At 62.1% G+C, this 51,440-nt stretch carries 46 protein-coding genes; 25 read left to right on the forward strand and 21 right to left on the reverse strand.

Annotated elements, in window-relative coordinates; translation table 11 throughout:
- Window positions 1-494 precede the first annotated feature (494 nt).
- On the reverse strand, window positions 495-2,183 hold the full coding sequence (gene fadD1, locus FBY03_RS20550) for a long-chain-fatty-acid--CoA ligase FadD1 (RefSeq protein ID WP_147174210.1): 1,689 nt from the start codon (window positions 2,181-2,183) through the stop codon (window positions 495-497).
- 230 nt (window positions 2,184-2,413) lie between these two features.
- Window positions 2,414-4,102: a long-chain-fatty-acid--CoA ligase FadD2 gene (gene fadD2, locus FBY03_RS20555; protein WP_147174211.1), complete on the reverse strand. Its 1,689-nt coding sequence runs from the start codon at window positions 4,100-4,102 to the stop codon at window positions 2,414-2,416.
- A 194-nt stretch (window positions 4,103-4,296) separates the two neighbouring features.
- Between fadD2 and FBY03_RS20560 the strand changes: the two genes are divergently transcribed.
- The 8 genes from FBY03_RS20560 (at window position 4,297) to FBY03_RS20595 (ending at window position 10,694) form a co-directional block, all read left to right on the forward strand.
- Window positions 4,297-5,259 (forward strand): alpha/beta hydrolase, encoded by a 963-nt coding sequence (locus tag FBY03_RS20560; protein WP_147174212.1) that lies wholly within the window; start codon window positions 4,297-4,299, stop codon window positions 5,257-5,259.
- On the forward strand, window positions 5,256-5,726 hold the full coding sequence (locus FBY03_RS20565) for a MaoC family dehydratase (protein ID WP_147174213.1): 471 nt from the start codon (window positions 5,256-5,258) through the stop codon (window positions 5,724-5,726). Before FBY03_RS20560 ends, FBY03_RS20565 begins: the two co-directional genes overlap by 4 nt.
- Window positions 5,727-5,833: 107 nt before the next feature.
- Window positions 5,834-6,340, forward strand: coding sequence for a DUF1993 family protein (locus tag FBY03_RS20570; RefSeq protein ID WP_147174214.1), 507 nt, complete (start codon window positions 5,834-5,836; stop codon window positions 6,338-6,340).
- Window positions 6,341-6,506: 166 nt separating this feature from the next.
- A complete protein-coding gene (locus tag FBY03_RS20575) occupies window positions 6,507-7,178 on the forward strand; it encodes a TetR/AcrR family transcriptional regulator (protein WP_147174215.1) in 672 nt (223 codons plus the stop codon).
- A complete protein-coding gene (locus FBY03_RS20580) occupies window positions 7,168-8,133 on the forward strand; it encodes an HlyD family secretion protein (protein ID WP_256678009.1) in 966 nt (321 codons plus the stop codon). The genes FBY03_RS20575 and FBY03_RS20580 overlap by 11 nt, the downstream gene beginning before the upstream one ends.
- Window positions 8,120-9,082 carry an ABC transporter ATP-binding protein gene (locus FBY03_RS20585; protein WP_218570809.1) on the forward strand — a complete coding sequence of 321 codons (963 nt, stop codon included), beginning with the start codon at window positions 8,120-8,122 and terminating at the stop codon, window positions 9,080-9,082. The genes FBY03_RS20580 and FBY03_RS20585 overlap by 14 nt, the downstream gene beginning before the upstream one ends.
- Window positions 9,079-10,164, forward strand: a complete 1,086-nt coding sequence (locus FBY03_RS20590; RefSeq protein WP_147174217.1) for an ABC transporter permease — start codon at window positions 9,079-9,081, stop codon at window positions 10,162-10,164. The genes FBY03_RS20585 and FBY03_RS20590 overlap by 4 nt, the downstream gene beginning before the upstream one ends.
- A 176-nt stretch (window positions 10,165-10,340) precedes the next feature.
- Window positions 10,341-10,694: an MmcQ/YjbR family DNA-binding protein gene (locus FBY03_RS20595; protein ID WP_147174218.1), complete on the forward strand. Its 354-nt coding sequence runs from the start codon at window positions 10,341-10,343 to the stop codon at window positions 10,692-10,694.
- A 5-nt stretch (window positions 10,695-10,699) separates the two neighbouring features.
- Here the strand turns inward: FBY03_RS20595 and FBY03_RS20600 are convergent, their stop codons facing one another.
- The 3 genes from FBY03_RS20600 to FBY03_RS20610 form a co-directional block, all read right to left on the reverse strand.
- A complete protein-coding gene (locus FBY03_RS20600; RefSeq protein WP_147174219.1) occupies window positions 10,700-11,410 on the reverse strand; it encodes a DUF1294 domain-containing protein in 711 nt (236 codons plus the stop codon).
- 51 nt (window positions 11,411-11,461) lie between these two features.
- A complete protein-coding gene (locus tag FBY03_RS20605) occupies window positions 11,462-12,430 on the reverse strand; it encodes an alpha/beta fold hydrolase (RefSeq protein WP_147174220.1) in 969 nt (322 codons plus the stop codon).
- A gap of 87 nt (window positions 12,431-12,517) precedes the next feature.
- Window positions 12,518-13,348: an undecaprenyl-diphosphate phosphatase gene (locus FBY03_RS20610; RefSeq protein ID WP_147174221.1), complete on the reverse strand. Its 831-nt coding sequence runs from the start codon at window positions 13,346-13,348 to the stop codon at window positions 12,518-12,520.
- 572 nt (window positions 13,349-13,920) lie between these two features.
- On the opposite strand from FBY03_RS20610, the gene FBY03_RS20615 reads away from it, so the two are divergent.
- The 3 genes from FBY03_RS20615 (at window position 13,921) to FBY03_RS20625 (ending at window position 15,824) form a co-directional block, all read left to right on the forward strand.
- Window positions 13,921-14,535 (forward strand): hypothetical protein, encoded by a 615-nt coding sequence (locus FBY03_RS20615; protein WP_147174222.1) that lies wholly within the window; start codon window positions 13,921-13,923, stop codon window positions 14,533-14,535.
- 195 nt (window positions 14,536-14,730) lie between these two features.
- Window positions 14,731-15,294, forward strand: coding sequence for a nicotinamide riboside transporter PnuC (pnuC, locus tag FBY03_RS20620; protein WP_147174223.1), 564 nt, complete (start codon window positions 14,731-14,733; stop codon window positions 15,292-15,294).
- Window positions 15,294-15,824, forward strand: coding sequence for an AAA family ATPase (locus FBY03_RS20625; protein WP_147174224.1), 531 nt, complete (start codon window positions 15,294-15,296; stop codon window positions 15,822-15,824). Before pnuC ends, FBY03_RS20625 begins: the two co-directional genes overlap by 1 nt.
- On the opposite strand, the gene FBY03_RS20630 is transcribed toward FBY03_RS20625, so the two are convergent.
- A complete protein-coding gene (locus FBY03_RS20630; RefSeq protein WP_147174225.1) occupies window positions 15,813-16,280 on the reverse strand; it encodes a DUF3429 domain-containing protein in 468 nt (155 codons plus the stop codon). The two genes, FBY03_RS20625 and FBY03_RS20630, sit on opposite strands and share 12 nt — an antisense overlap.
- Before the next feature lie 296 nt (window positions 16,281-16,576).
- Here FBY03_RS20630 and FBY03_RS20635 point away from each other — a divergent pair, with 296 nt between their 5' ends.
- The 3 genes from FBY03_RS20635 to queD all read left to right on the forward strand — a co-directional run bounded on the left by FBY03_RS20635 (window position 16,577) and on the right by queD (window position 20,197).
- Window positions 16,577-18,451: a di-heme-cytochrome C peroxidase gene (locus FBY03_RS20635; RefSeq protein WP_147174226.1), complete on the forward strand. Its 1,875-nt coding sequence runs from the start codon at window positions 16,577-16,579 to the stop codon at window positions 18,449-18,451.
- Between the two features lie 81 nt (window positions 18,452-18,532).
- Complete coding sequence (locus FBY03_RS20640) at window positions 18,533-19,681, forward strand: catalase family protein (protein ID WP_147174227.1); 1,149 nt, start codon at window positions 18,533-18,535, stop codon at window positions 19,679-19,681.
- 159 nt (window positions 19,682-19,840) lie between these two features.
- The gene (gene queD / locus FBY03_RS20645; protein WP_147174228.1) at window positions 19,841-20,197 is read left to right on the forward strand and encodes a 6-carboxytetrahydropterin synthase QueD; all 357 of its coding nucleotides are present in this window, start codon (window positions 19,841-19,843) and stop codon (window positions 20,195-20,197) included.
- A gap of 435 nt (window positions 20,198-20,632) precedes the next feature.
- On the opposite strand, the gene FBY03_RS20650 is transcribed toward queD, so the two are convergent.
- A complete protein-coding gene (locus FBY03_RS20650; protein ID WP_147174229.1) occupies window positions 20,633-22,153 on the reverse strand; it encodes an aldehyde dehydrogenase family protein in 1,521 nt (506 codons plus the stop codon).
- Between the two features lie 328 nt (window positions 22,154-22,481).
- Window positions 22,482-24,257, reverse strand: a complete 1,776-nt coding sequence (locus tag FBY03_RS20655) for a methanol/ethanol family PQQ-dependent dehydrogenase (protein ID WP_147174230.1) — start codon at window positions 24,255-24,257, stop codon at window positions 22,482-22,484.
- Between the two features lie 339 nt (window positions 24,258-24,596).
- On the opposite strand from FBY03_RS20655, the gene FBY03_RS20660 reads away from it, so the two are divergent.
- The gene (locus tag FBY03_RS20660; protein ID WP_147174231.1) at window positions 24,597-25,835 is read left to right on the forward strand and encodes an ABC transporter substrate-binding protein; all 1,239 of its coding nucleotides are present in this window, start codon (window positions 24,597-24,599) and stop codon (window positions 25,833-25,835) included.
- 378 nt (window positions 25,836-26,213) lie between these two features.
- Here the strand turns inward: FBY03_RS20660 and FBY03_RS20665 are convergent, their stop codons facing one another.
- The 5 genes from FBY03_RS20665 to pedF all read right to left on the reverse strand — a co-directional run bounded on the left by FBY03_RS20665 (window position 26,214) and on the right by pedF (window position 29,789).
- Window positions 26,214-27,143, reverse strand: coding sequence for a quinoprotein relay system zinc metallohydrolase 1 (locus FBY03_RS20665; RefSeq protein ID WP_147174232.1), 930 nt, complete (start codon window positions 27,141-27,143; stop codon window positions 26,214-26,216).
- A 56-nt stretch (window positions 27,144-27,199) separates the two neighbouring features.
- The gene (locus FBY03_RS20670; protein WP_147174233.1) at window positions 27,200-27,517 is read right to left on the reverse strand and encodes an EthD family reductase; all 318 of its coding nucleotides are present in this window, start codon (window positions 27,515-27,517) and stop codon (window positions 27,200-27,202) included.
- A gap of 104 nt (window positions 27,518-27,621) precedes the next feature.
- Window positions 27,622-28,356, reverse strand: a complete 735-nt coding sequence (locus FBY03_RS20675; RefSeq protein WP_371920803.1) for a quinoprotein dehydrogenase-associated SoxYZ-like carrier — start codon at window positions 28,354-28,356, stop codon at window positions 27,622-27,624.
- 72 nt (window positions 28,357-28,428) lie between these two features.
- Window positions 28,429-29,364, reverse strand: a complete 936-nt coding sequence (locus tag FBY03_RS20680) for an ABC transporter substrate-binding protein (protein WP_147174234.1) — start codon at window positions 29,362-29,364, stop codon at window positions 28,429-28,431.
- Window positions 29,365-29,369: 5 nt separating this feature from the next.
- Window positions 29,370-29,789, reverse strand: coding sequence for a cytochrome c-550 PedF (gene pedF / locus FBY03_RS20685; RefSeq protein ID WP_147174235.1), 420 nt, complete (start codon window positions 29,787-29,789; stop codon window positions 29,370-29,372).
- Between the two features lie 335 nt (window positions 29,790-30,124).
- On the opposite strand from pedF, the gene FBY03_RS20690 reads away from it, so the two are divergent.
- Window positions 30,125-30,589, forward strand: a complete 465-nt coding sequence (locus FBY03_RS20690) for a transposase (protein WP_147174236.1) — start codon at window positions 30,125-30,127, stop codon at window positions 30,587-30,589.
- Window positions 30,590-30,720: 131 nt separating this feature from the next.
- Here the strand turns inward: FBY03_RS20690 and FBY03_RS20695 are convergent, their stop codons facing one another.
- Window positions 30,721-31,158, reverse strand: coding sequence for a copper-binding protein (locus tag FBY03_RS20695; protein ID WP_147174237.1), 438 nt, complete (start codon window positions 31,156-31,158; stop codon window positions 30,721-30,723).
- A gap of 157 nt (window positions 31,159-31,315) precedes the next feature.
- On the opposite strand from FBY03_RS20695, the gene FBY03_RS20700 reads away from it, so the two are divergent.
- The 6 genes from FBY03_RS20700 to FBY03_RS20725 all read left to right on the forward strand — a co-directional run bounded on the left by FBY03_RS20700 (window position 31,316) and on the right by FBY03_RS20725 (window position 36,824).
- Window positions 31,316-32,506 (forward strand): ABC transporter substrate-binding protein, encoded by a 1,191-nt coding sequence (locus tag FBY03_RS20700; RefSeq protein WP_147174238.1) that lies wholly within the window; start codon window positions 31,316-31,318, stop codon window positions 32,504-32,506.
- A 23-nt stretch (window positions 32,507-32,529) separates the two neighbouring features.
- Window positions 32,530-33,495, forward strand: coding sequence for a YVTN family beta-propeller repeat protein (locus tag FBY03_RS20705; RefSeq protein ID WP_147174239.1), 966 nt, complete (start codon window positions 32,530-32,532; stop codon window positions 33,493-33,495).
- Window positions 33,492-34,220, forward strand: a complete 729-nt coding sequence (locus tag FBY03_RS20710) for an ABC transporter ATP-binding protein (protein WP_147174240.1) — start codon at window positions 33,492-33,494, stop codon at window positions 34,218-34,220. Before FBY03_RS20705 ends, FBY03_RS20710 begins: the two co-directional genes overlap by 4 nt.
- Window positions 34,221-34,419: 199 nt before the next feature.
- Window positions 34,420-35,211: an ABC transporter permease gene (locus tag FBY03_RS20715; RefSeq protein WP_147174241.1), complete on the forward strand. Its 792-nt coding sequence runs from the start codon at window positions 34,420-34,422 to the stop codon at window positions 35,209-35,211.
- Window positions 35,212-35,599: 388 nt separating this feature from the next.
- On the forward strand, window positions 35,600-36,097 hold the full coding sequence (locus FBY03_RS20720) for a PQQ-dependent catabolism-associated CXXCW motif protein (protein ID WP_235576679.1): 498 nt from the start codon (window positions 35,600-35,602) through the stop codon (window positions 36,095-36,097).
- Window positions 36,098-36,158: 61 nt separating this feature from the next.
- On the forward strand, window positions 36,159-36,824 hold the full coding sequence (locus FBY03_RS20725) for a response regulator transcription factor (RefSeq protein WP_025167796.1): 666 nt from the start codon (window positions 36,159-36,161) through the stop codon (window positions 36,822-36,824).
- Between the two features lie 813 nt (window positions 36,825-37,637).
- Here the strand turns inward: FBY03_RS20725 and nahK are convergent.
- The 4 genes from nahK to pqqF form a co-directional block, all read right to left on the reverse strand.
- Window positions 37,638-40,283, reverse strand: a complete 2,646-nt coding sequence (gene nahK / locus FBY03_RS20730) for a hybrid sensor histidine kinase/response regulator NahK/ErcS' (protein ID WP_147174242.1) — start codon at window positions 40,281-40,283, stop codon at window positions 37,638-37,640.
- Window positions 40,222-41,376 (reverse strand): nitric oxide-sensing protein NosP, encoded by a 1,155-nt coding sequence (gene nosP / locus FBY03_RS20735; RefSeq protein ID WP_147174243.1) that lies wholly within the window; start codon window positions 41,374-41,376, stop codon window positions 40,222-40,224. Before nosP ends, nahK begins: the two co-directional genes overlap by 62 nt.
- A 318-nt stretch (window positions 41,377-41,694) precedes the next feature.
- Window positions 41,695-42,873, reverse strand: coding sequence for a porin (locus FBY03_RS20740; protein WP_147174244.1), 1,179 nt, complete (start codon window positions 42,871-42,873; stop codon window positions 41,695-41,697).
- 385 nt (window positions 42,874-43,258) lie between these two features.
- Window positions 43,259-45,814, reverse strand: a complete 2,556-nt coding sequence (gene pqqF / locus FBY03_RS20745; protein ID WP_178090733.1) for a pyrroloquinoline quinone biosynthesis protein PqqF — start codon at window positions 45,812-45,814, stop codon at window positions 43,259-43,261.
- A gap of 271 nt (window positions 45,815-46,085) precedes the next feature.
- On the opposite strand from pqqF, the gene dusA reads away from it, so the two are divergent.
- The gene (gene dusA / locus FBY03_RS20750) at window positions 46,086-47,096 is read left to right on the forward strand and encodes a tRNA dihydrouridine(20/20a) synthase DusA (RefSeq protein ID WP_147174246.1); all 1,011 of its coding nucleotides are present in this window, start codon (window positions 46,086-46,088) and stop codon (window positions 47,094-47,096) included.
- 64 nt (window positions 47,097-47,160) lie between these two features.
- Window positions 47,161-48,087, forward strand: a complete 927-nt coding sequence (gene tal, locus FBY03_RS20755; protein ID WP_147174247.1) for a transaldolase — start codon at window positions 47,161-47,163, stop codon at window positions 48,085-48,087.
- A 60-nt stretch (window positions 48,088-48,147) separates the two neighbouring features.
- On the opposite strand, the gene rssC is transcribed toward tal, so the two are convergent.
- On the reverse strand, window positions 48,148-48,630 hold the full coding sequence (gene rssC / locus FBY03_RS20760) for an anti-sigma factor antagonist RssC (RefSeq protein WP_147174253.1): 483 nt from the start codon (window positions 48,628-48,630) through the stop codon (window positions 48,148-48,150).
- 8 nt (window positions 48,631-48,638) lie between these two features.
- Window positions 48,639-49,823 carry a two-component system response regulator RssB gene (gene rssB / locus FBY03_RS20765; RefSeq protein ID WP_147174248.1) on the reverse strand — a complete coding sequence of 395 codons (1,185 nt, stop codon included), beginning with the start codon at window positions 49,821-49,823 and terminating at the stop codon, window positions 48,639-48,641.
- Between the two features lie 213 nt (window positions 49,824-50,036).
- Here rssB and FBY03_RS20770 point away from each other — a divergent pair, with 213 nt between their 5' ends.
- The gene (locus tag FBY03_RS20770) at window positions 50,037-50,336 is read left to right on the forward strand and encodes a PilZ domain-containing protein (RefSeq protein ID WP_147174249.1); all 300 of its coding nucleotides are present in this window, start codon (window positions 50,037-50,039) and stop codon (window positions 50,334-50,336) included.
- 14 nt (window positions 50,337-50,350) lie between these two features.
- Here FBY03_RS20770 and FBY03_RS20775 read toward each other — a convergent pair whose 3' ends face one another.
- Entirely contained in the window at window positions 50,351-51,052 is a 702-nt protein-coding gene (locus FBY03_RS20775; protein ID WP_147174250.1) for a VacJ family lipoprotein, read from the reverse strand.
- Between the last annotated feature and the right edge of the window lie 388 nt (window positions 51,053-51,440).

The following is a 51,440-nucleotide window of genomic DNA, read 5'->3' on the forward strand; positions in this document are numbered from 1 at the left end:
TGCAGGGGCTGGTGTGTTTGGCGACTGCCAATTTACCTGCATCCCTGACTGTCAATCCTCTCTTCCCCGCGACAATGCGAAGATCCTTTTTTATGACTACGTCCCCGTGAAGAGGTGAGCCGACGCTGTTGTACGCAGCGAAGCGGCGTAACCCGCCATGGGCATGGCTCACCACAGTTTCACCCAGCCCCGGCGCATTCATCCCGGCTGTGGGTTACGCCGGCGGCTAACCCACCCGGATAGTTCAACGCTCATGGCCAACCTTGCTACCGACCCTACAGCTGGCCGTGTCGTCGCGTACAGGCGCCCTTTTGCACCCACGGTCTGGCACGCACTATCAGCTGGCGAACGCGCAACGCGGGCAAAAAAAACAGGCCCATGAACACCATGGGCCTGTTTCTAGTACCGGAGCGACGGAATCAACGCCTTAGCTAACTGGCATTGACTCTGGGCTGCCCATTTTACGGCAAAGCCTGCGTGCAGCCGGGATCTGCTTACTTTGCGCCGACTTTCTTCAACTCTTCATCGCGCAGTTCGCGCCGCAGGATCTTGCCTACGTTGGTGGTCGGCAGGGTGTCGCGGAACTCCACGGTTCTCGGCACCTTGTAGCCGGTGACATTGGCGCGCATGTGCGCCATGACCTGCTCCTTGGTCAGCGTCACACCCGGCTTGGCGACTACGAAGAGCTTGATCGCTTCACCGGATTTTTCATCCGGCACGCCGACCGCAGCGCACTGCAGTACACCCGGCAACGTGGCCAGCACGTCTTCCAGCTCGTTCGGGTAGACGTTGAAACCGGACACCAGAATCATGTCCTTCTTACGATCGACGATGCGCATGTAGCCGTCGTCCTGGATCAGCGCAATATCGCCGGTCTTCAACCAACCATCGGCGGTGAGTATCTCGTCAGTGGCATCCTGACGCTGCCAGTAGCCCTTCATCACCTGCGGGCCCTTGACGCACAGCTCGCCCACCGCGCCGAGCGGCAGTTCGTTGCCCTCGTCGTCGATCACCTTGCACAGCGTCGAGGGCACTGGAATACCGATAGTGCCGATCTGGATCTGCTGGATCGGATTGACCGAGGCCACCGGGCTGGTTTCGGTCATGCCGAAGCCCTCGCACACCGGGCTACCGGTAATCTGCGTCCAGCGCTCTGCCGTGGCCAGCTGCAAGGCCATACCGCCGGACAGGGTGATCTTCAGGGACGAGAAGTCCAGTTTCTGGAAGTCTTCGTTGTTGCACAGGGCAACGAACAGCGTATTGAGACCCACGAAACCGCTGAACTTGTACTTGGCCAAGTCCTTGACCATGCCCGGCAGATCACGCGGGTTGGTGATCAGCACGTTGTGGTTGCCGATCAGCATCATCGCCATGCAATGAAAGGTGAAGGCGTAGATATGATAGAGCGGCAGCGGCGCCACGATGATCTCGCAGCCTTCGTTCATATTAGAGGCCATCATCTCCCGAGCCTGGAGCATGTTCGCCACCAGGTTACGGTGGGTCAACATGGCGCCCTTGGCGACCCCGGTGGTGCCGCCGGTGTATTGCAGCACGGCGATCTCGCCACTGCTCGGGTTTACTTCCTTGACCGCCTGGCCGCGGCCCTTGGCCAGCGCATCGGTCAGTTTGACGGCACGCGGCAGGTTGTAGGCCGGCACCATCTTCTTCACGTACTTGACCACGCTGTTGATCAGCAGGCGCTTGAGTGGCGGCAGCATGTCGCCGACTTCGGTGACGATGACCGTTTTGACGCCGGTCTTGGGCACCACCTGTTCGGCCAGGTGGGCCATGTTGGCCAGGCAAATCAGCGCCTTGGCGCCGGAGTCATTGAATTGGTGTTCCATTTCCCGTGCGGTGTACAACGGGTTGGTGTTGACCACGACCAGGCCGGCACGCATGGCGCCGAATACCACTACTGGATACTGCAGCACGTTGGGCAGCTGCACGGCGATGCGATCGCCAGGCTGCAGATCGGTATGCTGTTGCAGGTAAGCCGCGAAGGCGCCAGACAGTTGGTACAGCTCGCCGTAGGTCAGGGTCTTACCGAGGTTGCTAAAAGCCGGCTTGTCAGCGAAGCGTTGGCAGGACTGTTTCAGTACCGCCTGGATATTCGGGTACTGGTCGGGATCGATTTCGGTAGCAATCCCAACGGGATACTTATCCTTCCAAAAATTTTCGGTCACAGAAACCCACTCCTCAGCAACAGCTAATCTTCACCGCGCAAAGGCGGTTGTTTGTTGTTTGTTTGCCAGCATTCTTGACCGTCAGGCGACCAAAAAGCGGGCCGAGAGTAGCAGCTTTGCCAGAGACCGCCTAGCACCAAACACAACCTAATCGGTCACAAAGTCGACCAGGATGATTATCCTGGTCACATCTTGAGCCCTGAAACGGATTGGCCGATACCGGCCAGTATTCAGGCGATATCGCGCAGCTCGCGGCGAAGGATCTTGCCGACCGGGGTCATCGGCAACGCATCCTTGAAGACGATGTGCTTGGGCACCTTGTAGCCGGTGAAGTTTTCCTTGCAGTAGGCTTTAAGCTCCTCGACGCTGAGGTCGCCATCGCGCGACACGACGAATAGTTTGACCACCTCGCCAGACTTCTCGTCCGGCACTCCGATCGCCGCACAGCTGGCGACCTTGGGGTGGGCCATGACCACATCTTCGATTTCATTGGGGTACACGTTGAAGCCGGAGACGATGATCATGTCCTTCTTGCGGTCGACGATGCGCACGTAGCCGTCCGGGTCGATCACCGCAATATCACCGCTCTTGAACCAGCCGTCGGCGTCCAGCACCTCGGCGGTGGCTTCCTCGCGCTGCCAGTAGCCCTTCATCACCTGCGGGCCTTTGATGCATAACTCGCCACGCTCGCCTAGCGCCTGCTCGTTGCCGTCATCATCGATCACCTTGAATGCAGTACCCGGCACCGGAATACCTACCGTACCCAAGCGCGCCTGGCTGCCGTAAGGGTTGGCGCTAGCCACCGGCGAGGTTTCGGTGAGACCGTAGCCTTCTACTACCGTGCAGCCGGTAATGCTCCGCCAACGCTCGGCGGTAGCCTTGACCAGCGCGGTGCCGCCGGAGTTGGTGACCTTGAGCTTGGAAAAATCCAAGTTCTTGAACTCGGGATGATCCATCAACGCGACAAACAGGGTATTGAGACCCAGCAGTGCGGAGAACCGCCACTTGCCCAGCTCCTTGACGAAGCCGGAAATATCGCGCGGGTTGGTAATCAGCACACTGAGATTACCGTTGACCATCATGCACATGCAGTTCGCGGTAAAGGCATAGATATGGTACAGCGGCAGCGGCGCAATCATGATTTCCTGGCCCTGCTTCATCAGCGGGGTCCCGTCGTCGCCCAGCTGCGACATGCAGGCATCGATCTGCAGCATGTTCGCCACCAGATTGCCGTGGGTCAGCATCGCGCCCTTGGCCACCCCCGTGGTGCCGCCGGTGTACTGCAGCACGGCGATGTCGTCATGGCCGACCGTGAGCGGCTTGAGGTCGTGGCCATGGCCCTGTTTGAGCGCCTGCTTGAACGGCACCGCCTGCGGCAGGTGGTAGTCCGGCACCATTTTCTTGACCTTCTTCACCACGCTGTTGACCAGCCAGCCTTTGAGGCTCGGCAGCATGTCGCCCATGCGGGCTTCGATCAGGTAATCAATCTCGGTATCCGGCAGTACATCCTGCACCAGCTTGCCGAACATGTTCAGGTAGACCAGCGCGCGCACGCCGGCGTCCTTGAACTGATGGCGCATCTCGCGGGCGGTGTACAGGGGATTGGTATTGACCACGATCAGGCCGGCGCGCATCGCCCCGAACACGGCAATCGGGTATTGCAGGACGTTGGGCATCTGCACGGCAATACGTTCGCCCGGCTGCAAATTGGTGTGCTTTTGCAGGTAGCCGGCGAAGGCGCCTGACAAGCGATCCAGCTCGGCATAGGTCAGGGTCACGCCCATGTTGCTGAATGCCGGTCGATCGGCAAATTTCTTGCACGAGCGCTCGAACACCTCGATCACCGACTTGTAAGCCCCAAGATCGATATCGTTGGGCACGCCGGCCGGGCGTTTGTCGCTCCAGAAATCAGGCTGCATTGTTCTTATCCTCTTACCCTGAAAGTATCTGCCCACATATAAAGTGGCTGTGGCGAACTTAGCAGCTCTGCGGCGGGGCGCAAATACTGCAGGACCGTCATTGACCACGTGAATCTTCGACCACGCCGTTCAGCTGAGACAAGGTCAGCCGCTGGCTCTACAATGCCGCACTCTTGCCGGCCTAAGGACTTGCCATGCAGCACCATGCATTTTGGTTGAACAGCAGCGATGCGACGCCTATTTACGTGAACCGCTGGTTCGCCGAGCAGCCGCCGAAAGCGCTGGTCATGGTGGCCCACGGCATGGCTGAACACAGCGCGCGCTATGCGCGCCTGGGTGAAGCATTGGTCGCGGCCGGCTATGAGCTGTACGCCCACGATCAACGCGGCCACGGGCAGACCGCCAACCAAGGCACTCTTGGACATTATGCCGACCAGGACGGCTGGGCTCGGGTGGTGGGTGACCTGGCCTGCCTCAATCACCATATTCGCCAACAGCACCCGCACACGCCGATCTTTCTGCTCGGCCACAGCATGGGCAGCTACATCGCCCAGGCGTATCTGATGCAACACAGCAGCAGCTTGCAAGGGACGATTCTCTCTGGTTCCAATTATCAACCAGTGGCGCTGTATCGCGTGGCGCGCCTGATCGCCCGCCTCGAGTGCTGGCGCCAAGGCCCGCAGGGGCGCAGTGCGCTGATCGAGTTTCTCTCGTTCGGCTCGTTCAACAAGGCCTTCAAGCCCAATCGCAGCCCCTTCGACTGGCTCAGTCGCGACCCTGCGGAAGTCGACAAGTACGTCAGCGATCCACTCTGCGGATTTCGCTGCAGCAATCAACTCTGGCTCGACCTGCTCGCTGGCTTGCAGCAGATCACCCCGGTGCACAACCTCGCGCAGATCGACAACCACCTGCCACTGCTGGTCATCGGCGGCGCCTGTGATCCGGTCAGCCAGGGCAAACGTTTGCAGCACCTGGCCAACGCCTTGCGCCAAGCCGGCAATAAGCAGGTACAACTGCAAGTCTATCCGGATGCACGTCACGAACTGCTCAACGAAAGCAATCGCGACGAGGTCACCGCCTACCTTATCGGCTGGCTGGAGCAGGCATTGCGCCAGCCCCGCCAGCGCCACTCACAGCTCCAGGAGATTCACTCATGAGCCAAACCAGCAACACCCCTTACGAGGCCCTCGAAGTCGGCCAGACCGCCAGTTACAGCAAGACCGTCGAAGAGCGCGACATTCAGCTGTTCGCCGCAGTATCCGGTGACCATAACCCGGTGCACCTGGATGCCGAATACGCCGCCACCACCATGTTCAAGGAGCGCATCGCTCACGGCATGTTCAGCGGCGCGCTGATCAGTGCGGCAGTCGCCTGCGAAATGCCCGGCCCCGGCACTATCTACCTGGGCCAGACCATGCGCTTCACCTTGCCGGTAAAGCTCGGCGACACCCTCACCGTGCGTCTGGAGATTCTCGAAAAACTGCCGAAATTCCGCGTGCGGGTCGCCACCCGGGTATTCAATCAGCACGATGAACTGGTGGTCGATGGCGAGGCGGAAATCCTCGCGCCACGCAAACAGCAAACCGTGGAACTGGCCAAGCTGCCACCGATCAGCATCGGTTAAACATTCGCGGTTGCCGAGGTAGGCGCAGCATGGGCTCGAGTCCGCTCTGCGCACATTGCCCAACCCATACAGTCCAAGCAGCACCCACCGCATCACTGGAGAACATCATGTCCCTGTCCATGTACCAAGCCTCGATTCCGGTCTTTACCCGTCAGCTGAACAACCTGTCGACCATTCTCGGCCTGGCTGCAGCCCATGCCGAAGCCAAGAAGATCGACCCCAGCGTGTTCCTCAATGCCCGCCTGGCGCCGGATATGTTCCCGCTGAGCCGCCAGGTGCAAATCGCCTGCGATGGCGTGAAAGGTGGCGCCGCCCTGCTGGCCGGTATCGAGGCGCCCAGCTACGCCGATGACGAAACCAGCTTCGCCGAACTGCAAGCGCGCATCGCCAAGACCCTGGCCTTCCTGCAAGGCGTAAGCGCAACGCAGATCGACGGCAGTGAAGAACGCACCGTGACCCTGAAGCGCCGCGACAAGGAAACCCACTTCCAGGGCCAGGCCTTTCTGCTCGATCACGTGATGCCCAACTTCTATTTCCACCTCACCACCGCCTACGCCATCCTGCGGCATAACGGTGTTGAGATCGGCAAGCGCGATTTCCTCGGCACGCGCTGAGTCCTGCCCGCCTGGCGACCCGCTCCGCTCGGTCGCCAGGCTTCTGCGCAACTCCTGGCCCGCCCAACGGACGGTTTGCGCCCCACACCCTATGCACCAAGCAGGCTGCTGAACGCAGAACAGGCGAGGCTTGCAGTTAAATTAAATTTGTATTTAAATTTAATTTATGGCCACCAACAAAAAAACACCTCGCCCAGCGCTTTCGCGCACACCCGGACGCCCCGGTGGCGACACCGCAGCGCAGCGCGAGCGCCTGCTCGACTCCGCCCTCAACGCCTTTTCCCATAAAGGCATCGCCGCCAGCAGCCTGCGCGGCATTGCCAGCGAGGCCGGAGTCACGCCTGCCTTGGTCAACTACTACTTCGGTAACAAGGCAAAGTTGCTCGCCGCAGTCGTCGAGGAACGCCTGCTACCGTTGCTGACGAACCTCGCTCAGGGATTGCGCCAGATCGGCGACGAGCCCATCGAGCTGATCGGCGGCTTTATCCAAGGCATGCGTCGGATCGTCCAGGCGCATCCCTGGCTACCGTCACTGTGGGTGCGGGAAGTGCTGTGCGAAGGCGGCGGCCTGCGCGAACTGCTGATGAGCCGCGTCGGGCCACTGATTCCGCACCTGCTGGCCGAGCGCTTCGCCGCTGCGCAACGGCGCGGCGCCCTCAACCCCGATCTAGAGCCACGCTTGCTGGTGGTCTCGCTGATCGGCCTGACCCTCTTCCCCTATGCCGCCGCGCCGATCTGGCGTGGCCTGTTCGATGCCCCCGAGCTGGACGACGAGGCGCTGGCCCGCCATACCCTCGTCCTGCTCGAGCGCGGCCTGGAGACTCCCCGTGCGCCTTGATCACTGCCTGTTCAGCTTAGTCTTGCTACTCCTCGCCGGCTGTAATCAGCCGGCGTCCGACGTGCTGCCCGGCACCCTGGAGTGGGATCGCCTGGCACTGCCGGCCGAGGCCTCGGAGCCGGTCCTGCGCTGGGCCGTGGCCGAAGGCGACAGAGTCGCGGCGGGTACCCTGCTAGTGGAACTCGACCCACGCCGGCAGGATGCCCGCGTGGCCCAGAGTCAGGCCGAGGTCGAACTGGCCAGCGCGCGGCTGCGCGAGCTGAGCAACGGCGCTCGCCTGGAAAGCATCGAGGCCGCCCAAGCCGTACTGGCGAGCACTCGCGCAAAGCTCATCGAAAGCGAACGCCAGTATCAGCGCATCGTCACCTTGCAAGGTCGCGACCTCGCCGCCCTGGCCGAGCTGGACCGGGCCCGTGCTACCCGCGATCAGGCCCGCGCCGAACAGAACAGCGCGGCGGCGCAGCTGCGCGAACTGACCAATGGCACCCGTCCTGAACAGCTCGAACAGGCCAGCGCCGCGCTGGCCACGGCACGTGCCGCGCTGCACCTGCAGCAGCTCAACCGGCAACGCCTAAATGTACGCGCACCGCGCGCCGGGCGGGTCGATGCGCTGCCCTTCAAGCCTGGCGACCAGCCACCGCAAGGCGCCACCCTGGTCAGCCTGCTGGTCGGCGAAGCGCCCTATGCCCGGGTCTACGTGCCGGCCTCACAACGCGCCGAACTGGCCATCGGCGACCGTTTGCAGGTACGCGTCGAGGGCATCGAACAGCCTTTTAGCGCGCATGTGCGCAGCATCGCAAGTGAAGCCAGCTTCACCCCCTATTTCGCCCTGGTCGGCGACGATGCTAGCCGCCTGAGCTACCGCGCTGAACTGTTACTGGAAGGAGAGGAAGCACAGCAGTTACCGGCCGGGTTGCCGCTACGCGCCGAGCGGGTTGACCATGAGCAGCGCTGAAACGGTGATCCAGGCCCAAGGCCTGAGCAAGCGTTTCGGCGATCTGATCGCGGTCGACCAGCTCGACCTGCAGGTTCGCCGCGCCGAGGTGTTCGGTTTTCTCGGGCCAAACGGCTCGGGCAAATCCACCACCATCCGCATGCTATGCGGCCTGCTACTACCTAGTGCCGGCAGCATCGAGGTGCTGGGTTATCAGATCCCCCGCGATGCCGAGGCGCTGAAGCGTCGCATCGGCTATATGACGCAGAAATTCTCGCTGTACGACGACCTGACAGTCGGCGAAAACCTGGAGTTTCTCGCCGCCGTGCAAGGCCTCGGACGGCAGCAGGCGCGCCAGCGTATCGCCGAGCTGCTCGAGCGCTACTGGCTGGCCGATCGCCGCCGGCAACTGGCCGGCACCCTCAGTGGCGGGCAAAAGCAGCGTCTGGCCCTGGCCGGCGCGGTGCTGCACAAACCCGACTTGCTACTGTTGGATGAGCCGACCAGCGCGGTTGACCCGCAATCGCGTCGCGAGTTTTGGGATTCGCTGTTCGAGTTGGCCGACGCGGGCACCACGCTTCTGGTCTCCACCCACTACATGGACGAGGCCGAGCGCTGTACCCGTCTGGGCATCCTCGACCAGGGCCGCCTGGTCGCCGACGGCAGCCCCAGCGAGTTGATGGCGGCGTTGCCAGGCAGTCCGTTACTGGTCGAATGCGCTCAGCCGCGCCAGGCCCAACAAGTGTTGCAGGGCACCTCTGGAGTGCTCGCCCTGACCCAGATTGGCAATTCGCTGCGGGTACTGGCAGCCCCCGTGCAGGCCAGCGACGCGGCAGCGGTCGAACTGATCCAGCAACGCCTGCGCGCCGCTGGCATTCAAGCGCAGGTCGCTACGACCACGGCCAACCTGGAGGACGTCTTCGTCAGCGCCACCCAACGCCCCCCCCATTCGTCAGGGGACCACCCATGAACCTGCGCCGACTGGGTTCGATCGTGCTCAAGGAGCTACGCCAGCTGCGGCGCGACCGCCTGACCTTCGCCATGATCATCGGCATTCCAACCCTGCAGCTGGTGCTGTTCGGTTACGCCATCAATATGGATGTGCGCCACCTCGACGCCGCCGTGCTCGATCAGGCCAATAGCGCACGCTCGCGCGAACTGATCGCCGAGCTGGGTGCCAGCCAGGTGCTCAACCTGCGTTACCAACTGAGCAGCCCGGAAGAACTGAACACCCTATTGCGCCAAGGCAAGATCAGCGCCGCCCTGGTGGTGCCGAGCGATTTCGAGGCACGCCTGGAACGCAATGAGCGCTCGGTGTTGCAGATCGTCGTCGATGGCTCCGATCAGGTGGTGCAGGCCTCGGCCCGCCAGCTGGCGGCCTTCCCGCTACCGGGCGACGACACCAGTCGCAGCGGACGAATCGAAGTGCTCAACCTGTACAACCCGCAGCGCCTGGCCCCGGTCAATACCGTGCCGGGGCTGATCGGCGTGATCCTGACCATGACCATGGTGCTGTTCACCGCCACCGCCCTGGTGCGCGAGCGCGAACATGGCAACCTGGAGATGCTGATCGCCACGCCGGTGTCGCCCTGGGAACTGACCCTGGGCAAACTCTTGCCGTTCGCCGCCATCGGCCTGGTACAGGTCAGCGTGGTGCTATTGCTCGGTAAGCTGCTGTTCGCCGTGCCCCTGCGCGGCTCGCTGAGCGAGTTGTACCTGGCGTCGCTGGTGTTCATCTGCGCCAGCCTGGCGCTCGGGGTATTTATCTCAACCCTGGCGCGCAGCCAGTTCCAGGCCATGCAGATGGCCTTCTTCACCTTTCTGCCGCAGATTCTCCTGTCCGGCTTCATGTTCCCCTTCGCCGGCATGCCGAAAGCCGCGCAGTGGCTGGCCGAGCTCCTGCCGTTGACGCATTTTCTGCGCCTGGTGCGCGGCATCATGCTGCGCGGCGCCGGGCTCGCCGAACTCTGGCCGGCGCTGGCCGCCCTGCTGCTGTTCACCCTGCTGATGCTTGGCGTGGCCGTGGCTCGCGTGCACAAGCGCCTCGACTAAGCCGCATCCCAAGTGCGGCTATGCTCATCCGCAGACGCGACAGGCTGCCGGCGACGCACGCGCAGATCACCGCTAAACCGAACCCCCAAACCGGCCGTTCAAGCCCGCTGATAACTAATATCCAGGCCTATGCTCTACTAAGTGAGCTAGAGAACCCGCAGCTAGGTTGAATGCAGATGAAGCAACACGACATAGCGGACTTTTGCCTGCAACTGCCCGGGGCGCGCGAGGACTTCAAATGGGGTAACAACCAGGTGTTCTCCGTGGCCGGCAACAAGATGTTCGCCATCCTCAACTTCCTCGGTCATGAGCTGGCCTTTAAAGTCGACAGCGATTTGTTTCTGGGCTTTGTCGACCGTCCCGGTATCCGCCCTGCGCCCTATCTGGCGCGGGCGCATTGGATCAGCATGAACTGCGCACACCTGCCCATTGCTGACAATGAACTGCGCGAGCTACTCACCCGCTCCCACCAACTGGTGGTACGCAAGCTACCGAAGCGCCTGCAACCGGGTTTGCTGCTCGATCTCTGACGGCCTTAACGGGGCATGAGCGCGCGCAGAACATCGCCAAAATTGGCACCGTCCAGCAGCAACCAGTCGAGCCAGAAAACCTGATGCACCACGACGATCGCCCAGAACAGCAGTTGATAGGTAACTTTGCGGGTTTTATGCCGAAAGCACTGCTGAGCCAGCAAGGCACCCGGCCACCCCCCGAGCAGCTCGACCAGATGCATGGCATTTTCCGGCGTTCGCCAGCGACCGCATAAAGCACTGCGTTTGTCCTGCCAGTACTGCATGAAACTGATCGAACTGACTGAGGCGTAGGCCAGCAAAGGCCACATAAAACCCCAGCCCAGCAGCTGAACTGAACCCAGCAGCGGCAAGCTGCACAGCCCGGCAAACAGCGTCAGTTTCAGGCCAAGGTATTGAATCGGGCCTGATGACGCACGCTTGCGCGGTGCCTTGTTGGGGTTCGCGCCATCAGCTGGCGATGGCGCAGACCTCGGCTTAACCCGAATCGCCGGCTGATCGAGGGCCAAGCCGCCCGCCACCCGCACGTGCTCGGCGCGCAAGCGACCCTGGCCGTCCTGGCTGGCGATATACAACACCCGGTCACCGGATACAGGACGTCTGTCGCCGCGCATGGCCGAGATATGCGCGAACACCTGCGCCCCGCCGTGTTGCGGCTGAATAAAACCGAAGCCCTTGTCATCGTTCCAGCTTTTCAGCAGCCCCTGCTGTTCCATCGCCTGCCGACTCCTGCTGCAGAAAACTCCATTCTAGGGGCTTTGCTGGGCTCACGCAGGGTAATGCCGGCTGAAAAAATCCAGCAGATGCTGGTTAACCCGCTTGGCCTGCTCATTCTGGATCCAGTGTCCGCACTCGCTCAGTAGGTGTTGCTCCAGATGCGGCACACGCCTGGGCATCTGTTGCAGGGTATAGGCCTCCAATGTGCCGACCGGGTCCTTATCGCCGAGCAGAAACAGTGCCGGTTGCTCGATCTGACGCGCGGCCAATGACTCGGTGCGCTGCCAGTTGCGCTCGAAATTGCGGTACCAGTTAAGCGCGCCGTAAAAACCGCGGCCGGCGAAGGTTTTCAGGTACTGGTCGAATGCCTGCTGATCACACCAGGCCGGCAGCGTCAGAGGGTCTTGCATGCCGGCAAACAGTGAGGCGCCAGCCGGCTTGTCTTGCAGGAAGAAATCCTTGGGTACGGCGGCCGAGGTGTTGTGCATCATCATGCGCAGGGTGCGCGGGATGTCCGCATCCATCTCCAGCTCCGCCACTCCGGGCTGCTGGAAGTGCAGGATGTAGTGAAAACGCTCGGCATACAGTTGACGGATGATATCGATCGCCGGCTGTTTAGGGCGCCCACCGAAGGGCACCGCCATGCCAACCACTGCCTTGACCCGCTGCGGCTCAAGCAGCGCCAGGTGCCAGGCTATCGGCGCGCCCCAATCATGCCCGACCACACAGGCCTCAGGCTGCCCCAGGCTGTCCATCGCCGCCTGGATATCGCCACACACGCTAATCAGGTCATAGGCCGAGGCCTCGCGCGGCGCACTGCTTTGCCCATAGCCGCGCATTTCCGGAATCAACACCCGGTAACCGGCCGCGGCTAACGGGGCGATCTGCTGCCGCCAGGAATGCCAGCACTCGGGAAAGCCATGCAGCAACCACACCGGTCGGCCATGCGCAGGTCCACTGCTGTAAAGGCTCAGCGTGATGTCGTTGACCTCAAGTAACTGGTGCTCAAGCGAGTCCATAAACGCCTCCATTGCCAGGCCTCACTATGACAAAGGCGCGCTAAATAGCGCGCCTTTAATCAGTCTTACGAATACAGCCGTCAGTGTTCAGCCTTGGGCCGTGCTCCAGTCGATCAGCTGCAACTGCCAGGTCAGCAGAATCAACAGGCCAAAACCGATGCGATACCAGGCAAACACCGCATAGCTGTGGTTACCGATAAATTTGAGCAGCGCGCGTACGGCGAGCATGGCGAAGATGAATGAGACGACAAAGCCAAGCGCAAACACCGGCAGATCTGCCGGCTGAAACAACTCGCGGTATTTGTAGCCCGAATACACCGCCGCGCCGACCATGGTCGGCATAGCCAGAAAGAAGGAAAACTCTGTAGCGGCCTTGCGCGACAGGCCGAACAGCAGCCCGCCGATTATCGTCGCGCCGGAGCGCGACGTTCCAGGAATCATCGCCAGACACTGGGCGAAACCGATCTTCAGTGCCTGCTTCCAGCTCATATCGTCGACAGTTTCGGCACTCACCAGATGAGCGCGCTTTTCGGCCCACAACATGATCACCCCACCCACTACCAGTGCCGCCGCGACAGTGATGGGATTGAACAGGTATTTGTGGATCAGGTCGGCAAAGGTCACCCCGAGAATCACCGCAGGGAAAAAGGCGATCAACAGATTGCCGGTGAATCGCTGAGCCTGAGACTCTTTCGGTAGCCCAATCATTACGTCGAGAATCTTGCGCCGGTATTGCCAGACCACCGCGAGAATAGCCCCCAACTGAATGATGATATTGAAGGCTATCGCTCGCTCACCGGCAAAGTCGATGAGATCCGCGACTATGATTTGGTGGCCAGTGCTGGAAATCGGCAAGAACTCGGTTATGCCCTCGACAATGCCCAAGATCAATGCCTGTGCGGCAGTCCAAAGGTCCATCCAAACTCCTAGAGCGCGCGGTACGAGTTACGCGCAAAAAATGTCAATTAAAAACGCGCGTAGCACGAACTCAAAACACGAGGCGAGGTTTCTACAGCGCCGCAATAAGCAGGCGCTTCGGACTCGGCCGAAGCGCCGAGATGCTACCAGATAAACAGGCCCTATTACTCCACGGGTAGCGGCTCAAGAACACCTAAATAGCATGACACCAAGGTGTCAACATATTGAGAATGCAGCCGAACTGGCTGAGTCGATGCACCGCGCACAAATGGCCTACGGTGTTTGCTACTCAGTTGGTGATCCCTCGATCTGACCGCTCAGTACCCGACACCCGTGCTATCGAGTCCGCAGCAAGATCAGCCGCAACACCCACAACCTGATCAATTCATCTCGGCGCCACGCTATAACAATCGCATGCGCTTATGGATATCAACCATACTGTCGTCCATGCTGTTTAAGTGACCTAGAGCATGGCACTTAGCGTGTAACACTCAGCTGCAATCATCCAACGTTTCGGCACAAGCTGAACAGCTGAATAGACTGCGTGGGCAGTTTCGTGTGTGGGGAAATGAATGAGCAACATGGAACATCAGGAAGTCGACCTCAGCCGGCCACAAAACCAGGACTTGATCTGGGATATGGACAGCATGGCTAGACGCGAGCTGGCCGAGCGCTTCATTACCCTGTTCGAGAACCGTCTATGCGTCTATTCCGAATCGGTGCGTCAGCTCTACACCAACTACAATCTGCACTTTCCCAGCGACCTCGGCCGCAAGATGGTCGTGTTACCCAACCCTTACGCCTTCCACGACACCCTGCACGGTATCGAGGCGCTGGCCGTACGTAAGACCGGACTCTGTGTACTGCCTGGTGTTGTACTGGGCAAACCCGGCTTGCTGCTGACCACTGAAATCAAGGAAGGCGGACCGACACCGAAAACCATGCCGTTCAAGCAGGCGCTGGCGCAAATCATCAGTAATCAAAAAAAGGTCGGCGACGTATTCCTGCCGATCATGATGAAGGGGGATTTGCGCGAGTTCGACCAGCACATGCCTTACATCCACCTGCATCGGCTGCAGGTCAACCGCCTCACCCGTCTCTCTTCCTTCGAGCGCGACGACATTCAGCAAACCATCACCCGCAAACTGCTAGCGCTCTATCGCCAGGCCGATAGCCTGGCTTGTTAGGGCCGGCATCACCCTGCACTGAAGATATGCCCTCTAGCCTTAGAGTTTGAGCCTTATATATATCCCCAAATCGCCATCGCACTTGAGCTGCAGAGACGTTTTTCCTTACCGGAAGCGCGACCGCCTCAACCGCAGCCGCTACAATCGGCGCCCTTCATTACCCGCCCAGCCTGAATTCGTATTTGTGGAAAAACCATGTCTTTCTTAGAACTATTCGCTTCCGCTCTCGGTGTCTGGGCGGTTTGGTTAACTGTGCAGCAAAATCGCTGGTGCTGGCCGATCGGCCTGATCATGGTGTCGCTCTACGGCTGGATCTTCTTTGAAGGCAAACTCTATTCGAACATGCTGTTGCAATTCGTCTACGCAGCCTTGCAACTCTATGGCTGGTGGCAGTGGACGCAAGGCGGCCAACAGCATCAGGGACTTCAGGTGAGCAGCCTTAGCATCCGGGGCTTGCTGGTCAGTCTGCTGATCGGCACCCTAGGAGCCCTTGGCCTGGGCTATTTGATGGCCAGCTACACAGATGCTGCCGCCCCGTGGCTGGATGCCGCGCTCAGTGCTTTCAGCCTGGTCGCGCAAGTATGGATGGCGCAAAAACGTGTCGAATGCTGGCCACTGTGGATAACCCTGGACCTGCTCTTCGTGGCACTTTTCCTGCAACAGGCGCTGTATCTGACCGCCGGCCTATATGCCCTCTTCACCCTGTTGGCAATTAGCGGGTGGCTGACCTGGCGCCGGGATTTGGCTCCGACCGCTTAATGAAAGTATTGGTACTCACCGGCCCGGAATCCAGCGGCAAGAGCTCACTGGCCAAGGAGATTCAGTCTGTCTTTGGCGGGCAGATCGTTGGCGAATATGTCCGCCACTTTATCGACAGCGAACAGCGCGACACCTGTTACGCCGATATCCCAGCAATCGCCCGCGGCCAGCTCGCCTGGGAAGATGCCGCGCGCGCCGCGCGCCCAACCCTACTGATTCTCGACACTCACTTGCTGAGCAACCTGCTCTGGAGCCGCGAATTGTTCGGCGACTGTCCACCCTGGATAGAGGAAGAACTGCTCAAGCGCGATTACCACCTGCACTTACTGCTCGACCCCGTTGCTGTCCCCTGGGTCGACGATGGTCAGCGCTGTCAGCCAGAGCTCGGTCAGCGCCTGGCGTTCTACCAGAGCTGTGAGCACTGGTTACAGCAGCATAAACAGCCGCTGCAGAGAATTCAGGGCGACTGGTCGGCTCGCCGTACGCAGGTACTTGGCTGCGTTAGCGACTGGCTAGCATCACTCAACTAACACGCTGGCCCAGGCCAACAACAAGCACAGCGTGACGATGATGGTGAGTGGCGTACGCAAGCTGGGATACCAGCGCGGTGCCAGACTCAATTTGACGGCCCGCAGATCGGCAAAATACAGCGCCACGAACGCCAACAAAAGTATCGGCAAGGTCAGTCCCACAGGCATACCGCTGGCAATCGCCAGCCACCCGAGCAAGGGTGGTATCACCGACAAGCCCAACTGCACCTGCGCACGCTCATCGGTCTCCTCCGCCCGCATCGCCAACCCCCAGTGAATGGCTCCCATAAAAGCCAGTATCACGGCCGCATAATCCAACAACGCCGCTAACACAAAGGGTCGCCAACCAAGCGGAATCACCCAGATACCCAACGCGCCACTGACAAAGGGAACCACCCCGGCGTAGCCAAGCAAAATGGCTAACTGCGGTGGTTTTTCGGCCTCAAAGGGATGCATTGCTCACTCCTGAATTTCGATAGAAAGCCATGACATCAGAACGCCTATGGCGCCTATCAAAGACTATTCGTTAGCAAAGCTATAAGCCATGAGTTCCAACGCACAAATGTCTCCAGTGACAACCCATCCGCAGCCCATGGTGTACCGCTCAGCGCGACTGCCCAGGCGATGAGCAGTGGCCATATACGAAGGGTACCGACGTTGGATTTTCCAGAATCGGTCCAATGGCAGCTTGCCATTAACCTTTTCGCTTGGCATAAAGTCAGGCAAATAAAAGCGCTACAAGGAAGTGTCTGATGTATACGCTCCGTCGCGTCCTGTATGGGGCCTTGGCGATACTGACTACCGGGATTGCCATCGGCCTGTACTTTATTGCCTATCCCAACCTGCCTAACTACCAGAAACCCGAGAGACTTCACTACCTTGACCAATGGAGTGATGAGGCGCGGCAGACCTTTTACTACACACCGCAAGGGACCCAAGTTAAAGGTTTGCGCTATGACTGGTTCAGCGCCCTCGAGTTACCTTTAAGCACAAGCAAATTTGCCACCCCGGACTACTTGGCCCGCTTCGGTTTTCTGATTGACCCTCTGCAGCAACCCTCGGCGCTCAACCCGGCGAATCTGCCGGTGGGTTTTGCTCGGCATGAAGACAAAGAGACAGGTATTCACTATTTGGATATCAGCTGCGCGGCTTGCCACACCGGTGAGTTGCGCTACAAAGGCCAGGTCGTTCGGATCGACGGCGGGTCTGCCCTGCATTCGCTCGCCTCGACCGTGCCAACCCTAAGAGGCGGCAGCTTTGGCCAATCACTTGGCATGAGCATGGCGTTCACCTACTACAACCCCTTGAAGTTCAGGCGCTTCGCCAAAGAAGTACTTGCCGAGAACTACCCCGAGGGACGCGATCGACTGCGCCATGACTTTAAAGTCGTCCTCGATCGCCTGTTAGGCACAGCCTATAACGACTGGGACCGTGGCCTCTATCCGACAGAAGAAGGCTTCGGCAGGACCGATGCCTTTGGGCGCATCGCTAACAGCGTGTTCGGTGACGCCATAGACCCCAGTAACTACCGCAAGGCCAACGCCCCCGTGAGTTACCCCCAGGTCTGGGATATCTGGAAGTTCGACTGGGTCCAGTGGAACGGCTCTGCCATGCAACCCATGGCGCGTAATGTCGGCGAAGCTCTAGGTGTTGGCGCGACGCTACGTCTCATGCAGCCGAACGGCCAGCCGGTAGCAGAAGCCGAGCGCTATGCTTCCAGCGTGCGTCTACGTGATTTGTACACCCTCGAGGAAACCCTCAAAGAGTTAAAGCCGCCCTACTGGCCAGAACAGATCTTCGGTCCCATTGACCTGCAACTTGCAAGTCAGGGGCGTGCCCTGTTCAACGAGAACTGCGCCTATTGCCACGCCCCAGACCCCAAACCCAGAAATGAACGGCTGGCACCGGCGCGCGACCCCGAGTGGCGCATGCGCATTGTACCGACCCGTATCGTTGGTACGGATCCCACTACCGCGGACAATATCGCCGACCATCGCTTCGATATCAGCAAGCTGGGCTGGACTGACGCCGAGTTAAGCAAACTGGATGTCCGGCTCTTCGGTTCGACAGTCGATGAAGTTGATCCACGCAGTATTTCCAGCGCGAAAGGCTTGGCCTATGTGACAGCCTACGTGGAAAACCGCGCCTATCAGGACACCGGCATCCAGCCCCGCGAACGCTGGCGTATGGATGGCTACGGCTTGCCTATCGGTGTGCAAGAAAAGCGCGGCTACAAAGCTCGGCCGTTGCACGGTATCTGGGCAACCCCACCGTTTCTGCATAACGGCTCGGTACCCACGCTATTTCAACTTCTGTCACCCGTTGCAGAACGACAGGCTCAATTCTGGACCGGAAATTTCGAGTTCAACCCCAAACAAATCGGCTTCAACACTGAACAGTTCCCCGGCGGTTTTTTGTTCGATACCACTATTACCGGCAACAGCAACCGCGGTCATGAGTTCAGGGCAGGCTGCCGCGATGAGGGCGTGATCGGACGCGCGCTGCAACCTGAAGAACGCTGGGCGCTGGTCGAGTACCTCAAGATGTTGGGCAATCTGGAACTCGAAAAACAGCTCAAACCAATCAAGGCGAAGCCCTGGAATCCAGGCCCCAAGTGCCAAGGTTAAGCGAGCCCAATGCAGTAGCAGGCTTAAGCGCAGGAACCAAGGAAAACTCAGTTATAACAATAATCAACAAGGACTTGCTCAATGCTCAAACGACTCTGGCTCTGGCTCGGCCGTTTACTCGGCAAACTTCTGCTACTTCTGTTGGCAGTAGGCCTTGGCAGCTGGGGCGCGGGTACCGCCTACTACAGCTGGAAGTTCTCGGGACCGGTCGCCACTGAAGAACAAATCCCTCCAGGTGAAGCGGCACTCACACAAGGCATCATTGAGGACGCTATCCGCATCGTCGAGCAACACCGCGATAACACCCGAGTCCTGCGTGACGCCCATGCCAAAGCACATGGCTGCGTCAGAGCGCAGGTAACCGTATTACCTGACCTCGACAATAGCCTTCGGCATGGCGTGCTTAGCCAACCAGGGAAAACCTGGCAAGCCTGGATGCGTTTGTCCAATGGCAACGCCTACCCGCAGTTCGACCGTATTCGTGATGCCCGCGGCATGGCCCTCAAGCTTCTCGATGTGCCGGGTGAAAAGCTCACCGCGGATGCCCAGCACGCAACTGAACAAGACTTCGTCATGTTCAACCACCCCGCGTTCTTCGTGCGCGACGTCGCCGAATACAAAAGCAACTTTGCCGCACAGGCTGATGGCAAGCAAATACTGGCCTTCTTCCCAGGCTGGGACCCACGCAACTGGGAAATCCGCCATCTGATTATTGCCCTGAAAACCTTGGCGCCGGCGCCCGAAAGCCCGGTTGCGACCAGCTACAACTCCATCGCCCCCTTCAAACTGGGTCCGTACAACATCAAGTATCGAGTCATTCCTGCGCCAGAGAACTGCCCGACGTATGAATTGCCGGCTGGCAATCAGGACCTTCCGAATTTCCTGCGCAGTGCGCTACACCGACAACTCTCGCTCGATCGTGCACCCGCCTGCTTTGCTCTACAAATTCAACGGCAAGACCCAGCCCACTACATGCCGATAGAAGACCCCAGCGTGGAATGGGACCAGACCCTCTCTCCTTTTGAAACGGTGGCCACCATCCAGCTACCCGCTCAAGACTTTGATAGCACTGAGCAAAATCTATTCTGCGACAACCTCTCGTTCAACCCCTGGCATTCGCTGCCCGCTCACCGCCCCATCGGAGGAATAAATCGCTTGAGGAAGGCGGTTTATCAGGCCGTCAGCGTTTATCGACATGAGCGGAATCAGGGCAATGCCAAGAACAAATGAAGAGACGTTCTGCTCAGGCGTGACACGTGCCGCGCCGAAGCCCGAGTGAATCAGCGAGACCACGCATCTCGTCACGATGGGTAAAGCGTAACTCGAACTGGTAAGATCCCCTCTCATCAAAGTGCTGTTTGCAGCAACGTAACTTCAGAGAGAAATGCCTTGGAACTGTTCAAAGAGTTTATGTTCGAGGCCGCACACCGACTCCCTCATGTGCCCGAAGGGCATAAATGTGGGCGGTTGCATGGCCATTCGTTTCGCGTAGCCATCTACATAGAGGGTGAGGTTGACCCCTACACCGGCTGGATTCGTGATTTTTCTGAAATAAAAGCGATCTTCATGCCGCTTTATGAACAACTAGACCATAACTACTTGAACGAGATTCCTGGCCTGGAAAACCCTACCAGCGAAATCATCGCAAAGTGGATCTGGCAGCAGCTCAAACCTCTTCTGCCTGAACTTTCTCGCATCCGCATCCACGAGACCTGTACCAGCGGATGCGAATACCGCGGCGATTGAATTCTGTTAGCAAAAAGCCACGCTTCAGCCGAGCGAAGGCGTTTTCTACCAAATGCCGATTCCGGCAAAGCCCCCGACACCCACACCTTTACTGGCCAGGATCTTTCGGACCAGCAGATCAAGTGCCTGGATAGCGGTGCACCAACAACAGGCCGGCTGGCCGCTAGGGGAACTTCACGCCGCTTAGTGAGCGCCCCGCCTCACGACTTCGAGCATAGGACAGCGCACCCTGAGCGGCTCGCTCGCAATGGCTCAGGCCCTCAAAGGGGCACAGGTCAGCGGACACGCCATAAAAAACGCGACCGAAGTCGCGTTGCGATAGGGATTTAACCTTCAGCCGTAGCTACCTGGACCGCAGGTAAACCTCGCACACAGGCGAATCGCAGAAAAACGCCCAACGCACGGGAGCGCGTGCGTTGGGGGCATAGCCTGCAATCAGAAAAAGCCCAGCGGGTTGGTGTCGTAGCTGATCAACAGGTTCTTGGTCTGCTGATAGTGGTCGAGCATCATCTTGTGGGTCTCGCGACCGACGCCGGACTTCTTGTAACCACCGAACGCGGCGTGCGCCGGGTACAGGTGGTAGCAGTTGGTCCACACGCGACCGGCCTTGATCGCCCGGCCCATGCGGTAGGCGCGGTTGATGTCGCGGGTCCACAGGCCGGCGCCGAGGCCGAACTCGGTGTCGTTGGCAATCGCCAGGGCTTCGGCTTCATCCTTGAAGGTGGTCACGCCGACCACCGGGCCGAAGATTTCCTCCTGGAACACGCGCATCTTGTTGTTGCCCTTGAGCAGGGTCGGCTGGATGTAGTAACCACCGGCCAGGTCGCCTTCCAGGCGCTCCGCGGCGCCGCCGGTGAGCAGCTCGGCGCCTTCCTGCTGGGCGATTTCCAGGTAGCTCAGGATCTTGTCGTACTGCTGTTCGGACGCCTGAGCACCGACCATGGTCTCGGTGTCCAGCGGGTCGCCGCGCTTGATCTGTTTGATCTTCTTCATCACCTCGGCCATGAACGCCGGGTAGATCGACTCCTGCACCAGTGCCCGCGATGGGCAGGTGCACACCTCACCCTGGTTGAAGAACGCCAGCACCAGGCCTTCGGCGGCCTTCTCAATGAACTCCGGCTCGGCCTGCATGATGTCCTCGAAGAAGATGTTCGGCGACTTGCCGCCCAGCTCGACGGTGCTCGGAATGATGTTCTCGGCGGCGCACTTGAGAATGTGCGAACCCACCGGGGTGGAGCCGGTGAAGGCGATCTTGGCGATGCGCTTGCTGGTGGCCAGGGCTTCACCGGCTTCGCGACCAAAGCCCTGGACCACGTTGAGCACGCCCGGCGGCAGCAAATCACCAATCAGCTCCATCAGCACACTAATCGACAGCGGCGTCTGTTCAGCTGGCTTCAAGATCACGCAGTTGCCGGCGGCCAGGGCAGGAGCCAGTTTCCAGGCGGCCATCAGCAGCGGGAAGTTCCACGGGATGATCTGCCCGACCACGCCCAGCGGTTCGTGGAAGTGATAGGCGGCGGTGTGTTCGTCGATCTCGGCGGCGCTGCCTTCCTGGGCACGGATGCAACCGGCGTAGTAACGGAAGTGATCGGCGGCCAGCGGCACGTCGGCGTTGAGGGTCTCACGCACGGCCTTGCCGTTGTCCCAGGTTTCGGCCACGGCCAGCAGCTCGAGGTTGGCCTCGATGCGGTCGGCAATTTTCAGCAGCACCAAGGAACGGTTCTGCACCGAGGTCTTGCCCCAGGCATCGGCGGCGGCATGGGCGGCATCCAGGGCCAACTCGATATCTTCGCTGCCGGAGCGAGGAAACTCACCGATCAGCGAGGCATCGACCGGGCTGGTGTTGCTGAAGTACTGCCCCTTGAGCGGCGCGACAAACTCGCCACCGATGAAGTTGCCGTAGCGCGGCTTGAGGTTGATAACTGCGCCTGGAGTTCCGGGTTTAGCGTAAATCATGGTGGTGCCCTCTCTTGTTTGTCGGAGCCTGCCCGTGGACGTGGAACAGGTCATGGTTCGATATTAGGAAGTCGCCGCGCCGGCCGGTATGCGCCCATGGCAGCAATCACCTCATCATTTGGTAGTAGAGGCGTTCATGAGCTGTACGGGACGTGTGCGGGCTAGCGGTGGCTGCCAACGGACCCTTCAGCCTAGCTGCTGATGGCAATCTGTGTGGGCGCTCGGGATCGGCAGCCAACCTGGCGCGCCGCATCGGCAAAGGCCGGCTGAAACGACGATGGCCGGTCAAGGACCGGCCATCGATTCACACAGGGTCAGACAGTAGCGATCAGTGCTTGGCCACCAGATCCTTCGGCAGCTTGAAGGTCCAGAGCATGCCGCCCTGGTTGAAGTTCTTCACCCGCTTGGCCACTTCGCCACCCCACAGCGGCACCGCGCCACCCCAGCCGGACAACACCGAGACGTACTGCTCGCCATCCATTTCCCAGGTCACAGGCGAGCCGAGCACGCCGGAACCGGTCTGGAACTCCCAGACCTTGTCGCCGGTCTTGGCATTGAAGGCCTGCAGGAAACCTTCCGGGTTGCCGGTGAACACCAGGTTGCCCTTGGTGGTCATCACCCCACCCCAGAGCGGTGCATAGTTCTTCTGGCGCCAGACTTCCTTGCCGGTTTTCGGGTCGATGGCGCGCAACACGCCGATGTAGTCCTCGTTCAGCGGCTTGATGGTGAAGCCGGAACCCAGGTAGGCCGCGCCCTTCTTGTAGGCGATGTCCTCGTTCCAGATGTCCATGCCCCACTCGTTGGACGGCACGTAGAACAACCCGGTGTCCTGGCTGTAGGCCATCGGCATCCAGTTCTTCGCCCCGAGGAAGGCCGGTGCGGAGAACACGCTCTTGCCCTTGTCGGCGCCACTCGGTGCGCCCGGACGGTTGCTGTCGTCGTAGATCGGTCGGCCATTCTTGTCCAGGCCCTTGGCCCAGGTGATCTTGTCGACGAAGGGGAAGCCACGGATGAACTTGCCGTTGGTGCGGTCGAGCACATAGAAGAAGCCGTTGCGGTCGGCGGTGGCCGCGGCCTTGATGGTCTTGCCGCCTTCCTGGTAGTTGAAGGAGACCAGTTCGTTCACCCCGTCGAAGTCCCAACCGTCGTGCGGGGTGGTCTGGAAGTGCCAGGTGATGCTGCCGTCGTCCGGATTGAGCGCCAGGCGCGAGGACGAGTAGAGGTTGTCGCCGGGGCGCAGGTGCGAGTTCCACGGCGCCGGGTTGCCGGTGCCGAACAGCAGCAGGTTGGTTTCCGGATCGTAGTAGCCGCCCAGCCAGGGCGCCGCGCCGCCGGTCTTCCACAAGTCGCCCGGCCAGGTCTTGCCGGCTTCGCCGCCGGAGATGCCGTTCTCGATCTTCTTGCCGTCCTTGTAGACGTAGCCCATGTGGCCTTCGACAGTCGGACGGGTCCACAGCAGCTCGCCGTTCTTCGGGTCGTAGGCCTCGATCTTGCCGACCACGCCGAACTCGCCACCGGACACCCCGGTGATCAGCTTGCCGTTGACCACCAGCGGCGCCGCGGTGATCGAGTAACCCGCCTTGTGGTCGGCGACGTTCTTGCGCCACACCACCTTGCCGGTGTCCTTGTTCAACGCGACCAGCTTGGCGTCCAGGGTGCCGAAGATCACCAGGTCGCCGTACAGCGCCACGCCACGGTTGATCACGTCACAGCACGGGCGGATGTCATCGGGCAGGCGTGCGTCGTACTGCCAAAGCTCCTTGCCGGTGCGCGCATCCACCGCGAACACCCGCGAATAGGACGCGGTGACGTACATCACGCCATCCTTGATCAGTGGCTGGGCCTGCTGGCCGCGCTGCTTCTCGCCACCGAAGGACAGGGTCCAGACCGGGCGCAGATCCTTGACGTTGTCGGTAGTGAGGATACTCAGCGGGCTGTAACGCTGCCCTTGCAGACCCATACCGTTGGTGACGATCTGGTCCGTGGTTTTCACGTCGTCGAGGATCTCCTGGTCGGTCACGGCCCAAGCCGAGACTCCAGGCAAGAGCATCGCGGCACACAGTGCACTGAGAACGAAGGGCTTACGAAAACCGGAGTGTTTCATTGCGGCTACCTCTGCGGGTTAATTGTTATCGCCGGGAGCTTTTCCCGATCTAGCGCAGATTCTTCGCCGCATGGCGCAGCACAACAATTGGCCGCAGTGCCGAATTTAGTACTCCCTTGGTAGCAATACTGCATTGCCCACGGTTGCACTGCACCAGTGGCAGAGGCCCCGCCCGCGCAGCACTGCGGTGGTCTTCGGCCGCTCACAGTGAAGACGCAGCCAGAGAAAAACAGCCCCGCGCAAGCGACTTAAGTGGCACTCCGACCACCTGAAAAGAGCATACCCAGTAGCCCCCGCAGCGTTTAGAAAGTGACACCCTCACGCTAAGGAGAAAGCCCCATGGGTCGTGTCATCGTTTTCTGCTGCCTGCTGCTCGCCTGCCTGGGCAACACCCTGCAGGCGCAACCGATCAAAATCGGCCTCAACTACCCGCGCACCGGCAACTACAAGGCTGAAGGTCTGGAACTGCGGCGCGGTGCCCTGCTCGCCGTCGAGGCAATCAACCGCACCGGCGGCGTGCTCGGCCAACCGCTGGAACTGCTCAGCAAGAACACCGCCTCGCGTGCCGAAAAAGCCCGCAACAACGTCGAGCTGTTCGCCAAGCAGGGCGCACGCATGGTCTTCGGCGGCGCCACCAGCGAGGAGGCCATCGCCGCCGGGCAGCGCGCCCGCGAACTCGGCCTGCTGTATTTCGCCACGCTCAGCTACGCCAACGAGGTCACCGGCGAGGCCGGCCAACGCTACCTGTTTCGCGAATCCAACAGCGCCTGGATGAGTGCCCGGGTGCTCGGCGAATACTTGTCCATCCATCTGCCGCGCCAGCACTACCACTACATCCTGATCGACGACGCCTGGGGCCGCAGCATGGAAAGCGCCCTGCGTCTGGCCACCAGCAGCACCGACCGCGCCCGCCACGGCCGCAGCGTCCTGCCCCGCGGCCTGGTCGGTCGCGAGCAATACCGCGCCGCTCTGGACAAAGCGGCCGCCAGCGATGCCGACGTGCTGGTACTGGTGCTGCTGGGTGAAAACCTCCAGCGCAGCATGCGCATGGTGCACAGCATGGGGCTAAAACAACGCATGCAGATCATCGTGCCCAACCTGACCAAGAGCGTGGTGCAGCAAGCCGGTCCACTGGTCATGCAAGGGGTTATCGGCACCGAAGCCTGGACCTGGGACCTGCCGAAACAGGACAACAATCCCACCGGCCTGCAATACGTCGAGCGCTATATCGACGCGTACCGGGAATACCCCGGCAGCACCAGCGCCTCGGCCTACTCGATCGTCATGCAGTGGGCCGACGCCGTGCGGCGCAGCAATAGCCTGGACAGCGAACAATTGATCCGGGCGCTGGAAGACCACAGCTACCGCCTGCTCAAGGATCAACAGCAGTGGCGCGCCTTCGATCACCAGAACGTGCAGAGCATCTATGCCGTTCGCGTACGTCCGCGCGACGAGGTGATGAGCGACCCGTACAAGCAGCACTACTTCGAGATCATCCATCGCATGGCCGGCGACCAGGCCGCGCCCAGCCTCGACGACTGGCAGCAGGAGCGCGACGAGGAGCTGACGCTGCAGTGAGGCGCGTACTGCCGCGGCGCAATGACAGCCAGCAACGCCGTCCGCCGCCACAGGCAGCCGGCCGGCGTTGAACCACGCGATACCCATCATCGCAAGCAAGCCGAACCCATGCGGCCAACTGCCCCGAGCGCCGACTCGACCTCGGTGGCAGGCCGGTCCCCCGCATCATCCAGAAGGGCTTGCCGGACCGTAAAAAACCTGAGAAACCCTGCTCGGCAAACCAGCCACGCACAGGCCCATCAACCGCAGAGGGCAAGCAACGACCCAGTGCGCTCGGCAGGTTTCATCAAACCGCACGCCAACCTGATCTTGGCGTTCGAATGACCGGCAGCGCTGGTCCTGGACACACGATCACCGCGCGGCGCAGAGCGCCGCCGCTCACTTGTCCACGCGCACCATGCGCGCCTGCTCGTAGCGCGGATACAGGTGGCTGACGCTGCGGATCAGCTCGTAGCGCGACAGGCTGACGCCGGCGAAGCGCGCGGGGATCGGCGCACGGATCAGCTCGTTCATCTCCGCGCCGCGCTCGGCGCCGGCGCGCAGCAACTGATCCAGCCAGCCGAGGTAGTCGCGCATCTGCGCGAAGGGCGCATCGGTGGTCGCCAGCGGGCCGTGGCCGGGGACGATCTGCGTCCAGGGCAAGGCTTGCAGTTGCGCAAGGTCGCCCAGCCAGGTCTGCAGTCCGGGCGTACCGGGCGTGGTCAGGGCGCGCTGGTAGAACAGCAGGTCGCCGGCGAACAACACGCCGCTGCGCTCGTCGAGAATCGCCAGGTCGGCGCCGGTATGGCCGCTCAACGCCAGCAGCCGCAGCCGCCGCTCGCCCACTTGCAGCACGCCAGGGGCGAGGGTTTCGCTCGGCAACACCACCTCGGTACCACGCATCCAGTCGCCGACCAGTCGGTACATGTTCTCCGCCATGGAATCGCCCTGTTCGCGCAGTAACTCAGTGGTAGCGGCCAGAGCGGCGATCGGTACATCGGCGAAGGCCTGGTTGCCCAGGGCGTGATCGGGATGATGGTGGGTCAGCAGCAGCTTGCTCACCGGCTTGTCGGTGACCCTGGCGATGGCCCGGCGCAAGGCTTCGCCGTAGCGTTTCGACGGGCCACTGTCGATCACCAGCACCCCCGCATCGCCGACGATGAACCCGCTGTTGACGATATTGCCGCCGTTGGCCTGGGCAAAATTGTCGGTACTGCCCTCCACCAACCACACGCCATCGGCGATCTGCCGGGGCTGCAGGGCATAGTCGAACTCGGCCCGCACGCCCAGCGAACCGAGCAGCACGACCACTAACAACATCCAGCGCATAGGCACCTCCCAGACCCTATCAGGCAAAGGGGCGCAGCGCCCCGAAACGCCCCCAGTCAGGGCGCCAGCAGGACTTCGCTGATCTGCAGCAGCGGCTGACTGTCGGTGAAGTTCGGCAGATCGCCCATGATCCGCTCGGCATGCGGGCCGAAGCTCCACTGGAAGCTCCCCAGGCTGTCGAAGTACAGATGGCCCATGGCGACAAAGGGGGCCCGGCTATTCGGCTCGGCGCTGGCCAGTCCCTGCTCCACGGCAATGCCCTTGCAGGCCGACCCCAGGCATTGGCGAACGATGCCCAGGTGCTGCTGGCCGTAGTAATCGATGTCGAAACGTACACCTGGATTGTTGGGGTAGAGCACGCTGACCTTGATCATGGTTGTGTCCTTGTGGTGATGCCGGCTGTTAAACCCATGGATGGACAAGTTCATCGCTGCGAGATGTCGTCCATGCCTGCTCTGTGTAGGAGCGGCCCCCATACTTACAACGCGGCCTTGAACTCGTTGCCGTTGTTGTCGCGCAGCCACAGTTCGGTCTCGCCCTGGCCTTGCACTTCCAGGCTCAGGGTCGGGTTTTCACTGACCGCGGGAAACAGCTCCAGTCGCGCCAGCACCTGGCCGCTGGCGTCGCGCAACTCGGCCTGATTGAGGAAGAATTCGGGGATGCCACCGACCAGGCCGTTGTCCATCGGGTGGGCGATTTGCAGGCGCAGGCGACTGGCGTCGGCCAGTTCGACGCGCTGGCCCAGCACCTCGCCCAGGTGTTCCTCCCAACCGGGCTGGGCGCGCACCACGCTGGGTGCGGTGCAGCCCCCACCTGCCGCCTCGATCTGCGTCGAACCGACATGCCAGAGGCCGTCGCGGGTCAGCACCGCCGCACGGATCGGGGTGGCCTGTTCGATGCGAATGCGGATGGCCAGGCGCGGCAGCACCTGCTCACCCGGCTGGAAATCGAAGATGCGTGCAATCGGATTGAGTTCGGCCCAGGCGAGAATCCGCAGCACCTCGCCGTCGAAGGCGCTGGCATCGACCTGGATCGGCACCTGCCGGGCGTCTTCGGCGAACGGTGGCGCGAGCAGCTTGACCCGCTCGTCGAAGACAAAGGGCTCACCGTTCAGCAAGCGCTGGTGGTGGTAGTCCCACATCACCGACGTGACGGGATCGCCCTCTGCGCCTCGGGCCTCCCAGGCCAGGGCGAAGATCGCCAACAGCAGCATCGAGCGCCAATCCAGCTCCATCTCCCACCTCCTGTCATCCCCGCCCGCACAGCGAAACTGCTGCGCCCGGTGCTACTCGACGTCCTGGTACAGCCCCGGCAGCTCGTACTGCAGGCCGTACTGGCCGTAGAGCGCCTTCAGCTTGCCCGCGAGGATCAGCTCTTCGAGCTTTTCCTCCAGGGCGTAGGCCAGTTGTCGGTTGCTCTGATGCACCGCCATGCCGATGTCCCACACCTGCTTGCCCATCTTCGGGTAGGCGTTCTGCGCCAGGACCAGCTGGCTGTCGGCCGCCTCGTGCAACTGCCAGTCGACCTCGCCGCGCAGGGCCATCACCGCATCCACTTCACCGGCCTGCATGCCGGCGAAAGCCGCCTGCGGATTGGCAAAGTGATGGGTCTGGCGGCTGAGCATGCCGTCGAACACCGAGGACAAATAGAAGGACGGCACACTGTCGACCTCGACGCCAATCGGGTGCTGCTGGAACACCGCCACGCTGGGCACCGCCTTTAGTCGTCGACGGTCGTAGGCCAGCTGCCAGCGCTCGCGCTGGTAGGGCCCGAACATCACCACCAGGTCGTTGGCCAGCTCGCCGAACTCGTTGCTCATGTAGGCGAAGTCGCGGTCGTAGGGTACCCGCAACATGACGTCGGCCAGTTCATGCGGACGCAGGTAGTGTCCGCGCCAGACGTAGTCACGCAGATCGTCGTCGAGCTTCTCGCCGGGCGGCGCCCAGATCAGTTCGAGTGTGAGCCCCAGGCCCGCGGCCAACGCCTGGGCCAGTTCGACATCGACGCCACGAGGCTGGCCGTGCTGCTGAAAGCTGTAGGGCGGGAAGTCCTGGTACACCGCCACCCGCAGCACGCCGGACTCGACGATGGTGTCGTAGTCGCGTACCGGCGCCTGGGCATTGGCCAGGCTCGGCAACGCCAGCAGGCCCAGCACCAGCAGCAACACTGCGCTCAACCACGGGTTCACACGCTGACGCAACCGCAGGACGCTCGGGCGCATGGCCGTTACTCCTCGATGGCCACGCTTTCCAGGTAGCTGCGCACGGCCCACAGCGCTTCCTGGCTGAGGTAGTCGGCCATCTTCGGCATGTATACCCGGCCATCACGCACCGCGCCGTTGATTACCCGTTCCTTGAACCACTCATCGCCCATGGCGCCGGGCTCCAGCAAACGCAGGTCGGGGGCGATGCCGCCGGACTTGGCCTCCAGACCATGGCACGCCGCGCAGTTCTGGTTGTAGGCCGAGGCGCCGATCTCGATCGCCTTGGGGTTGTCACGGTAGGGGTTCTCTTCCAGCCACTCCGCGCCCAGGGGCTCCAGGCCCTGGGTTTCCACGGCTTGCGGAACCACATTGCCATGCGCCCAGAGGGTGCCGGATGCGGCGAGCAGTAACAGGGCGAAAGCGGTTTTCTTTGTAGTTTTCATGTTCCAGACCTCATCAAAAGCACGCAAGACAAGCTGATAGGGAGCTTGGTTACGGTCATCTTAAGAAGCCTGCGGCAAGCACCGAATGCTGCTTTGGTGGCTCGCAACTAGTTCATTGGTAGTAGGGCTTGTGGCGGTGGGAGCGCTGCCCTCTGTGCTCTTCGCCTCCCTCGCGGTCAAGACCACTCCCACCCAAAGCCGCCGCGCAGCAGGCTTGGCACCGGAGATTGCACGAGCAACGTCACCTGCACCGAGCTCTTGTGGGAGCGGCCTTGGCCGCGAAGTTGTTGACCTGCTATACCCCACTGCAATCCAAATAATCTGGAGGCAAAGGAATGCCCAATTCAGCCCCGTCCCACTCGCACCGTCTGCGTTCCGGCCGCATTTCCGAGACTGGCCGGACCTACCTGCTGACCAGCACCCTGTACCAGCGCCAACCGTTATTCAGCGAATTAACCCTGGGACGCCTGGTGGTTGCCGAGTTGCGCACCGCCCATGAGCAGGGCTGGGCCATATCCCTGGCCTGGGTGGTGATGCCGGACCATTTGCATTGGCTTGTGGAGTTGCAGGAGCGCTCTTTGGATGAATTGATGCGGCGCATCAAAAGTAACAGTGCTCGGCTGATCAATCGTCACCTGGGGCAAGCAGGTCAGGTTTGGCAGACTGGTTATCACGACCGAGCGCTGCGCAAGGATGAGAATCTGCAACTAGCCGCACGCTACATAGTGGCAAATCCGTTGCGCGCGGGTTTAGTCGAGCGAATCGGCGACTACTCGCTTTGGGATGCGGTTTGGGTGTAGAGGCAGAGTTGGCCATCAGGCTTGGTTGCTTGTAGAGATTTCGCGGTCAAGACCGCTCCCACAGGACGTGGTTGTCAGCCCGAAGTCTGACCTGGCCGGCTGACAAGGCCACGCAACACAACTCAGCCCTCTCACCTGACCACAAAATGGCCGAGCATGCCCTTGTGTTCCAGGCCCTTGGCGTAGAAGCGGAACGTGCCGGGCTTGATCGGCACGAAGAAAATCTCCGCCTCGCCGGCGTCCTCGAACTCCAGTTCGGTGAGGGTCACCGCCTTGATCTCCACGCCGCCGGCCTCGACCTTGCGCAGGTAGATGGCGGTGGCGAATTCCGGCGCCTGCAGCGCGTACTCCTTCTGTCCGCTGGCGATGATCTTGAGCTGATAGGCCTTGCCGGTTTCCAGCTGGTATTCGTGCTGCGACATGGCGTAGTCACTGTCCTCGTTGCCCAGGCGCAGGTCCGCCAGGGCGGTGGTACGACGGGTCAGGTCGCCTTCGGCATGCAGGTTATCGACGCCGATCAGGCTGAGGATCAGCATCAAGGGCAGCAACAGCGCTTTGAGGATATGCATGGCGTTCACCGATTCTTGTTGTTGTCTGAGCGCGTCATGCTAGAGCGCCCAAGTCTCCGCGGATTTACTACCTTGGGACGAGCGGACTGGTACTTTCTGCATATTTCCCCGCCCGGCCACAGTTCCTATGCTGGCAACACCTACCCGGGAGTTGCCCATGCGCCTGCTCAGTGTCTACCTCCTGCCCTGCCTGTTCGCCCTGTTCGGCGTGGCCTCGGCCAGCCTGGCCGACAGCCCGGCAGCCGAACTGCAGGTGCGCATCGGCTACCTGGCCTACACCCCGCCCAGCGGACCGCTGCTGTCCAACGTCATCCCCGAGCCCGAGGACGCCGGCCGCCGCGGCGCCGAACTGGCGATCGTCGACAGCAACAGCACCGGGCGCTTCCTCAAGCACGCCTACAGCCTTGAGGTCGTCGAGCGTGACGACGGCGCCAGCCTGGTCGAAGCGGCCGAGGCGCTGCACGCCCAGGGCGTGCGCCTGTTCGTAGTCAACGCCCCGGCGGCGACCCTCAAGCAGCTCAGCGCACGCCTGGACGACAGCCTGCTGTTCAACGCCGGCAGCGCCGACGACAGCCTGCGCCACAGCCAGTGCCTGGCCAACGTGCTGCACAGCCTGCCGAGTCGGGCCATGCTCGCCGACGCCCTGGCGCAGTTCCTCGCCGTGCGCAAATGGACCCGCTGGCTGCTGATCAGCGGCGCCACCGCGGACGACCAGGCCTACGCCGCCGCCTTGCGCCGCGCGGCCAAGCGCTTCGGCCTGCAGATAGTCGCGGAGAAGGCCTGGAGCTTCGACAACGACCAGCGCCGCAGCGCCCAGGCGGAGATGCCACTGTTCACCCAGACCGCCGAATACGACGTGGTGCTGGTGGCCGACGAGCGCGGCGACTTCGGCGAGTACCTGCCCTACCAGACCTGGTACCCGCGCCCGGTGGCCGGCACCCAGGGCCTGACCCCAACCGGCTGGCACAAGACCGTGGAAACCTTCGGTGCTGCCCAGCTACAGAAGCGCTTCGAGGCCCATGCCCAGCGCTGGATGAACGACCGCGACTTCGCCGCCTGGATCGCCGTGCGCAGCATCGCCAGCGCAGTGACCAAGCTGCGCCAGGCTGACGCCGCGGCGATCCGCCAGCTGGCCCTGAGCGACCAGTTACCGCTGGACGGCTTCAAGGGCCGCAAGCTGAGCTTCCGTAGCTGGAACGGCCAGTTGCGCCAGCCGATTCCCCTGGTGCAGCCGCGCGCCCTGGTCAGCACCTCGCCGCAGGAAGGCTTCCTGCATCCCAACAGCGAGCTGGACAGCCTCGGTTACGACGCGCCCGAGGTCAGCTGCCAGATGACCACCACCCCATGAGCCATAACGAGAGGAACACGCCCATGCGCATCGCCCTGCTCGCCCTCGGTATCGGCCTGACCCTGGCCAGCACCGCCAGCCAGGCCGCCACCGCCTATGTGTCCAACGAGAAGGACGACAGCATCAGCGTGATCGACCTGGACAGCCTACGAGTCACCGACACCCTGGCGGTGGGCATGCGTCCGCGCGGCCTGCTGCTGTCGAGCGACCACAAGCTGCTGTACATCTGCGCCAGCGACTCGGACCGGGTGCAGGTGATGGACCTGGCCAGCCGCAAGATCGTCAAGGAGCTGCCCTCCGGCGCCGACCCCGAGCAGTTCGCCTTGCACCCCAACGACCGCTGGCTGTACATCTCCAACGAGGACGACGCCCTGGCCACTGTGGTCGATACGCAGACCGATGAGGTGCTGGCGCAAATCGACGTCGGCGTCGAGCCCGAGGGCATGGCGGTCAGCCCGGACGGCAAGTGGGCGGTCAATACCAGCGAAACCACCAACATGCTGCACTGGATCGATACCAGCACCCAGCAACTGGTGGACAACACCCTGGTCGACCAGCGCCCGCGCTTCGTCGAGTTCGACCCCGACGGCAAACGCCTGTGGGCCTCGGCGGAGATCGGCGGCACGGTCACGGTGATCGACGTCGCCAGCCGCCAGGTACTCAAGACCCTCAGCTTCCAGATCAAGGGCGTGCACCCGGACAAGGTGCAGCCGGTCGGCGTGCGCCTCAGTGCCGACGGCAAGCTGGCCTTCGTCGCCCTCGGCCCGGCCAACCACGTGGCGGTGCTCGATGCCAGGACTTATGAAATTCTCGACTACCTGCTGGTCGGCCGACGCGTCTGGCACATGGCGTTCACCCCGGACCAGAAACGCCTGCTGACCACCAACGGGGTCAGCGGCGACGTGTCGGTGATCGATGTCGACAGCCTCAAGGTCAGCAAGTCGATCAAGGTCGGCCGCTACCCCTGGGGCGTGGTGGTGACCCCATGAATGCCCTCGAGGTCAGCAACCTGGCCTTCGCCTACGGCGCACGCCAGGCCTTGCAGGACCTGAGCTTCCGCGTCGAGCCGGGCAGCTTCACCGCACTGCTGGGACCCAACGGCGCCGGCAAGTCGACCCTGATCGCCCTGCTCACCCGCCTCTACGACCTGCAACAGGGCGATATCCGGGTGATGGGCAACAGCCTGGGCCAACAGCCGCGCCAGGCCTTGCGCCAGCTCGGCGTAGTGTTCCAGCAGAGCACCCTGGACCTGGACCTGAGCGTCGAGCAGAACCTGCGTTACCACGCCGCCCTGCATGGCCTGGCCAAGGCGCAGGCCAAGGCGCGCATCGACGAGGAACTGGCGCGCCAGCAGCTGACCGAACGCCGGCATGAGAAGGTGCGCGCGCTCAATGGCGGTCACCGCCGCCGGGTGGAAATCGCCCGCGCCCTGCTCCATCGTCCGCGCCTGCTGCTGCTCGATGAAGCCAGCGCCGGCCTAGACCCGGCCAGCCGCCTGGCACTCAACCGCCATGTGCGCCAGCTGTGCCGCGACCAGGGTCTGGCAGTGCTGTGGACCACGCATTTGCTCGACGAAGTGCAGACCAGTGACGAGCTGCTGATCCTCAACCGTGGCCGCCTGGTCGCCCAGGGCCCGGCCCAGTGCATCGGGGCCGACGACGTCAGCCTGGCCGCCACCTTCGCCCGTCTGACCGGTGCAGAGGAGCTGGCATGAACAGCGCAATCGCGGCCCATGCCCCAGAACCCCGCCCCCACGCAAAACCTGTAGGAGCGGTCTTGACCGCGAATGCCCTGCCCCAGGACAAGCGCATCGCGGCCAAGGCCCCTCCCACGCAAAGACACCGGAGCGCCGCCCTTGTAGGAACGGTCTTGACCGCGAAGCTCTTCCTCTCAGCAAGCCAGGAGAACAGGCCATGAACATTTACTGGCATTGCCTCGCCGGCATCGTGCAGCGCGAATGGCTGCGCTTCGTCCTGCAACGCAGCCGTTTCTTCAGCGCCCTGGTACGCCCGCTGCTGTGGTTACTGGTGTTCGCCGCCGGCTTTCGCGCCGCCCTGGGCATCGCCATCATCGCCCCCTACGACACCTACATCACCTACGAGACCTACATAGTGCCGGGGCTGGCCTGCATGATCCTGCTGTTCAACGGCATGCAGGGCTCGCTGTCGATGGTCTACGACCGAGAGATGGGCAGCATGCGCGTACTGCTCACCAGCCCGCTGCCACGGGCTTTTCTGTTGGCCAGCAAGCTGCTGGCCATCGCCCTGATCTCGCTGCTACAGGTCTACGCCTTCCTCGCCATCGCCTGGCTCTATGGCGTGCAGCCACCGGCCTGGGGTCTGCTCGCCGCCCTGCCGGCGTTGCTGCTGGTGGCGCTGCTGCTCAGCGCCCTGGGGCTGCTGCTGTCCAACGGCATCCGCCAGCTGGAGAACTTCGCCGGGGTGATGAATTTCGTCATCTTCCCGCTGTTCTTCCTGTCCTCGGCGCTCTACCCGCTGTGGAAGATGCGCGAGGCCAGCGAGTGGCTGTACTGGCTGTGTGCGCTCAACCCGTTCAGCCATGCGGTGGAGCTGGTGCGCTTCGCCCTGTATCAGCGCCTGAGCCTCAGCGCCCTGCTGGTCTGCCTGGGCCTGACCGGGCTGTTCGCGGTGCTCGCGGTAGTCACCTTCAACCCGCAACACGCCGCCCTGCGCCGCGCCGGCTAGCAGGCCGTTCTCGCAAACTGCCCCACAACGCTTCGCGGCCGAGGCCGCTCCTACAAAAAGCGCTGCGCGCCCATCCCCGTGGGAGCGGTCTCGACCGCGAAAGCCATCGCCCAGGCGCCAGCAGGCGCACGGCCAAAAACCATTCCAGCAGACACCGCCGTGAGCATTAATCGGCCGCAGCACCAGGCAGGCATCGCCCCCTGAAATAGCCATTCGCCCTCATCCTTCTACTACTTTGGTACTGCATTTGCTCTCCAACGTAGAATTTCCAAAGCAGGATCAATGCCTTGTAATGGGTCTATAAAAAGAACCGAGACTTAAGGCGATGAACAATTGCGTGCACCTGCGACTGCCTTTCCAACTTATCAGCGGGCTGCTCGGCCTGCTAATGCTCCCCTTCGCTCAGGCCGAACCCGAACTGTTTTCCCCCGACGGCTATCGCCTCGCGCAGTACCGCAGCCCGACCCCGGCCCAGGCCGAGCACGCGCGCACCCTCGACACCCCGGCGCTGCAACGGCTGCTGGCCGAGCAACCGCGTACCGCGCTGATCGATACTTACCGCCGGCAGTGGCTCAACGGCCAGTTCATTGAGGACGAAGTGCACGCCAACCTGCCCGGCAGCCTGTGGCTGGCCAACAGCGGCGACGGCCAGCTGGACGCGCAATGGCAGGGCTACTTCAGCCACCACCTGCAACGCACCAGCCAGGGCGACAAGGGCTGGCCGCTGGTGTTCTACTGCCGCTCGGACTGCTGGCTGAGCTGGAACGCGGTCAAGCGCGCCCATCGCCTGGGCTACCGCAACCTCTACTGGTACCGCGACGGCATCGATGCCTGGGAGCAGGCCGGCCTGCCCCTGCTGCCCGCGCAACCGGCGGCGCTGCCCTGAGCCGCCGAACTTTCCACATCACCGTCGCCGCACCATAATCAAAACAATGAGGTGAAAGGCCATGTACAAAATTCTGATTGCCGACGACCACCCGCTGTTTCGCGAAGCCATCCACAACGTCGTCAGCGACGGCTTCCCCGGTAGCAGCATCCTGGAAACCGCCGACCTGGACAGTGCCCTGGCACTGACCCTGGAAAACGACGACCTCGACCTGATCCTGCTCGACCTCAACATGCCCGGCATGCACGGCCTCAATGGCCTGATGCAACTGCGCAACGAGGCGCCGACCATCCCGGTGGTGATCGTCTCCGCCGAGCAGGACAAACAGGTGGTGCTGCAGGCCATCACCTACGGCGCGGTCGGCTTCATCACCAAATCCTCACCACGCGCGCAGATGACCGAAGCCATCCAGCAGATCCTCAACGGCAACGTCTACCTGCCGCCGGACATCATCCGCAGCCAGGGCAACACCTCGCGGCGCAGCCACCCGGAAAACCCGAGCATCTCCGCCGAACTGCTGCAGGCCCTGACCCGCAAGCAGCTGCTGGTGCTGGAACGGATGACCAAGGGCGAATCCAACAAGCAGATCGCCTACAGCCTGGACATCGCCGAAACCACGGTCAAAGCCCACGTCTCGGCGATCCTGCGCAAGCTCAACGTGCACAACCGGGTGCAGGCGATCCTGTCGGCCGGGGATATCGATTTCGCCGCCTACCTGCGCCGTTGAGCGCGCTTCACGGCCCTTTCGGCCGCTGGTTCTCACCCTGCCGGTATGCCCCTTCCGCCCCGCCGGGCAAGCCCCACTGATCGCCGACGATTGAGCCGGCATCAAGGCGTGCCGCTCTTGATAGCGGGCGGACCCTTCGCCGTGTCGCTTGCCAGTTGCTTGGCCGGCCCCATTGTCGCGTGTACCTGACGAGTGGGTTTCGCCCCCTCGGGCGAGTTACTTTCTCTTTGCTTGTGCAAAGAGAAAGTAACCAAAGAGAAAGCACACCCGGCATCCGGGTCTCGCTGCGCTCGACTTCCCTCGTTCCGGTGCCGCTCCGGGGGCCGTGCCGAAGGGCCGTCCCTGGCCCATCGGCACTCTCGCCGCATCCATGCGGCTCGTCCCCCTGCGCAACACCTCCACTCGGCCTACTGACGGGGCCCGATCGCGCGCTTGTACCTTCTCCTCAAAGCATTGCTTCGCAGAGTCTGTATCCTGCTTGACTGCGCGGGCCCAGGCGCCGCCCAAGTCCCCTCCGGGAGGCCGAGTGGAATCGTCGTGGAGTGGGTTGAGCGGCATGGATGCCGCGAGAGCTGCGATGGGCCAGGGATGGCCCTTCGCAGCGTGCCCACGGAACGATGATGGAACGAGGGAACCCCGGCGCAGCCGGGGCCGGATGATGGGGTGGCCTTCTTTTTGGTTACTTTTTCTTGGCCAGGCAAGAAAAAGTGACTCGCCCGTGAGGGGCGAAACCAGAACCTGGACTCAACCCGGTAATGAGCCGGGCGCCGAAACCTATGGCGCCGCCCTGCCACTTCGCAGCCAGGCTAGCCCCTATGTCCCCTGCCCGCCCCGCTCCAGCAGATGACTCATGGCAGTCTTCAACTTCATCGGCCGCACCGGCTTGTGCATCAGGGTATGGCCGAGCTCGCGCATCTGCTGCTTGAGTTCGTTGCTGTAGTTGGCGGTGATCATCAGCGCCGGCAGCGGTGTGCTGCGCCTTGAGTTGATCAGCGCGACGGCGTCGACGCCATTGTGGCCGTCGTCTAGGTGGTAGTCGGCGATCAGCAGGTCGGCGTCGGCGTGGTAGTTGTCGACCTGGCGCGCCAGGTCCTGTTCGCTCAAGGCGGTGACCACCTGGCAGCCCCAGGCTTCCAGCAGGGTGCGCATGCCGGCGCAGATCGCCGCGTCGTTATCCAGTACCCAGATGCGTGAACCGCTGAGGCGTTCGAGCAATAGGTCCGGGGTGTCGTGCACCACCCGCGCCCGCGGCGCGCGGGTGGTCAGCGGCACCTCGATGGCGAACATCGAGCCCTTGCCCTGCTGTGAGCGGACGCGGATGCGGTGGCCGAGCATGCCGGCGATCTTCTCGACTATGGCCAGGCCCAGGCCCAGGCCACGATCCTGCTTGCGCTGACCGGCGTCGCCGCGCTTGAACTCCTGGAAGATCTCGCCGAGTTTGTCATCGGCGATGCCGATGCCGGTGTCCCACACCTCGATCGACAGGCTCTGCCGATGCCGCCGACAGCCGAGCAGGATGCGCCCGCTGTTGGTGTAGCGGATGGCATTGCTGAGCAGGTTGCGCAGAATCCGCGCGAGCAACTGGATGTCGCTGCGTACCAGCGCCGAGCTGGGCAGGTAGTCCAGGCGCAGGCCTTCGCTGCCGGCGATATGGTGGTACTCGGCGGCGAGGTTCTCCAGCAGTTCGCTGACTGCGAAGGGCGCTATATCCGCCTTGATCACCCCGGCGTCCAGCTTGGAGATGTCGACCAGGGTGCCGAGCAGGCTTTCCACGTCTTCCAGCGAGTTGCTGACATTGCGCACTAGCGCCACGCTGTCGGCCGGCCGCTGTTTTTCCAGCAGCGCGCTGGTGAACAAGCGCGCGGCATTCAGCGGCTGCAACAGATCATGGCTGACCGCGGCGAGGAACTTGGTCTTCGACAGATTGGCCTGCTCGGCCTCGCCCTTGGCTTCGCGCAGGCGCGTTTCCATCTGCGTGCGCTCGTCGATCTCGCGGCGCAACTGGCTGTTCAGCTCGGTCAGTTCGGTGGTGCGTTCGCGCACCCGTTGTTCCAGGTGCTGGTAGGCCTGATGCAGCGCCTCGGCGGTGCGCCGGCGTTCGGTGATGTCGCGGATCAACACGAAGATCCCGGTCACCTCACCACTGGCCTGACGGTTGGGCACGTAGGAACGCAGCATATAACGCTCCTGACCCTGGTGATTGGTCTCGGCCACCTCGAAGGTCACGCTCTCGCCGGACAGCGCCCGCTCGATGTAGGGCTCCAGGCGTCGGCAATGCTCCTCGCTGTGTACCGCGCGCAGGCTCTGACCGAGCATCGCGCCGCGCGGCCAGCAGTACCACTCCTCGTAGACCTTGTTGGTGAAGTCGTAGATCAGGTCGGCATTGAGGTAGGCGATCAACGCCGGCACATGGTCGGTGATCAGGCGAATCCAGCGCTCGCTCTCACTCAGCGCCTCGGCGTGACGGTAGCGCTCGGTGATGTCGGTAAAGGTGTTGACGAAGCCGCCGGTGGGCAACGCATGGGTGCGCACCTCGAGCATGCGCCCGTCGAACAGTCGCAGCTCGAGTTCCTCGATCGGCCTGCCGTTGGCATCGCAGCTGTCGGGGGTCAGCAGGGCCAGTTCGCTGTCGGCCATCACCTCGGCGAAGGGTCGGTGCGCGTTGATCGGCGCCAGGCCGCAGAGGTCGAGGAAGCGATGGTTCCACAGCTCCAGCTGACCCTCGGCGTTGACCATGGCCATGCCCTGGGACAGGTTGTCCACGGCGCGTTGCAGCAGGCGTGACTTCTGCGCCAGGGCCTGCTCGCGGCGCAGGGTCTCGTTGAGTTTGACCTCGGTGATATCGGTGTAGAGGATCACCAGTCCGCCCTCACGGGTCGGCCGCTCGCTGACCTGCACCCAGCGGCCGTCGCGCAGGCGATAGAGCATGTGCTCGTCGCGGGTGCCGCGCTGTTCCTCGAGCACCAGGCCGGTGCTCCTGCTCAGGCGCTTGATCTCCGCCAGGCGCATGCCGCTGCCGATACGCGCGCGACTGCCGGCCCACAGCGACTTGAAGCGGCTGTTGAACAGCACGATGCGCTGCTCGCGGTCAAACAACACGAAGGCGTCGGAGATGCTTTCGATGGCGTCGATCAAATGCTGGTGAGCGGTTTCCGCGCGCAGCCGCGCATCGCTGAGCAACTGGTTGCTGGACTTCAACTCGGCCATCGCCTGGTTCAGTGCATCGGTTCGCTCGCGCACCTGTTCGGCCAGCACCACCGAGTGCTGGAAGGCCGCGTAGGCATCGTCGCCGCGCGAGTTGATCGACTCGACCCGCTCGATCAGCGCACCGTTGATGCGCTTGAGCTTGCGGTTCTCGCCCTCCAGCGCGCGGCAGCGGGCCTGCAGCTCGGCGACATCAGCCGCGACCGGGGCGGCCAATGGCGACTCCGGTGAAGGTCTGGTTGATGTGCATGCCATTGAACTGCTCCCCGTAGGTGTTGAAGCCTATGACTTGCTGGCTGCGCAGGAAGGCCGCGACCGGCTCGACGCCATCTGCGCCCTCGATCTCCATGCGCCGCAGAAAACAGTCGCAGCCGATGGTCAGCAACAAGGGACCGAGACGCTGACGCAGGCCGTCGAATACCGCCTGCAGATTGGCCAGCAACGGGCCCGGACGCATGGCGGTGAGGACGATGCCGTTCTCCACTGCGCAATAGAAACTCAGGCTGAGGTCTTCGTTGACTCGCTGGATCGAGCGCACGTAGTACTGCCCACCGATACGCACCGCCAACGGGTGGGCGGCGAACACCTGCATGTCGAGATCTTCCAGGGCCACGCCGATCAGCTGCGCGTACTCCAGGGCGGCGGGCGCGGCGTTCAGCTCATGCACCTTGCGGCTGGCACTGTCGGCCTGGGTGACCACCAGCTTGTCGTCACAGGGCTCGATGTGGTGAGTGCTGAACACCTCGAAATCCAGCCAGGTGTTGAACAGCACCACCACCGCCGCGCCGGTGTGGAACTGGCCGCCGTAGTAGACGTGGGTATGGGTCAGGTGGTTGTCGTCGCCGGCCGAGCCGCCGAAATGCGGGATGCTGCCGAAGGCCGCGCTGAGTGCGCCGAGCACCACCTCCTCGCGGCTGGACAGGCCATCGAGCAGGGTCAGGGCGAAGCTATGGCCCTTGATCGGCGCCAGTTCGTTGTTGCGGCAGTCGCCAACCAGACGCTCGACCAACTGCTGGGCGTCGATCAGGCTGAAGCGCTCCATCTCGTCGATCAGCCCGCTGGCGATGGAGAAGCTGCGGTGGTCGAAACCCACCGCGCTGACGCAGCCACGGCCGTAGCCCTGCGGGGTGATCTCGCCGGCACTGGTACAGCCGATCAGGCTGATACCGCCGAAATGCTGCTCCAGCGCCTCGCCGAGACCTTGCAGGTCGTATTCGGCGGAACAGAAGAACAGCACGAAACCCAGGTGCGGATGGATCAACTGGCGCGCCAGCTCCTGCGCTACCAGTTCGACATCCCGGGCGCTCGACATCGCAGTGACCACACCCTCCGTCAACTCCTGCTGCATACCCTGCCCCATGAATAAGCCTACTCGTCATAGGGATTCTACGAAGACCCGCGCGTGCACCCCATGCTACTTGAGTGCCGCAGGGCCTCATCCCTAAGTAGCATGTCGCGCCCGTGCCTGTAGCACGGCACCCACAAAAAAGTCCCTCACAAGCCTCACAACCAGCGCATCAGGCAGACCGGCAACACGCCGAACAGCGCGGTCACCAGCAACGGAATCAACAGCAAGTCCACACAGTAGATGTCCCAGATACCCAGCATATGCACCTCCATAAAAAAACCGGACAGGTTTGCCCTTGTCCGGTTCGGTCTGCGTCTTTTACCAGGTCAGTACGGCACCCACGGCGAAGGTGTCGGTGTTTTCATTGAGGCCGCTGCCGGCGCTGGCGTCGATCTCGAACTGGTTGTACTCGGCGACCAGCTTGAGGTTGTCGTTGATGGTGCGGAAGTAAGCGACGCCACGGGTTTCGTAGTCGGCGGCCGTACCCAGGCCGTTGCCGTCATCCTCGGTCTTGCCGTAGGACAGGGCCACACGGTTCTTACCGAAGCTGTAGGAGCCCTGCAGCAGGTAGCCGTCGCTGTCCACTTCGCGCAAGGTCGCCTGACCGGCGTTGTTGGTGAAAAACGGGTTGATGCCTTTGGCCTGGAAGCCGGAACCGGTCAGCGAGAAGTCGCCCATTTTTGCCTGCACGCCATAACCCAGACCTTTCGAGGTGATCGAGTCGACGCTTGAGTCGGTGTTGTCCGAGGTCTGGTAACCACCATTGAGCCAGGAGTAGATCTTGGCCCCGGCCAGGTCGAACTGATAGGTGATCTCCGACTCGAAGCGCGGGCTTTCCTGGTAGGCCTTGCCCGTTGGGCTGCTGTCGTTAGTGTCCACCGGGTCCATGATGCCGGCGGCGATGCGCAGCCCTTCCATCACCGGCGTGCGATAGGTGATCTGCGAGGTCGGGAACGGATAAGGATAGCCGGTGCCGATGTTGCCGAAGGAGACGCCGCCGCCATCGACCAGGCCGAGGGTATCGCTGACCTGACCATAGCCGGACAGCAGCTCGTCGACGAAGATGTTCGAACGCGAGAACAGGCCGAAATCCTTACCTATCAGCACCTCGCCCCACTCGCCGGAAACCGTACCGTAGAACTGCCGCACGTCGATGGCCGTGGCGGTGCCGTTGGTTTCACTGTCGTTGATCGAGACCCAGAACGACGAACGCGCCCCCAGCTTCAGGTCATCGATCTGTTTACCCATGTTGAAGCCGATCCAGTTGGGCAGAAAACCCATCTTCACCCGCGATTGGCGGCGGTCGAACTGCTCACCCTCACGATCCACATCGCTGTTTACAAAGAACGCATTGATGTAGCCATCGGTGGCAAAAGTGGTGTCGTTCTGGTCATACAGGACGATTTCCGCCGCCGCTTGCTGGGCTGTGATCAATGCGACCGCGGCCGCCAAAGTCAGTGGCAGGAATCGGCTGTTGGCAGTTTTCTTGTTATGCATAACGCTCTCCGCTTGGATAGGACGACCATCGAGTCAGTCGGGTCGGAGGCGATTATTGAAAAGCCCTGGCCTGCGCCATACGCTGCTATGGCGCCGGTTGCCTGCTGCTTTGGCCAGGTGCGGGGACGCGGGCACTGAGGCGTAAGACCGTCACGACCATAGGACCTGGCCACAAGGAGGCAGGACTAAGGGCGCAAGCGATTGAGTCCGCGCGCAGCATGCCCGTGCAGCCTGGTCGACGACCTAGCAGAGGAGAACTGCGGGTTGCGCCCGTTATTGATGGAGGCTGAGCGGTTGCAGCTGAGGAGGAAAAAATTTCGCGGTCAAGCCGCTGTCACAAGAGGACGAGCCGTGCGCGACGGGTGTGGAAGCCAGGGGATGGAAGTCAGCTCGACGCCGACCAACCGCTATCAGGCGGCCTGCTGTTGGCCAGCACGCGCCAGCCACCCTGCGCCTGAGCCAGGGCATGATGCTGTTGCAGCAGCTCTTGCCGAGTGCATTGCGCCAAGGCCCGCTGCAAGGCCGCCGCATGCGCCTCAGGTAACCCGGCCAGGTGCAGCTGCCATTGCTGGTCGGCGAAGTCCGCTGCGCTGCTGGCTTGTTCGCGCAGCTGTCGACCCTGCTCGGCCGCAGCAGCGGCCACAGCCACCTCGCTCAAGCTGGCCAGGCGTTGGCCCTGGACCTGGAGGAACACTTCGATATGGCCGAGAATGTCCTGCGCCGAGGCATGTGGCGATTGCACGGCAAACAAAATTCCGCGCTGCGCACGTACCTGGCGAAACCCGCAAAACACCGCATAGCCCAGTTTCAACTCGCTGCGCAGGCGCTGGAAGAACGCGCCCTGGTAAAGGTGCGCAAGCAGCCGCCAGCCCGCCTCGCTAGCGGCATCCGGCTCCGCTAGCGGGCAGAACAGCAACAGCGCCGACTCCCCGCAGTCGAGGGCCGCGTCCTGCCAGTAACGCCCCGCCCGAGACATCGCCGGCGCGTGACTCTGCGCCAGTGTAGGCAGCGTCACGAACATCCGTTCGAGCGCAGCCTGCCCTGCCAGCGAGAACCCCACGCCGAGTCCCTCGACCCGTGCCTGACGATAACGGGCGCGCAACTGCGAGACGCTCGGCGCAGGGCCCTCCTCGACCGGCCCGCCGAACACCTCGGGCAGACGCCGCAACAACTGACGAATCGGCATGTCGTCCGCTGCGGCGCCCCGTTCCACCTGCTGCAAGGCCTGCACCGATGGTTCGAGCAAACGGGGCCATAGCCGCTTCAAGACGCCGACCAGCAAGTTGGCCGGCCCTTGCAACGAGAACTCCAGGCTGTCGCCCTGTTCTGACAGCTGTAGCCTCACCCCAAGCTGCGCCGCAGCGGCCTGAAGCTCGCGCAGGTCCGCCTGGGCGACCCGCAGCAGATCGCTTAGCGGCCGGCCGTCGGCAAAACAGCAGCGCCCGTGAAACGCGCCGAGGCCGTCGCCCTGCTGAACCGGTACAGCGGTGGGCGCCGGCAGCCAACGCAGCCGGGCCCGCTGGCCGAGCACCGTCCCTGGCGCAGGGTCATCGTTCAACAGCGGATTGCCTGCGGGCAATTGCCAAGTCCAGGCACGCTGAGGCGCACTGACCGCCGCCTCAGCCACCATGCGCAAGGCAAAACCTGCGGTGGGCCAGTTCGCCAATTCAGTGCAGCCAGTGACCAGCCTGATCGAGCGCCATGGCTCCTGCAGCTGCGCCAACAGCGCCTGCACGGCAGCCTGCCCCTGATCCGTCAGCCCGAGCGGTGAGGGGCCGCCACCAGCCAGGCCGTCCTGCCAGTAGCCCGCGAGGGCCAAGGGCCCGAGACTCTGCAAGCGCCAGCCCTGGATCGCCCGGTAGCGCTCAGCCAAAGCGGCGTAGTCAGCCCTAGCCGTAAAAAACGCCAACCAGTCCTGGACCGCAGCAGCGATAACCGCAGCGTTCTGAGCGGACTCCTCGACATGGCTGAAACTCATCAGCAACAGGGCCTGATCGGCAAAACGGTACGGCACCCGCGCCTGCAGTGCGCGGCATAATCCGGCCTCGCGCAGCGTGGCGAGTAAGCCGCCGGCCGACTCGGACCCTATCCATAGCTGCAGAAAATCCAGCGCCTGCTCTACCTCAGCGCCTGCGAGTCGGCCAGGTAACTCCAGGGCAAAACACAGCTGCACACTCGGCTCGCCTGCCGGCAGGCTCATGCGCAGTTGCTGGCGTCGCAACGGCAACAGCGGCGCAGCTAACGCCTGCGTGTACCGCCCCTGACTCGGCAACTCGCCCGCAACGCGCTGCGCCAGCCCGAACAGCTCCTCCACCGACTGCGGGCCGACCAGCACCAGTGACAGCTGGGCGGCCTGATAGAAACGCCGATGGAAGCCGTGCAGCGCCTGTTGGAATGCCGCATCCTCGACTGCCAGGGTCTGTCGATTGCCCGCCTGAAATGCCGCAAAACGATGACCAGCCGGCAACGCCTGACCCAGTGCCATCGCCACCAGCGTATCGGCGTCCCGCGCGCGGGCGAGAAACTCGGCATGCACCACCTCGCGCTCGCGCAACTGCGCGTCCTCAGCCAGTAGCGGCTTAGTCAGCATATCGATCAGTCGCGCCAGTGCTTCGCCGAGCCGGTCCGCCGGCACCTCGCAGAAATAATCGGTATGCCGCGCCTGGGTCGAGGCATTGACCTGACCGCCACAGCCCTGCACAAAGGCCATCAGCCCCTGGTCGACGGCAAACCCGGCACTGCCTAAGAACACCAGGTGTTCGAGAAAATGCGCCAACCCCGGATACGCCTCGGGTTCGTCATGACTACCCGCCGCAATCCGCACACTGATCGCCGCCTTGCCCACGCCAGGACGGTTGAGCATGGCCACCCGCAGACCATTGGCCAACGTCCGGCAGTCGGGCTGTGCGGCTTTGTCTTGCGGTAGTTCAGCGGCAGACATGAGGTGGCAATACTCTGACAGGGGACGGCGCTTCAGCATCAGTTACCGCGCAGAGCCTGGGCAATTGTGCTTTGGCAGCATCGACCTAACTCTAAAGTCGCAGCCACGCCCCAGCAGCCGACCGATAGGCTGCCGCGCCCAGGGCGGGCTTTCCTGATAAACTCGCAGCCCCTGCCGCACTGGCCCTGGCTGCGCCAGACCGTCGCTGAGCGCCCAGCGTGCCCGGCAACCAGGCGCACGAATCCAGCCAGCCGAAACCAGATCACTGAATATGCCTGAAGAACACGCCAACCCGCAGCCCAAAGCACCCAGCGTCCTGTCCCGCCGCTTCTCCGTGGCGCCGATGATGGACTGGACTGACCGGCATTGCCGTTTCTTTCTGCGCCAACTGTCCAGGCACACCCTGCTCTACACCGAGATGGTCACCAGCGGCGCCTTGCTGCATGGCGACAGCACGCGTTTTCTGCGCCACAGCGCGGCGGAATACCCGCTGGCCCTGCAACTGGGCGGCAGTGTGCCGAGCGAGCTGGCGGCGTGCGCCAAGCTGGCGGAAGAGGCCGGTTATGACGAGGTCAACCTGAACGTCGGCTGCCCCAGCGACCGGGTGCAGAACAACATGATCGGCGCCTGCCTGATGGCCCACCCGGCGCTGGTCGCCGATTGCGTCAAGGCGATGCGCGATGCGGTGAGCATTCCGGTGACGGTCAAGCACCGTATCGGCATCGATGGCCGCGACAGCTATGCCGAGCTGCGCGACTTCATCGGTCAGGTCTGTGAAGCCGGCTGCCAGAGTTTCACCGTGCATGCACGCATCGCCATCCTGTCCGGCCTCTCGCCCAAGGAGAACCGCGAGGTTCCCCCGCTGCGCTATGACGTCGCGGCGCAGGTCAAAGAGGACTTCCCCGACCTGGAAATCATCCTCAATGGCGGCATCAAGACCCTCGAAGCGTGCCAGACGCACCTGCAGACCTTCGATGGCGTGATGCTCGGCCGCGAGGCCTACCACAACCCCTATCTGCTCGCGCAAGTGGATCAACAGCTGTTCGGCAGTGCCACGCCCGTGATCAGCCGTATCGAGGCGATGCAAAGCATGCGCCCCTATATCGCCCAGCACCTGAGCGAGGGTGGCGCGATGCATCACGTGACCCGGCACATGCTCGGTTTGGGCCAGGGTTTCCCCGGGGCGCGACGCTTCCGCCAACTGCTGTCCGTGGACATTCACAAAGCCGCCGAGCCACTCGCGCTGTTCGACCAAGCCGCGCAATTGCTGCAAGGACGCTAGCAGTCGTTGAGCCGCTTGAGCGGCTCGGGTAAGGTCATGGCATCCGTAACAACAAGGCTTCGTCATGACCTCCAAGCTGGATCAACTCAAGCAGTTCACCACCGTGGTCGCCGACACCGGCGATCTCGATGCCATCGCCCGACTGAAACCGATCGACGCCACCACCAACCCCTCACTGCTGCTTAAAGCCTCCGCCATGCCGCGCTACAGCGAACTGCTGCGCAGCGCCGTCAGCACCAGTAATGGCGACCTGGGCCTGGCGTGCGACCGATTCGGCGTGGGGGTTGGCCAGGAAATTCTCAAGGTGATTCCGGGACGCATCTCCACCGAAGTCGATGCACGCCTGTCGTTCGATACCCAGGCCACCCTGCGCCGCGCCGAGCGCCTGATCGAGCTGTACGATCAAGCCGGTATCGGCCGCGAACGCGTGCTGATCAAGATCGCCTCGACCTGGGAAGGCATTCGCGCCGCCGAGCAGCTGGAACAAGCCGGCATCCAGTGCAACCTCACCCTGCTGTTCTCCTTCGCCCAGGCGCAGGCCTGTGCGGATGCCGGGGTATTCTTGATCTCGCCGTTCGTGGGGCGGATTTACGACTGGTACAAGAAGACCGAAGGCCGTGACTTTGCGGGTCAGGAAGACCCGGGTGTGCAGTCGGTGACGCGGATTTACAACTACTACAAGGCCAACGGTTACCCGACCGTGGTGATGGGCGCGAGTTTCCGCAACCTTGGCCAGATCGAGCACCTGGCCGGTTGCGACCGCCTGACCATCAGCCCCGAACTGCTGCAGCAGCTGGCTGACGATCAGACCAGCCTCGTACGCAAACTCGGCTCAGGCGCGCCCGCCGAAGCCCGGCAAAACCTGACCGAAAGCCAGTTCCGCTGGGCGATGAACGAAGATGCCATGGCCTCCGAAAAGCTCGCCGAAGGCATTCGCCTGTTCGCCCGTGATCAGGAAAAGCTGGAAGCACTACTCGCTAGCAACGCCTGAATGCACAACGGGGCGCCGACTTTCATCGAGCGCCCCGTAGCGGCTTGAACAGAAGAGCGATCAATGGTGTTCGAGGGCGTTGACCAGATCGTGAAAGGCTTCGCGATTGGACTCATTCAACCCCATCAGAATCCGGTGAGCCTCAAGCACTTTGGCACGCACCACCTCTTCCGACTGATCTTGCGACGGCAAATCGGCTAGCGAGTCCGGGCAGGGTATCGGGCGGTCGACGATATTGAACACCTGGTCGAAGCCCATGGACTGCAACAAGCGGGTGATGTCCGGATGGGTCGTGACCACGGTCGGCAACAAGCCGACTTTCTGCCGCGACAGGATTGACAGCTTCGCCAGCAGCCCCAGGGTGGTGCTGTCGATGCTGCGAGTCTCGGTCAGGTCGATGACGATGGCGGTGAAATTCAGCGCGGTAAAAATCTTTTCGATAGTCGCATCTAACGCAGAGCACAGCGTCAGACGCACCTCGCCGACAAACTTGAGAATGAAAGTACCGTCTTGTTCGGCGAATTGGATTCTACCGGGGCTTATCCCAGGATTCATGCAAGGTTCCTGCTTAACACCAGCAAGGCGATATCATCCGGCATATCCGCTAGATTGGCCAGCCCAAACACTTGGCGCAAACCATCCAGGGTTCCGCCTGCCGAGCTGACCAACTGAGGCAGCGCGGTTTCTTTTTCCTGCAAGGTCTCGCCTGGTAGCAGATCGAGTATCCCATCGGACAGCAGGGTCAGGCTGAACGACTCCGGCAACTTCAGCACGTGATCGCTATAGGTAGCCTCATCGAACAACCCCACGGGCAAACCACGGCCTTCCAGGTAGCGAGCTTGACCCTCGCTGAAGAGCACCGGCAAAGGCAGGTGACCACCAATGCTGTAGGTCAGCTGGCCGCTCTGCTCATCGATCACGCCGCCAAGCATGGTCACATGCTTACCCAGCTTGCAATTGATCAGGCCTCGGTTGATATGGCCGAGCACTTCGGAGGGTTTGAACTCCGGAAAACTGCTGCCACGGCGCAACTCGTAGAGCAGCCGGGTGGTCATGAACTTCAGCAAGACAGTGACAAACGCCGAAGAGGCGCCATGCCCGGACACGTCTGCCAGATAGAACGCAATGCGCCGCTCATCGACGCGAAAGTAGTCGACGAAGTCCCCAGACAAATACAGCGACGGAATGATCTGATGGGCGAAGCGCAAGCCATCGACCTGCCAGGGCGTCACTGGCAGCATGTTCATCTGCACTTGTCTTCCGGCGTTCTGGTCTTCCTGCAACAGGCTCAGGCTGGCCTGCAGTTCGCGGTTGGCGGCTTCCAGCTTATCCCGATAGCGCTGGTTCTCCAGGCGCAGATGAGCACGATCCAGCGCACGGCGCACGGAGTGCTCGAGCACCGCGAGGTCCTCCAGGGGTTTGATCAGGTAATCGGCGGCGCCGAGGCGCAATGCCTCGACCGCGTCGCTCATCACGCCCGCACCAGAGACCACGATAATCGGCGTAGCGACTTCCAGCGCATTGATGCGGCGGATCAACTCCAGGCCATCGACTTGGGGCATGCGCAAATCGCAAATCACCAGATCCGGCTCTTCGCGCTGAAAGACCTCCAAACCCTGTAGGCCGTTCTCGGCTTGCAGGACATTGAAGCCACTGTCTTCCAAGTAGGCCGCGAGGCTCGCGCGAACGACTTCGTCGTCATCGATAATCAGTAGCGTGGCACTGGTTCTGTGCATGGGGTTTCCAGGCAAACTGCGCCGGGGCGGCGTGGCGTAAGCGCTAGGCCAACGACCTGCGCGGGGTACTCGGTTCGCGTTAAGGCGCAGACGGTACTCCCATCCGTACCTCGATTCAAGCATAGGCCGATCGCCACCCGGCGACTTTACACCTGAAATCGACGAGGGTTATAAGGAGCCTAGGAGAACCACAATCACAAGAGGATAGCGCCCATGAACCAAAGCGATCATGCATACAGTGAAAAACGCGACTACATCCGTATGCGGCTGGAAGCGCCAGTCACTTTGCACCATGCTCAAGGGCAAGTCTCCGCGCTTTGTCTCGATCTCTCGAGCACAGGCATGCAGATCGAGGCAGAGTGTGCTCTGCACATGGGCGACAAGGTCAAGGTGCATATCGCCTCCGAGCATAACGAGCTCAAGGGGCTGGATGCCGAAGCCGAGGTAGTGCGCGTTACCGATCTGGACAACGGCCGCCAGGCACTCGGCCTGGCGATTATCTCGATGACCTGAAACAGGCAGAGCGCTTAAAAATCGTCTTCGACCTCGCCGTCCTTCACTCTGAACTCACGGTTCTGCAGGTAGGCGTTGCGAATGAAGATGTACTTGTCGCCGCTGATCAGCCTCTCCGCCGACAACAGACTGGCGCGGGTGTCGATAACATCCACCCCTCGCGCGACGTTGCGCGCCGACACATCGCCAATATACGGGTAAGGTTCGAGCAAGCTATCCGGCACTTTGCCGGCAGTATCGCGAACCGTACTCGGGCCGAGCAGTGGCAGTACCACATAAGGTCCGCTGCCCAAGCCCCAGGCGCCGAAGGTTTGCCCGAAATCTTCGTCGTTTCTCTGCAGGCCCATGCGCGTAGCAACATCGAAGAAACCCAGCACGCCTATGGTGGTGTTGAACAGCAACCGACTGGTGTCCACTCCGGCAGCGCGCAGCTTACCCTGCAGCAGGTCGTTGGCCAGGTTGCCGACGTCACCGAGATTACCAAAGACATTGTGCACGCCATCTTCCAGGAACTGCGGGGTGACGGCTTGGTAGCCTTGCGCGAGCGGCTTTAGCGCATAGGTATCGAGGGTGTCGTTGAAGCGAAACATTGCTCGATTGAACCCCTCCCAGGGGTCTTCTTCGGCGGCTTGCGCCATGACAGGCAGTAGCGCCAGGCTGACACAGGCAACCAGTCGACCCAGACGCTCAATCCAGCTCACAGCGAGTACAGGCATCGCAGTCTCTCCTTGAGAAAAATAGTGTGGCAGCCCAAGCCTGCCATCGAAGCCGCGCAGTATAAGGCCTGAAACACCTTAATTGGCAGCATAGCGGATGAATGAGCTGCGGGATGGACGCTTACTCCTGGACCAGGAGTCGCGCACATCAACACCTGCCAGCCAACAGTCTCGTCGCTAGAACCTCAAACATACCGATCAAGCTACCAGCCGCCACAGACAGCAGCCGGTATTGTCAGGTGACGTCTGTCACAATCCGTTCATCGTTTCGTCACCCGCAGCCGTTACCTTGGACTAGGGTCTGTTGCCGTTTCATTCGCGGCCGCGCCGTAGCTTGTTTTTGCGCGAGGCAAGGCACGAGGAGCGCGGTTTGGTTGTTCCAAATGAG

The organism is Pseudomonas sp. SJZ079, assembly GCF_007993865.1.
Lineage (GTDB): Bacteria > Pseudomonadota > Gammaproteobacteria > Pseudomonadales > Pseudomonadaceae > Aquipseudomonas.

Coding starts and splice junctions, on each gene's coding strand:
- FBY03_RS20585 (WP_218570809.1), top strand. CDS start 8,120: ATGAGCAGCGCTGAAACGGTGATCCAGGCCCAAGGCCTGAGCAAGCGT.
- FBY03_RS20715 (WP_147174241.1), top strand. CDS start 34,420: ATGAACATTTACTGGCATTGCCTCGCCGGCATCGTGCAGCGCGAATGG.
- FBY03_RS20770 (WP_147174249.1), top strand. CDS start 50,037: ATGAACCAAAGCGATCATGCATACAGTGAAAAACGCGACTACATCCGT.
- FBY03_RS20600 (WP_147174219.1), bottom strand. CDS start 11,410: ATGGAACAGCAGGGGCTGCTGAAAAGCTGGAACGATGACAAGGGCTTC.
- FBY03_RS20640 (WP_147174227.1), top strand. CDS start 18,533: ATGCTCAAACGACTCTGGCTCTGGCTCGGCCGTTTACTCGGCAAACTT.
- FBY03_RS20590 (WP_147174217.1), top strand. CDS start 9,079: ATGAACCTGCGCCGACTGGGTTCGATCGTGCTCAAGGAGCTACGCCAG.
- pqqF (WP_178090733.1), bottom strand. CDS start 45,814: ATGTCTGCCGCTGAACTACCGCAAGACAAAGCCGCACAGCCCGACTGC.
- FBY03_RS20560 (WP_147174212.1), top strand. CDS start 4,297: ATGCAGCACCATGCATTTTGGTTGAACAGCAGCGATGCGACGCCTATT.
- FBY03_RS20595 (WP_147174218.1), top strand. CDS start 10,341: ATGAAGCAACACGACATAGCGGACTTTTGCCTGCAACTGCCCGGGGCG.
- FBY03_RS20725 (WP_025167796.1), top strand. CDS start 36,159: ATGTACAAAATTCTGATTGCCGACGACCACCCGCTGTTTCGCGAAGCC.
- FBY03_RS20615 (WP_147174222.1), top strand. CDS start 13,921: ATGAGCAACATGGAACATCAGGAAGTCGACCTCAGCCGGCCACAAAAC.
- FBY03_RS20720 (WP_235576679.1), top strand. CDS start 35,600: ATGCTCCCCTTCGCTCAGGCCGAACCCGAACTGTTTTCCCCCGACGGC.
- FBY03_RS20705 (WP_147174239.1), top strand. CDS start 32,530: ATGCGCATCGCCCTGCTCGCCCTCGGTATCGGCCTGACCCTGGCCAGC.
- FBY03_RS20660 (WP_147174231.1), top strand. CDS start 24,597: ATGGGTCGTGTCATCGTTTTCTGCTGCCTGCTGCTCGCCTGCCTGGGC.
- FBY03_RS20700 (WP_147174238.1), top strand. CDS start 31,316: ATGCGCCTGCTCAGTGTCTACCTCCTGCCCTGCCTGTTCGCCCTGTTC.
- FBY03_RS20665 (WP_147174232.1), bottom strand. CDS start 27,143: ATGCGCTGGATGTTGTTAGTGGTCGTGCTGCTCGGTTCGCTGGGCGTG.
- FBY03_RS20650 (WP_147174229.1), bottom strand. CDS start 22,153: ATGATTTACGCTAAACCCGGAACTCCAGGCGCAGTTATCAACCTCAAG.
- dusA (WP_147174246.1), top strand. CDS start 46,086: ATGCCTGAAGAACACGCCAACCCGCAGCCCAAAGCACCCAGCGTCCTG.
- FBY03_RS20710 (WP_147174240.1), top strand. CDS start 33,492: ATGAATGCCCTCGAGGTCAGCAACCTGGCCTTCGCCTACGGCGCACGC.
- FBY03_RS20565 (WP_147174213.1), top strand. CDS start 5,256: ATGAGCCAAACCAGCAACACCCCTTACGAGGCCCTCGAAGTCGGCCAG.
- FBY03_RS20655 (WP_147174230.1), bottom strand. CDS start 24,257: ATGAAACACTCCGGTTTTCGTAAGCCCTTCGTTCTCAGTGCACTGTGT.
- FBY03_RS20570 (WP_147174214.1), top strand. CDS start 5,834: ATGTCCCTGTCCATGTACCAAGCCTCGATTCCGGTCTTTACCCGTCAG.
- FBY03_RS20690 (WP_147174236.1), top strand. CDS start 30,125: ATGCCCAATTCAGCCCCGTCCCACTCGCACCGTCTGCGTTCCGGCCGC.
- fadD2 (WP_147174211.1), bottom strand. CDS start 4,102: ATGCAGCCTGATTTCTGGAGCGACAAACGCCCGGCCGGCGTGCCCAAC.
- FBY03_RS20610 (WP_147174221.1), bottom strand. CDS start 13,348: ATGGACCTTTGGACTGCCGCACAGGCATTGATCTTGGGCATTGTCGAG.
- nahK (WP_147174242.1), bottom strand. CDS start 40,283: ATGGCATGCACATCAACCAGACCTTCACCGGAGTCGCCATTGGCCGCC.
- rssB (WP_147174248.1), bottom strand. CDS start 49,823: ATGCACAGAACCAGTGCCACGCTACTGATTATCGATGACGACGAAGTC.
- FBY03_RS20675 (WP_371920803.1), bottom strand. CDS start 28,356: ATGCTGCTGTTGGCGATCTTCGCCCTGGCCTGGGAGGCCCGAGGCGCA.
- pnuC (WP_147174223.1), top strand. CDS start 14,731: ATGTCTTTCTTAGAACTATTCGCTTCCGCTCTCGGTGTCTGGGCGGTT.
- tal (WP_147174247.1), top strand. CDS start 47,161: ATGACCTCCAAGCTGGATCAACTCAAGCAGTTCACCACCGTGGTCGCC.
- pedF (WP_147174235.1), bottom strand. CDS start 29,789: ATGAAAACTACAAAGAAAACCGCTTTCGCCCTGTTACTGCTCGCCGCA.
- FBY03_RS20670 (WP_147174233.1), bottom strand. CDS start 27,517: ATGATCAAGGTCAGCGTGCTCTACCCCAACAATCCAGGTGTACGTTTC.
- FBY03_RS20775 (WP_147174250.1), bottom strand. CDS start 51,052: ATGCCTGTACTCGCTGTGAGCTGGATTGAGCGTCTGGGTCGACTGGTT.
- FBY03_RS20740 (WP_147174244.1), bottom strand. CDS start 42,873: ATGCATAACAAGAAAACTGCCAACAGCCGATTCCTGCCACTGACTTTG.
- FBY03_RS20575 (WP_147174215.1), top strand. CDS start 6,507: ATGGCCACCAACAAAAAAACACCTCGCCCAGCGCTTTCGCGCACACCC.
- FBY03_RS20625 (WP_147174224.1), top strand. CDS start 15,294: ATGAAAGTATTGGTACTCACCGGCCCGGAATCCAGCGGCAAGAGCTCA.
- FBY03_RS20635 (WP_147174226.1), top strand. CDS start 16,577: ATGTATACGCTCCGTCGCGTCCTGTATGGGGCCTTGGCGATACTGACT.
- nosP (WP_147174243.1), bottom strand. CDS start 41,376: ATGCAGCAGGAGTTGACGGAGGGTGTGGTCACTGCGATGTCGAGCGCC.
- FBY03_RS20630 (WP_147174225.1), bottom strand. CDS start 16,280: ATGCATCCCTTTGAGGCCGAAAAACCACCGCAGTTAGCCATTTTGCTT.
- FBY03_RS20680 (WP_147174234.1), bottom strand. CDS start 29,364: ATGCGCCCGAGCGTCCTGCGGTTGCGTCAGCGTGTGAACCCGTGGTTG.
- FBY03_RS20605 (WP_147174220.1), bottom strand. CDS start 12,430: ATGGACTCGCTTGAGCACCAGTTACTTGAGGTCAACGACATCACGCTG.
- FBY03_RS20695 (WP_147174237.1), bottom strand. CDS start 31,158: ATGCATATCCTCAAAGCGCTGTTGCTGCCCTTGATGCTGATCCTCAGC.